At 65.1% G+C, this 56,398-nt stretch carries 55 protein-coding genes, 1 other RNA gene and 2 pseudogenes (2 of these 58 running past the window's edge); 31 read left to right on the top strand and 27 right to left on the bottom strand.

The window, feature by feature from the left end; genetic code table 11:
• From N911_RS0111795 to N911_RS0111775, 6 genes and pseudogenes are all read left to right on the top strand, one after another.
• Positions 1-1,163: the 3' portion of an IS5 family transposase gene (locus tag N911_RS0111795; RefSeq protein ID WP_237559856.1), read on the top strand. 133 nt of this gene lie to the left of the window's left edge; only the last 1,163 of its 1,296 coding nucleotides appear in the window; its start codon lies off the left edge, out of view; its stop codon occupies positions 1,161-1,163.
• 73 nt (positions 1,164-1,236) lie between these two features.
• Positions 1,237-1,449: pseudogene (locus N911_RS19195) on the top strand (transposase); the annotation flags it as partial.
• A gap of 55 nt (positions 1,450-1,504) precedes the next feature.
• On the top strand, positions 1,505-2,281 hold the full coding sequence (locus N911_RS0111790) for an IS3 family transposase (protein WP_051694246.1): 777 nt from the start codon (positions 1,505-1,507) through the stop codon (positions 2,279-2,281).
• 428 nt (positions 2,282-2,709) lie between these two features.
• Positions 2,710-2,895 (top strand): hypothetical protein, encoded by a 186-nt coding sequence (locus N911_RS0111785; RefSeq protein WP_029897375.1) that lies wholly within the window; start codon positions 2,710-2,712, stop codon positions 2,893-2,895.
• Positions 2,896-2,916: 21 nt separating this feature from the next.
• A complete protein-coding gene (locus N911_RS0111780) occupies positions 2,917-3,096 on the top strand; it encodes a PLDc N-terminal domain-containing protein (RefSeq protein ID WP_029897373.1) in 180 nt (59 codons plus the stop codon).
• Positions 3,093-3,539 (top strand): MgtC/SapB family protein, encoded by a 447-nt coding sequence (locus N911_RS0111775; RefSeq protein ID WP_029897371.1) that lies wholly within the window; start codon positions 3,093-3,095, stop codon positions 3,537-3,539. Before N911_RS0111780 ends, N911_RS0111775 begins: the two co-directional genes overlap by 4 nt.
• An 85-nt stretch (positions 3,540-3,624) precedes the next feature.
• Here the strand turns inward: N911_RS0111775 and N911_RS0111770 are convergent, their stop codons facing one another.
• The 4 genes and pseudogenes from N911_RS0111770 to N911_RS0111755 all read right to left on the bottom strand — a co-directional run bounded on the left by N911_RS0111770 (position 3,625) and on the right by N911_RS0111755 (position 8,338).
• Positions 3,625-4,917, bottom strand: coding sequence for an MFS transporter (locus N911_RS0111770; RefSeq protein WP_081859174.1), 1,293 nt, complete (start codon positions 4,915-4,917; stop codon positions 3,625-3,627).
• Positions 4,918-5,430: 513 nt separating this feature from the next.
• Positions 5,431-6,386 (bottom strand): annotated as a pseudogene (locus N911_RS17000) (ABC transporter ATP-binding protein).
• A 4-nt stretch (positions 6,387-6,390) separates the two neighbouring features.
• Positions 6,391-7,353, bottom strand: coding sequence for an ABC transporter ATP-binding protein (locus tag N911_RS0111760; protein WP_029897367.1), 963 nt, complete (start codon positions 7,351-7,353; stop codon positions 6,391-6,393).
• A gap of 229 nt (positions 7,354-7,582) precedes the next feature.
• A complete protein-coding gene (locus N911_RS0111755) occupies positions 7,583-8,338 on the bottom strand; it encodes a DUF362 domain-containing protein (RefSeq protein ID WP_029897366.1) in 756 nt (251 codons plus the stop codon).
• Positions 8,339-8,416: 78 nt separating this feature from the next.
• Between N911_RS0111755 and ahbB the strand changes: the two genes are divergently transcribed.
• The 8 genes from ahbB to N911_RS0111715 all read left to right on the top strand — a co-directional run bounded on the left by ahbB (position 8,417) and on the right by N911_RS0111715 (position 15,473).
• A complete protein-coding gene (gene ahbB, locus N911_RS0111750; protein ID WP_035104743.1) occupies positions 8,417-8,929 on the top strand; it encodes a siroheme decarboxylase subunit beta in 513 nt (170 codons plus the stop codon).
• Positions 8,916-10,184 carry a glutamate-1-semialdehyde 2,1-aminomutase gene (hemL, locus tag N911_RS0111745; RefSeq protein WP_029897361.1) on the top strand — a complete coding sequence of 423 codons (1,269 nt, stop codon included), beginning with the start codon at positions 8,916-8,918 and terminating at the stop codon, positions 10,182-10,184. The genes ahbB and hemL overlap by 14 nt, the downstream gene beginning before the upstream one ends.
• Positions 10,185-11,252: a cobalt-precorrin 5A hydrolase gene (locus tag N911_RS0111740; protein ID WP_035104739.1), complete on the top strand. Its 1,068-nt coding sequence runs from the start codon at positions 10,185-10,187 to the stop codon at positions 11,250-11,252.
• Positions 11,180-12,061, top strand: coding sequence for a precorrin-3B C(17)-methyltransferase (gene cobJ, locus N911_RS0111735; RefSeq protein WP_237559950.1), 882 nt, complete (start codon positions 11,180-11,182; stop codon positions 12,059-12,061). Before N911_RS0111740 ends, cobJ begins: the two co-directional genes overlap by 73 nt.
• Positions 12,062-12,137: 76 nt before the next feature.
• Positions 12,138-12,527: a cytochrome c3 family protein gene (locus tag N911_RS0111730; RefSeq protein ID WP_029897356.1), complete on the top strand. Its 390-nt coding sequence runs from the start codon at positions 12,138-12,140 to the stop codon at positions 12,525-12,527.
• A 69-nt stretch (positions 12,528-12,596) separates the two neighbouring features.
• On the top strand, positions 12,597-14,327 hold the full coding sequence (locus N911_RS17650) for a hypothetical protein (RefSeq protein ID WP_051694244.1): 1,731 nt from the start codon (positions 12,597-12,599) through the stop codon (positions 14,325-14,327).
• Positions 14,328-14,559: 232 nt separating this feature from the next.
• Positions 14,560-14,730, top strand: coding sequence for a hypothetical protein (locus N911_RS18635; RefSeq protein ID WP_202593867.1), 171 nt, complete (start codon positions 14,560-14,562; stop codon positions 14,728-14,730).
• Positions 14,731-14,768: 38 nt separating this feature from the next.
• The gene (locus tag N911_RS0111715) at positions 14,769-15,473 is read left to right on the top strand and encodes a ubiquinone/menaquinone biosynthesis methyltransferase (protein ID WP_081859237.1); all 705 of its coding nucleotides are present in this window, start codon (positions 14,769-14,771) and stop codon (positions 15,471-15,473) included.
• Here the strand turns inward: N911_RS0111715 and N911_RS0111710 are convergent.
• The gene (locus N911_RS0111710; protein WP_029897350.1) at positions 15,451-15,648 is read right to left on the bottom strand and encodes a DUF2065 domain-containing protein; all 198 of its coding nucleotides are present in this window, start codon (positions 15,646-15,648) and stop codon (positions 15,451-15,453) included. The genes N911_RS0111715 and N911_RS0111710 overlap by 23 nt on opposite strands.
• Before the next feature lie 95 nt (positions 15,649-15,743).
• Between N911_RS0111710 and N911_RS0111705 the strand changes: the two genes are divergently transcribed.
• The 11 genes from N911_RS0111705 (at position 15,744) to N911_RS0111655 (ending at position 29,490) form a co-directional block, all read left to right on the top strand.
• Positions 15,744-17,057 carry a nucleotide sugar dehydrogenase gene (locus N911_RS0111705; protein ID WP_029897348.1) on the top strand — a complete coding sequence of 438 codons (1,314 nt, stop codon included), beginning with the start codon at positions 15,744-15,746 and terminating at the stop codon, positions 17,055-17,057.
• A gap of 27 nt (positions 17,058-17,084) precedes the next feature.
• Positions 17,085-17,792: a futalosine hydrolase gene (gene mqnB, locus N911_RS0111700; protein ID WP_029897345.1), complete on the top strand. Its 708-nt coding sequence runs from the start codon at positions 17,085-17,087 to the stop codon at positions 17,790-17,792.
• 79 nt (positions 17,793-17,871) lie between these two features.
• Complete coding sequence (locus N911_RS0111695) at positions 17,872-18,840, top strand: polyprenyl synthetase family protein (protein WP_029897343.1); 969 nt, start codon at positions 17,872-17,874, stop codon at positions 18,838-18,840.
• Between the two features lie 35 nt (positions 18,841-18,875).
• The gene (locus tag N911_RS0111690) at positions 18,876-21,335 is read left to right on the top strand and encodes a sensor domain-containing diguanylate cyclase (RefSeq protein WP_029897341.1); all 2,460 of its coding nucleotides are present in this window, start codon (positions 18,876-18,878) and stop codon (positions 21,333-21,335) included.
• Positions 21,336-21,450: 115 nt separating this feature from the next.
• A complete protein-coding gene (locus N911_RS0111685) occupies positions 21,451-24,420 on the top strand; it encodes an AIR synthase-related protein (protein ID WP_029897336.1) in 2,970 nt (989 codons plus the stop codon).
• Between the two features lie 179 nt (positions 24,421-24,599).
• Positions 24,600-25,073: a cytochrome c family protein gene (locus N911_RS0111680; RefSeq protein WP_029897335.1), complete on the top strand. Its 474-nt coding sequence runs from the start codon at positions 24,600-24,602 to the stop codon at positions 25,071-25,073.
• Positions 25,074-25,082: 9 nt separating this feature from the next.
• Entirely contained in the window at positions 25,083-27,092 is a 2,010-nt protein-coding gene (locus N911_RS0111675; RefSeq protein WP_029897333.1) for a methyl-accepting chemotaxis protein, read from the top strand.
• A gap of 3 nt (positions 27,093-27,095) precedes the next feature.
• Positions 27,096-27,464 carry a PilZ domain-containing protein gene (locus N911_RS0111670; protein ID WP_029897332.1) on the top strand — a complete coding sequence of 123 codons (369 nt, stop codon included), beginning with the start codon at positions 27,096-27,098 and terminating at the stop codon, positions 27,462-27,464.
• Positions 27,465-27,639: 175 nt separating this feature from the next.
• Positions 27,640-28,020, top strand: a complete 381-nt coding sequence (locus N911_RS0111665; RefSeq protein ID WP_029897330.1) for a desulfoferrodoxin — start codon at positions 27,640-27,642, stop codon at positions 28,018-28,020.
• A 12-nt stretch (positions 28,021-28,032) separates the two neighbouring features.
• Positions 28,033-28,194, top strand: coding sequence for a rubredoxin (rd, locus tag N911_RS18080; RefSeq protein ID WP_081859173.1), 162 nt, complete (start codon positions 28,033-28,035; stop codon positions 28,192-28,194).
• A 69-nt stretch (positions 28,195-28,263) separates the two neighbouring features.
• Positions 28,264-29,490 (top strand): FprA family A-type flavoprotein, encoded by a 1,227-nt coding sequence (locus N911_RS0111655; RefSeq protein ID WP_029897328.1) that lies wholly within the window; start codon positions 28,264-28,266, stop codon positions 29,488-29,490.
• An 81-nt stretch (positions 29,491-29,571) separates the two neighbouring features.
• On the opposite strand, the gene N911_RS0111650 is transcribed toward N911_RS0111655, so the two are convergent.
• Positions 29,572-30,822 carry an ISL3 family transposase gene (locus tag N911_RS0111650; protein ID WP_029893407.1) on the bottom strand — a complete coding sequence of 417 codons (1,251 nt, stop codon included), beginning with the start codon at positions 30,820-30,822 and terminating at the stop codon, positions 29,572-29,574.
• 115 nt (positions 30,823-30,937) lie between these two features.
• Entirely contained in the window at positions 30,938-32,221 is a 1,284-nt protein-coding gene (locus tag N911_RS18310) for a hypothetical protein (protein ID WP_138774392.1), read from the bottom strand.
• Between the two features lie 228 nt (positions 32,222-32,449).
• On the opposite strand from N911_RS18310, the gene N911_RS0111645 reads away from it, so the two are divergent.
• The 4 genes from N911_RS0111645 (at position 32,450) to N911_RS0111630 (ending at position 38,376) form a co-directional block, all read left to right on the top strand.
• Positions 32,450-33,766 carry a cytochrome ubiquinol oxidase subunit I gene (locus N911_RS0111645; RefSeq protein WP_029897326.1) on the top strand — a complete coding sequence of 439 codons (1,317 nt, stop codon included), beginning with the start codon at positions 32,450-32,452 and terminating at the stop codon, positions 33,764-33,766.
• A gap of 15 nt (positions 33,767-33,781) precedes the next feature.
• Positions 33,782-34,807 (top strand): cytochrome d ubiquinol oxidase subunit II, encoded by a 1,026-nt coding sequence (cydB, locus tag N911_RS0111640; protein ID WP_029897324.1) that lies wholly within the window; start codon positions 33,782-33,784, stop codon positions 34,805-34,807.
• Positions 34,808-35,374: 567 nt separating this feature from the next.
• The gene (locus tag N911_RS0111635) at positions 35,375-37,066 is read left to right on the top strand and encodes a hydantoinase/oxoprolinase family protein (RefSeq protein WP_029897322.1); all 1,692 of its coding nucleotides are present in this window, start codon (positions 35,375-35,377) and stop codon (positions 37,064-37,066) included.
• A complete protein-coding gene (locus N911_RS0111630) occupies positions 37,060-38,376 on the top strand; it encodes a histone deacetylase family protein (protein WP_029897320.1) in 1,317 nt (438 codons plus the stop codon). Before N911_RS0111635 ends, N911_RS0111630 begins: the two co-directional genes overlap by 7 nt.
• Before the next feature lie 311 nt (positions 38,377-38,687).
• Here N911_RS0111630 and N911_RS18075 read toward each other — a convergent pair.
• Positions 38,688-39,534, bottom strand: a protein-coding gene (locus tag N911_RS18075; protein ID WP_138774391.1) for an IS5 family transposase whose coding sequence is annotated in 2 segments (ribosomal slippage) — positions 38,688-39,120 and positions 39,119-39,534 — 849 coding nt in all. Because the reading frame shifts where the segments join, the coding sequence is not laid out codon by codon here.
• A 239-nt stretch (positions 39,535-39,773) separates the two neighbouring features.
• Here N911_RS18075 and N911_RS18485 point away from each other — a divergent pair.
• Complete coding sequence (locus N911_RS18485) at positions 39,774-39,947, top strand: hypothetical protein (RefSeq protein WP_161781625.1); 174 nt, start codon at positions 39,774-39,776, stop codon at positions 39,945-39,947.
• 95 nt (positions 39,948-40,042) lie between these two features.
• Entirely contained in the window at positions 40,043-40,450 is a 408-nt protein-coding gene (locus tag N911_RS16990) for a hypothetical protein (protein ID WP_138774390.1), read from the top strand.
• Positions 40,451-40,515: 65 nt separating this feature from the next.
• On the opposite strand, the gene N911_RS0111610 is transcribed toward N911_RS16990, so the two are convergent.
• From N911_RS0111610 to rodA, 19 genes are all read right to left on the bottom strand, one after another.
• Positions 40,516-40,806 (bottom strand): DUF1330 domain-containing protein, encoded by a 291-nt coding sequence (locus tag N911_RS0111610; protein WP_051694243.1) that lies wholly within the window; start codon positions 40,804-40,806, stop codon positions 40,516-40,518.
• 41 nt (positions 40,807-40,847) lie between these two features.
• Positions 40,848-42,107, bottom strand: coding sequence for a mechanosensitive ion channel family protein (locus tag N911_RS0111605; RefSeq protein ID WP_051694241.1), 1,260 nt, complete (start codon positions 42,105-42,107; stop codon positions 40,848-40,850).
• Between the two features lie 3 nt (positions 42,108-42,110).
• Positions 42,111-42,965, bottom strand: coding sequence for a UbiA-like polyprenyltransferase (locus N911_RS0111600; RefSeq protein ID WP_029897311.1), 855 nt, complete (start codon positions 42,963-42,965; stop codon positions 42,111-42,113).
• A 27-nt stretch (positions 42,966-42,992) separates the two neighbouring features.
• Positions 42,993-43,442 (bottom strand): DMT family transporter, encoded by a 450-nt coding sequence (locus tag N911_RS0111595; RefSeq protein WP_237559949.1) that lies wholly within the window; start codon positions 43,440-43,442, stop codon positions 42,993-42,995.
• A complete protein-coding gene (gene tyrS, locus N911_RS0111590; RefSeq protein ID WP_029897308.1) occupies positions 43,439-44,704 on the bottom strand; it encodes a tyrosine--tRNA ligase in 1,266 nt (421 codons plus the stop codon). Before tyrS ends, N911_RS0111595 begins: the two co-directional genes overlap by 4 nt.
• Before the next feature lie 557 nt (positions 44,705-45,261).
• Positions 45,262-46,821, bottom strand: coding sequence for a ribonuclease Y (gene rny / locus N911_RS0111585; protein ID WP_029897306.1), 1,560 nt, complete (start codon positions 46,819-46,821; stop codon positions 45,262-45,264).
• A gap of 184 nt (positions 46,822-47,005) precedes the next feature.
• Positions 47,006-47,192: non-coding RNA, 6S RNA (gene ssrS, locus N911_RS18070), on the bottom strand.
• A 17-nt stretch (positions 47,193-47,209) separates the two neighbouring features.
• Positions 47,210-47,461: a cell division protein ZapA gene (locus tag N911_RS0111580; protein WP_029897304.1), complete on the bottom strand. Its 252-nt coding sequence runs from the start codon at positions 47,459-47,461 to the stop codon at positions 47,210-47,212.
• A 9-nt stretch (positions 47,462-47,470) separates the two neighbouring features.
• Entirely contained in the window at positions 47,471-47,647 is a 177-nt protein-coding gene (locus N911_RS18305) for a cell division protein ZapB (RefSeq protein ID WP_138774389.1), read from the bottom strand.
• Positions 47,648-47,686: 39 nt separating this feature from the next.
• Positions 47,687-49,060: a bifunctional UDP-N-acetylglucosamine diphosphorylase/glucosamine-1-phosphate N-acetyltransferase GlmU gene (gene glmU, locus N911_RS0111570; protein WP_029897302.1), complete on the bottom strand. Its 1,374-nt coding sequence runs from the start codon at positions 49,058-49,060 to the stop codon at positions 47,687-47,689.
• Between the two features lie 125 nt (positions 49,061-49,185).
• The gene (locus N911_RS0111565) at positions 49,186-49,614 is read right to left on the bottom strand and encodes a F0F1 ATP synthase subunit epsilon (protein WP_029897301.1); all 429 of its coding nucleotides are present in this window, start codon (positions 49,612-49,614) and stop codon (positions 49,186-49,188) included.
• 9 nt (positions 49,615-49,623) lie between these two features.
• A complete protein-coding gene (atpD, locus tag N911_RS0111560) occupies positions 49,624-51,024 on the bottom strand; it encodes a F0F1 ATP synthase subunit beta (RefSeq protein WP_029897300.1) in 1,401 nt (466 codons plus the stop codon).
• A 17-nt stretch (positions 51,025-51,041) separates the two neighbouring features.
• The gene (locus N911_RS0111555; protein ID WP_029897298.1) at positions 51,042-51,938 is read right to left on the bottom strand and encodes a F0F1 ATP synthase subunit gamma; all 897 of its coding nucleotides are present in this window, start codon (positions 51,936-51,938) and stop codon (positions 51,042-51,044) included.
• 12 nt (positions 51,939-51,950) lie between these two features.
• Positions 51,951-53,459 (bottom strand): F0F1 ATP synthase subunit alpha, encoded by a 1,509-nt coding sequence (gene atpA, locus N911_RS0111550; protein WP_029897296.1) that lies wholly within the window; start codon positions 53,457-53,459, stop codon positions 51,951-51,953.
• A gap of 4 nt (positions 53,460-53,463) precedes the next feature.
• On the bottom strand, positions 53,464-54,015 hold the full coding sequence (atpH, locus tag N911_RS0111545; protein ID WP_029897295.1) for an ATP synthase F1 subunit delta: 552 nt from the start codon (positions 54,013-54,015) through the stop codon (positions 53,464-53,466).
• Positions 54,012-54,587, bottom strand: a complete 576-nt coding sequence (atpF, locus tag N911_RS0111540; RefSeq protein WP_029897293.1) for a F0F1 ATP synthase subunit B — start codon at positions 54,585-54,587, stop codon at positions 54,012-54,014. Before atpF ends, atpH begins: the two co-directional genes overlap by 4 nt.
• A gap of 20 nt (positions 54,588-54,607) precedes the next feature.
• A complete protein-coding gene (locus tag N911_RS0111535; RefSeq protein ID WP_029897291.1) occupies positions 54,608-55,024 on the bottom strand; it encodes an ATP synthase F0 subunit B in 417 nt (138 codons plus the stop codon).
• A 188-nt stretch (positions 55,025-55,212) separates the two neighbouring features.
• Positions 55,213-55,584: a bactofilin family protein gene (locus N911_RS0111530; RefSeq protein WP_029897288.1), complete on the bottom strand. Its 372-nt coding sequence runs from the start codon at positions 55,582-55,584 to the stop codon at positions 55,213-55,215.
• 25 nt (positions 55,585-55,609) lie between these two features.
• Positions 55,610-56,398 carry the 3' portion of a rod shape-determining protein RodA gene (gene rodA / locus N911_RS0111525; RefSeq protein ID WP_029897286.1) on the bottom strand. 327 nt of this gene lie beyond the right edge of the window, so 789 of the gene's 1,116 nt are visible here — the last part of the coding sequence; its start codon lies beyond the right edge, outside the window — the gene reads right to left on this strand; the stop codon is at positions 55,610-55,612.

Below are 56,398 nucleotides of genomic sequence, written 5' to 3'. Positions count from 1 at the left end.
CTAGCCTCTATAGTGAGTATGGTCGTCCAGCAAAGCCCATCAGACTCATGGTCGGGCTCATGATCCTCAAGCAGCTTGAAAATCTGAGCGACGAGCGTGTCATTGAGGCTTGGGTCCGGAACCCCTACTATCAGGCCTTCTGCGGTGAGACGCATTTCCGGTGGAGGCTTCCTTGTGACCCCACGGACTTGGTTTATTTCCGCAAACGCATCGGCGAGGGTGGGGCGCGTTTGATCTTCGAGGTCTCGGTGGGTCTGCACGGCGACGACGCCATGGAGCGGGAGATCGCCGTGGACACCACGGTCCAGGAGAAGAACATCACCTTCCCCACTGACGTGAAGCTTCTGACCAAGGTCATCAAGCGATGCAGGGCCATCGCCGAGTTCGAAGGAATCAGCTTGCGCCGCAGTTTCCGCCGTGAATTGCCAGGCCTCCTGCGCCAGCGATTCAAGAGTCGCAAGATCATCAAACGCATTCGGACCATGGCTGGCGTCCTGATCCGCGAACTTGAGCGCAAACTGCCCAGGGATTCGTTGGCCAGGCACAGGGAAGCTATGCAGCTCTTCCGCCGGGTCCATGACCAGAAACGTACCGACAAGAACAAGATCTACAGCCTGCACGAACCGGACGTGCTTTGCATCGGCAAGGGCAAAGAGCACAAAAAGTACGAGTTCGGACGCAAGGCCTCCATCGCCTGGACCAAGACCACCGGTGTGATCGTAGGAGCCATGTCCTTCAAGGAGAACGTTTTCGACGGTCACACCCTGCCGGATGTTCTGGAGCAAGTTTCGCAAATCACGGAATCCTGCCCCGAGGCGGCCATCTGTGACCGGGGTTACAGGGGGCGCAAAAAAGTCGGTGACACGAGCATTCTGATTCCGGGCCGGCCGAAGAAAAGCGACACGCCCTACCAGAGACGAAAGGCCAGGCAACGTTTTCGCAGACGCGCTGGCATCGAGCCGGTGATCGGACATCTCAAACACGACTTCCGCATGGCCAAAAACTTCCTGAAAGGGGCCCTCGGTGATGCGATCAACCTGCTGATGGCCGCAGCCGCGTTCAACTTCAAGAAGTGGATGCGGGGACTGAAGCACTTTTTGTCTCTTTTCGCCCCTTGGCTCTGCTTCGGAACCTGGAGTCGGGGCAGACTAAAGTACGCCTGATTCAATCTGAAAGGCCTTTTTCAGGACCGACTAAGTGGAAGTCCGTGGCTTCTCAACAGGCAGGAGGTTTGCCATGAAGCGACGGAAGTGGACCCCGGAGCAGAAGACTCGGGTCGTCCTCGAAGGCCTTCGAGGACGACCCGTGGGCGAAGTGTGCGCCGAGTACGCCATCTCGCAGAACCAGTACTACAAGTGGCGCGATCAATTCCTCGCCCAGGCGCACAAAGCGTTTGAGCCCGAGCACGGCGCACAGCGTACGGCCAAGCTTGAGCGCGAGAACATGAAGCTCAAAAGCCTGATCGGCGAGCTGACCATTGAGCTAAAAAAAGCGGGCCGTTCGGATGAAGCGTGGACCATATGCAAAGGTCGCCGAGCGCAACGCCGGCCTCCTGGCCCGCATTCGCGGCATCAAGGCCGACCATCCGTTCCGGGGATACCGTCGGGTCTGGGCGTTTCTGCGCTTCGTGGACGGCGTAGTCGTCGGCAAAAACCGCGTCTACCGGCTCATGAGCGAGCATGACCTCACGGTGAAGCCCAACCTGCGACTCAAGGCAAAACGCAGGCCGACCGGCGTCAAGCCCCGGCCCTCGCGACCCAACGAGTGGTGGGGTATCGACATGACCAAAATCAAGATTGACGGCTACGGCTGGCTGTACGTGGTCATTGTGCTTGACTGGCGCACCAAGAAGGTCGTCGGCCACTACGCCGGCGATCAAGCCAAGGCATGGCATTGGCTCTCGGCGCTCAACGCTGCTGTCGGCAGGCAGTTCCCCGAAGGCGTGCGCGGCGGCGGTCTTCATCTCATGGCCGACAACGGCTGCCAACCGACCTCGACGAGCTTTATGAAGGCTTGCCGCGTCATGGACATCAAACTCGCCTTCACCAGCTACAACAACCCCAAAGGCAACGCCGACACCGAGCGCTTCATGCGCACCATGAAGGAAGAGTTGGTCTGGATCAATGAATGGCGTAGCCCCACGGCCTTTTACCAAGCCTTGGGCTCCTGGATCGAAGAATACAACCAAGGCTACCTGCACTCGGCGCTGGGGTATAAAACCCCGGTGACAACCGAGCAGGAACTGATCAACTCGCGGACTCTCTTAAAAAAGGCTTGCTAAACCGGGGGCAGTACACGGGTTTGGAGTTCAGGGCAGTGGGAGAGGGAGGAAAAACCCTTTAAAAATGGTTTTTCCTCCCTCTCCCACACCCTCACCCTCCTTTTCCGAAAATTTTTATCGCTCGCTTCGCTCGGGGGCGTGGGACAGGCGGGTGGCAGCCGGGGGGACGAGGCCAATTCCCCGCGTTCAACGCATCTGAAGCCAAGCGGCCGGGGCCAAGTTGTCCCGGTTTTAGGAGCCCCACAATCGCCGATTCGCCGGAGTGCTCAATCCCGCGAATACAAATGCAAAATTATTTTGCCGCGGGTCCAGGGCCGCGCAGGCCCTGGTCGCCCGAAGGGCGAAATCTTCCCTCTTCCCTCCAATTCTTCGCTTCCCGCTTTGCCGTCTCCCGTCCTCGTGCTACATGGATGGCAAAGGAGTTTGCCATGTGGAAGCGTATTCTTGCCCTGCTCGCTGTGTTGATGCTGACGTTTTCGATGTTTTCCTTGACGGCCTGCGAGAATGAGGGGCCGATGGAGGAGGCCGGTGAGCAGATTGACGAGGCCGCCGAGGAGGCCGCCGACCAGGCGGAGGAGATGGCGGACGAACTGGAAGAGTCCACTGATCAATAACCCCAGTTAAGGAGGAACGCCGTGTCGAGCGTCGCCGCCATACTCATTCTCATTCTGGACATCTGGGCCATCATCAACGTGCTGGGGTCCCGCTCCACCACCGGAGTGCATAAACTGCTATGGGTCCTGCTGATTCTGCTCCTGCCGCTCATCGGCTTCATCATCTGGCTGCTGGCGGGACCGCGTAGAGCCAGGGCATGAACCCGCTGCCGGGACTGGACTGGAGCGTGGTTCTGGCCCACTTGGTGCGGTTGTTCGTGGCCTACGTGCTGGCCTTGCCGGTGGGCTGGAACCGCGAGCGAAGCAAATACGGCATGGGGTTGCGGACCTTCCCCCTGGTGGCCGTGGCTTCGTGCGGCTTCATGCTCATCGGCATCGACGTGCTGGACAGTACGGAAGCTGAATCACGGGTAGTGCAGGGCATCATCACCGGCATCGGCTTCATCGGCGGCGGGGCCATCCTCAAAAACAAGGGCGAGGGGGTCTCGGGCACGTCCACGGCAGCCGGCATATGGGGCACCGGCGCCATGGGACTGGCTGTGGCCTACGGCCGCCTGGAGATCGCCGTGGTGCTGGCGGCGTTGAACTTCGTCACGCTGTGGTTCCTCGGCTACGTTGAGGAAAGGCTGCACAAGGCTGACTGACGACTCGCCCTCCGCGGGGCCGTCCGGGGAAGGGCAGGCATGGAACACTTCACCCGTTCAGGCAGAGGCTACAGCGCACGGCGGGTTACTCCGCCCGCTCCTCCTCCTGCTCGGCGTAGACCTCCTCGGCGGCTTCCGTGGCGAATTGCGAGGCCTGTGCGGGCATGGCCACGTACGGCCCCTGCTCCTCGGCCGGGGTTCCGGAGTGGTAGACGATGCGCCACAGGGTGTAGAGGCCGATGGCCACGTGCACCAGGGCCAGCCACCAGAAGAAGCCTCCCGGCCCCAAAACATCCATGAGCCAGCCCACCACCGGCGGGCCGAGGATGGAGCCCGCGCCCAGCACCAGCACCAAGCCGGAGCTGGCCGCCACCATCTCCGAGGAATACAGGGAGTCGTTGGTGTAGGCCAGGCACAGCGAGTGAACCGCCAGCGCCAGCCCGCCGAACAGGCCGACCAGCGCCAGCAGCCAGCCCTCGGACCAGCCCGCGGCCCACTGCGCCGCCACGGCCACCCCGGCCGCGGCGAAGGCCACCCCCATGATGACCACCCTCCGGTCGAAGATGTCCGAAAGCATGCCCACCGGGTACTGGAACACAGCCCCGCCCGCGATGAGCACGCCCATGAAGAGCGCCACCTCGGCCACGGAAAGCCCGGCCTGATGGGCGTACACCGCGCCCATGCCGAAAACCGTGCCGTTGGTTATCCCGGCCACGAACGTCCCCACCGTGCCCAGCGGCGAGACCTGAAAAAGCCGCCGCAGGCCCACCGGGTCAACCGCGCCGGATTCGGGCACCGGCGCGGCCGTCAGCAGCATGGGCACCACGGCCAGGGAAATGAGCACCGAAGCCAGTATGAACAGCTCCGCGCCGCCGGGATCCGCCGCGTTGAGCAGGAACTGTCCGCCGCCCATGCCCAGGAAGGTCACCACCATGTAGATGGCCAAAAGCTGCCCCCGGCTGCCGTTCCCCGCCCGGTCGTTCAGCCAGCTCTCGGCCACCACGTACACCCCGGCCAGGCACAGGCCGGTGAGAAACCGCATGACGCCCCAGACCAGCGGCGTGACGAACACCGCGTGCACCAGGATGGACACCGAAGCCACCGAGGCCAGAGCCGCGAACACCCGCACGTGGCCCACGCTCCGCACCGCGCTCGGCGTCCAGCGCGACCCAAGCAGGAACCCGGCGAAGAACCCGGACATGACCAGACCGGTCAAACCGCCGCCGAACCCCTCCTGCGTGGCCCGCACACCCAGCAGACTGCCCTGCAAGCCGTTGCCCAGCATCAACAGGCAAATGCCGAACAACAACACCCACACGCTCCGGGCCGCCACCAGGGCCTGCCGCTTGGAACTCACACCACTCGCCGATTCAGCCATACTCGCTCTCCACTACAAAACATCACCCGGCGACACCCGAACAGCCGCCGAGCCGCCCCACATAAACCCCAGTGAACTGTCTGTCCATGAGGGGAAGGAAGAAGGTGGAGGCGACGGTGGAGGGGAATGGAGGGTGGCTGGCCGGGGCGGACGTTCAGGGCAGTGGGGGAAGAGTGAACTTGATTCTGGCGACAAAAAAAACCCTCTTCCCCAACACCCCAAACTCCTTCAAAAAATTGCTTACCGCTCGCTTCGCTCGGGGCGAGTTACCGGCATGGTGCAGCCGGGGGACTTCAGCCCAATTCCGCGTCCCACGCATCTGTGACCAAGGGCAGGGCGACGTTCTACCGGCTTTGAAAACCCTGCAATGGCGGGTTCGCCGGGGTGCTCCCTTCCCGCGAACAACCACCCCCCTGTCCCGCGACCACACATGCAAACTGAGTTTGCCTCGGGTCCAGGGCCGAGCAGGTCCTGGTCGCCGAAGGCGAAATCTTCCTCTTCCCTCTTCCTTCTTCAATACAGATAGCAGGCCACCCGGTGTCCGGGCCGGGGTTCGGACCAGGGGGGGAACTCCTTGTCGCAGGGTTCGGAGGCGTGGGGGCAGCGGGTGTGGAAGGGGCAGCCGGGCGGGGGTCCAGGGGGCTGGGGGGTTCGCCCTGGAGGGATTCGCGCTGGCGGGGCGCGTCGGGGTCGGGTTTGGGCATGGCGGCCATGAGGACGCGGGTGTAGGGGTGCAGGGGGGAGTTGAAGAGGTCGGCGCGGGGGGCGATTTCCACCAGCCTTCCCAGGTACATGACGGCCACCCGCTGGCAGACGGCCCCGACCACGGAGAGGTCGTGGGAGATGAAGAGGTAGGCCAGTCCGAAGCGTTCCCGCATGTCGCCCAACAGGCGCAGGACCTGGGCCTGGATGGAGACGTCCAGGGCGGAGACGGGTTCGTCGCAGACCACCAGGGCGGGTTCCAGGGCCAGGGCGCGGGCGATGGCCACGCGCTGGCGCTGTCCGCCGGAGAACTGGTGGGGGAAGCGGGAGGCGTGTTCCGGCCGGACGCCCACCAGGCGCAGCAGCTCCAGGGCCTTTTCCTTGCGCTGGGCGCGGCTGCCCAGTCCGTGGATGTCCAGGGGCTCGCGCACGATGGAGCCGATGGGGTGGCGCGGGTTGAGGGAGGAGTACGGATCCTGGAAGATCATCTGCACCTGGCGGTGGAAGGACTTGGGCGGCTTGGCCGGGAGGACGGAGCCCTGGAAGCGGAGCTGGCCGGAGGTGGGCGGCTCCAGGCCCACGGCCAGGCGGCCCAGGGTGGACTTGCCGCAGCCGGACTCGCCCACCAGACCCAGGGATTCGCCGGGCAGGATGTCCAGGCTGACGTGGCGCACGGCGCGGACCAGCCCGCCGCCCTTGCCCAGCCAGCCCTTGCCCGTCTGGTAGTGCTTGCTGGCGTCCTGTATGGAAAGAAGGGGATCGGCCATGGATCTACTCGTGCAGCCAGCAGCGCACCAGACGGCCGGAGCGCTGGAACAGCGGGGGGTCCTGGGGGCACTTGCCGAAGGCGCGGGGGCAACGGGGGCGGAAACGGCAGCCCCCGGGCAGATCCAGCAGGGAGGGCACCATGCCCTCGATGGGGTTGAGGTGGACTCCGCCCTCCTCCACGCGGGGCAGGGATTCCAGCAGGCCGCGCGTGTAGGGGTGCAGGGGGTCGCGGAAAAGGGAGCGCACGTCCGCCTGCTCAACGACTTGTCCGGCGTACATGACAACGGCCCGGTCCGCGGCCTCGGCCACCACGCCCAGGTCGTGGGTGATGAGCATGACCCCGGCCCCTTCCTCCTCGCGCAGGCGCTGGAGAAGGCGCAGGATTTCCGCCTGGATGGTCACGTCCAGGGCGGTGGTGGGCTCGTCCGCCAGCAGGACTTCCGGCCCGCAGGACAGGGCCATGGCGATGACCACCCGCTGGCGCATGCCGCCGGAAAGCTCGTGGGGGTAGGAGCGGGCGCGACGGGCGGGGTTGGGGATGCCCACCATGGCCAGCAGTTCCACGGCCTTTTCCGCGGCCTGTCTCTTGGAGAGGTTCTTGTGCAGGCGCAGGGGCTCGGCGATCTGCTCCCCCACCCGGAATACGGGGTTGAGGGAGGTCATGGGCTCCTGGAAGATCATGGCGATGCGGTTGCCGCGCACGTCGCGCATTTGCCGCGCGGAGAGGGAGCGCAGCTCGGTCTGCCCGAGCTTCACCGAGCCGCCCACCACCCGGCCGGAGGGGCCGGGCACCAGGTCCAGCACGGACAGCGCCACCATGGTCTTGCCGCAGCCGGACTCGCCCACCACGGCCAGGGTCTCGCCGGGGTGGATGTCCAGGCTCACGCCGTCCACGGCCCGCGCCTCGCCCCGGGGGGTGAAGAAGGAGGCACGCAGGTCGGTGACGGAAAGGACGGGAGCGGCCATGGACTGGTTGTAGAGGCTTTGGCCGCACCGGGCAAGGCGGAGGGAAGCGAAAAAAGCCGGATCGAGGCGGGCTTGGGGGTCCTCTACTCACATGGGGATGGCTCCCCTGGCGACTGTGTCGCGTTTGCTGCCTGTTGGCCCCGGCTCCGAAACCTCGATCCGGCTTCTTTCCTAGGGTTCTGATAAGACCACCAAGTGCGGCGTCAAGGTGCGGCAGGCCCCGGTTTTTTCAGCGCAGATGGCCCACGTCCCGCCAGTCCATGCCCAGCAGGCCGCAGGCGGCGCGGTCCACTTCGCGGGCGTCGGTTCCGGCCAGCACCGCGTTGGCTGGCGGGGACAGGGGCGGGCCGCCCAGGTGGGAGGAACGCAGCCCCACCGAGGCGTCCATTATGGAAAGGTCGGGCGGGCGGTGGGCGTAGAGGTCGGCCACCGAGCCCTGCATGCGGCTGTGGAAGCAGGACTTCTTCCAGCCGCCCGCGGCGTAGTGGGACGGCGGACAGACGCCCATCATGTTCTTCACCGCGCCGGTTATCCCGGCCAGGGTGTGCGCCTTGAGCACGGGCAAGGAGACGACGAAGGAGCGGAAGAGGATTTCCGGCAGGTGCATTCGCGGAAAGACCGCGCACTCCGGCCGCTCGGTCTCGGTCAACTCGGCGTGGTTGAGGTCCAGAAGCTCCACGCCCTCGTCCCGGGCAAGCTGGTCGAAGCCCAGGGCGGTGAAGATTTCCGGGGTCTCGCTGGTGGCGTCGCCGCAGCCCTCGCCGATGACGATGGCGGCGTCCGAGCGGGCGCGCATGGCGCGGATGACCGCCCGCACGAACTCCGCCCTGCTGGTCACCGGAAAGGGGGAGGCGTTGATGAGGTTGGGCTTGAGCAGAACCACCTCGGCCCCGGCCAGCCCGGGCACCGGGTCCAGCCCGGCCAGGGCCGCCTCCACGGCAGCCCCGTCGTCGCCGTCGTGTGGAATGTGGATGACGTAGGACATGGCCGCACCCTACGCGTGCCGAGGGGGTCTTGTCCCGCCCTTGCCTTCCCCTCGAGCGGCAGGTAGACAATCAACCCCATGACCAATCTCGATTTCAGCCAGGCGGAAAAGCGCGCCCTGGCCATACTCCAGCGCGACCTGCCGGATTCGGCCACCCCCTTCAGGGATGTGGCCGAGCGGGTGGGGCTGTCCGAGGACGAGGTGCTCGCCCTGGTGCGCCGCCTCAAGGAGGACGGGGTCATCCGGCGTTTTGGCGCCACCCTGCGCCACCAGAAGGCGGGCTACGGCCACAACGCCATGGTGGCCTGGAAGGTGCCGGAAGAACGGGCCGAGGAAGTGGGCAAGACCCTGGCCGCGCGGCCGGAGATATCCCACTGCTACCGCCGCCGCACCGCCGAGGACTGGCCCTATACCCACTATACCATGCTGCACGGCAGAAACCCCGGCGAGTGCCGCGACCTGGCCGCGCGCCTGGCCGCCGAGCTGGGCCTGCCGGATTACGACATTCTGGAAAGCGAACGGGAGCTGAAGAAGACCTCCATGGTCTACTTCGCCCCGGACGACATGGAGGACGCCAATGACCCGATCTGAACAGCTTTTCGCCCGCGCCCAGGAACTCATCCCCGGCGGGGTCAACTCGCCGGTTCGCGCCTGCCGTTCGGTGGGCGCGGAGCCCCTCTTCATCACCGAGGCCAAGGGCGCCACCCTGACCTCGGCCGAGGGCGAGGACTTCGTCGATTTCGTGCTCTCCTGGGGGCCCATGCTGCTGGGCCATCAGCACCCGGCCGTGCAGGAGGCCATTCTCAAGGCCGTGGAGAAGGGGGCCAGCTTCGGCGCGCCCTGCGAGGACGAGATCAACCTGGCCGAGGAGATCGTGGACGCCCTGCCCGGCGTGGAGATGGTGCGCATGGTCAACTCCGGCACCGAGGCCACCATGAGCGCGCTGCGGGTGGCCCGCGCCTTCACCGGCCGCTCCAAAGTGCTGAAGTTCGTCGGCTGCTACCACGGCCACTGCGACTCCTTCCTGGCCAGCGCGGGTTCCGGCGTGGCCACCCTGTCCATCCCCGGCACCCCCGGCGTGCCCGAGGAGATGGTGGCCCAGACCCTGCTGGCGCCGTACAACGACCTGGAAGCGGTCAAGAAGCAGTTCGAGGCCGCGGGCGACGACATCGCGGCCGTGTTCGTGGAGCCGGTAGCCGGGAACATGGGCCTGGTGCCCCCGGGCGAAGGGTTCCTCAAGGGGCTGCGCCAGCTGTGCGACGAGTACGGCGCGCTACTGGTCTTCGACGAGGTCATCACCGGCTTCCGCGTGGCCTACGTGGGCGCGCAGGGCCGCTACTCCGTGACCCCGGACCTGACCTGCATGGGCAAGATCATCGGCGGCGGCATGCCGGTGGGCGCCTACGGCGGCCGGGGCGACGTCATGCAGCGCATCGCGCCCTGCGGCGACGTCTACCAGGCGGGCACCCTGGCCGGTAATCCCGTGGCCATGGCCGCGGGCGTGGCCACCCTGCGCACGCTCAAGGAGCAGGACTACGGCCTGCTGGAATTCCGCACCAAGCAGTTCGCCGAGGCACTGGCCGACATCCTGCGCGGCAAGGGGCTGCCGGTGCGGCTCAACCAGGTGGCCAGCCTCTTCACCCTCTTCTTCACGGAAAACGAGGTCACGGACTTCGACTCCGCCGCCACCGCGGACTCCGACCTCTACGCCCGCTTCTGGGGCGGCATGCGGCGCAAGGGCATCTACCTCGCGCCCAGCGGCTTCGAGTGCGCCTTCACCTCCTTCGCCCACACCGAGGAGGACTTCGAGAAGGCCCTGGACGCCGCCAAGGAGCTTCGCTTCTAGGTGAAAACGGCGGTCTACGCCCTGACCCGGCGGGGGGCGGAGATGGGGCGGCGGCTGGCCGCCGCCCTGTCCGCCGACCTCCACCTGCCCCGGCGGCTGGCCGGGGCGGGGGAGCCGGGGTTCGACTCCCTGCCGGAACTGGTGGCACGGACCTTCCGCGCCTACGACGCCCACATCTTCGTGGCCGCCTGCGGGGTGGCCGTGCGGACCATCGCCCCCCACCTGCGCGACAAGTACTCCGACCCGGCCGTGGTGGCGGTGGACGCCGCCGGGACATTCGCCGTGTCCCTGGTCTCCGGCCACCTGGGCGGGGCCAACGATCTGGCCCGGCGGGCGGCGGAGCTGCTCGGAGCCCAGCCGGTCGTCACCACGGCCACCGACGCCGCCGGAGCACCGGCCGCCGAGATGCTGGCCGTCCGCGCCGGACTGGCCGTGGACGGGCGCGAGGCGGTGGTGCGGACCAATCTGGCCCTGGCCGAGGGCGAGCCGGTGGGGCTGTACGACCCCGAGGGCTGGCTGCCCCTGGAGCCCGGGGAGGAATCCTTTTTCCAGCGCGGCGGCGCGGAGGACGTGGCCGCCATGGAGGCCGGAGTGTGGGTGGAGGCCCGGCTGCGCGGCCTTCCCCCCGGCCACCTGGCCCTGCGCCCGCCGGCCCTGGCGCTGGGCGCGGGCTGCCGCCGGGGCGCGGCCGCGGGTGACATTCTGGAGTTGATCCAGACTGTCCTGTCCGACCTGAACCTTTCCCCCCTGGCCGTGGCCGGACTGGCCTCGGTGGAATTGAAGCGCGACGAGCCTGGATTGCTGGAGGCGGCGGCCAGGCTGGGCCTGGAGCCGGTCTTTTACCCCGCGCCCGCCCTGGCGGCAGTAGACGCGCCCACCCCGTCGGCGCGGGTGGAGGCGGCCACCGGCACGCCCAGCGTGTGCGAGGCGGCCGCCCTGCTGCTGGCGGACGAGCTGGCCGCCGCGCGTTCCCTCAACCAAAACAAGGAGTTGGCGTGTCCCAAGCGCAGCAACACGACGGCCACCGTGGCCGTGGCCCGGCTGTGGGCGAAACGCCCGGCAGGCTGAGCGTGGCCGGGCTGGGGCCCGGCGGCGCGCGCCACCTAACCCCCGAGGTGCGCGACCGGCTGGAGGAGGCCCGGGCCGTGGCCGGGTACACCACCTACCTGGGCCTCATCGACCCCGCCCTGCTGGAAGGCAAGAAAATCATTTCCTCTGGCATGACCCGCGAGGTGAAGCGCTGCGCCGAGGCCATCGAGGCGGCCGCATCCGGACTGGACACGGTGCTGGTTTCCTCTGGCGACCCCGGGGTCTACGGCATGGCCGGGCTGGTGCTGGAGATGCTTGAGGAACGAGGCCTGCTGGAATCCCTGGACTGGGAGGTGCTGCCCGGACTGCCCGCCCTCTCGGCCGCCTCCGCACTGCTGGGCGCGCCGCTCATGCACGATTTCGCCGTCATCAGCCTTTCCGACCTGCTGACCCCCTGGGAGACCATCGAAAAACGGCTGGAGGCCGCGGCGTCCGCCGACTTCGTCCTGGTGCTGTACAACCCGCGCTCCAAAAAACGCCCCCACCTGCTGCGACGCGCCCTGGACATCGCCGGGCGCCATCTCCCCCCCGAAACCCCCGTGGGGCACGTGCGCGCGGCCAGCCGGGAAAAAGAGTCCGTATGGCGGGGAACGCTGGCTACCGTGGACCCCGCCAGGGTTGATATGCTTTCCCTTTTGGTGCTAGGTAACTCCTCTACCAGACTTCTGGGCCGGAAAGGCTCCGACCCGGAAGCCATGGTCACTCCGCGAGGGTACCGCGAGAAGTACGACCTGGCAGGCTCCGAAGGCGACCGCGACAGGCGGGAACCGGCGGACGACGCGCCTTGACAGGGGTTCCGCGGGTACTCTATTGGGGTTTCGTGAAGTAGGGAATATTGTTCGCACCATTGGTAAGGAGGTATGGATGAGGAAACTGCTGTTCGTCTGCTTGACGTGCGCCGCCGTGCTGGGGCTGTTCGCCCTGCCGGCCGTGTACGCCGTGGACGCCCCCGAAGACATGATGGTGACCGTGCCCGAAGGCGCCGAGAAAACCCAGGCCCCTGTGGGCTTCTCCCACAAGCGCCCCGGCCACGCCGAGTACGATTGCCAGACCTGCCACCACACCTGGGACGGCCAGGGCGAGATCAAGTCCTGTTCCGCCGAGGGCTGCCACACCGACATGAAGGCCCGCAAGGGCGGCGGCTCCTTCTACGCGGCCTTCCACGACCGCAAGAACGAAGCCTCCTGCGTCGGCTGCCACTCGAAAGAAGGCAAGGGTCCCAAAATCTGCACCGAGTGCCACCCCAGGGACTAACAACGATTCAAGACGCGGGGCCGCCGGGCGGCCCCCCTTCTTTCACCCATCCTCTCCCAGGGAGTGCCCATGCTTCCCCCTGACGAATCCGGCGACGACATCATCGAACTGACCGACCTCATCGAGGCGGGGGACGCCGAGTCCAAACAGGACTCGGGCGGCGACGAGGAGCTGGACGACCTCCTCGGCGGGGACGCTTCCGGGGAGGGAGAGGACGCCTCCCTCGACGACCTCATGGACGAACCCTCCGAAACCGACGCCTCCGGGGAGGAGTCCGCCGGGGACGAGGACATCGACCTTTCCGACCTCGACGGCCTGGACACGACCGAGGATTCCGGCGGCGAGGACGACGTGGACATGGAGGGCCTGGACGACCTGCTGGACGGCATGGGCGGCGACCAGTCCCATGCCGGAGAGGACGACATCGAAGCCATGCTCGGCGGCCAGGGCGACGAAGGCGACGTGGGCGGCGGGGACGATCTCGACGACCTGCTCGCCGGACTGGACGACGAGGACGAGGAATCATCCTCCGGCCAGAAAGAAGCCGCAGCCGGACCCGCCGGGCAGGACGACATCGACGCCCTGCTGGAAAGCGGAGCCGGTGGGGAGGAGGAACCCGCCCCGGAACAGCCCGCCGGGGAAGAACCCGCCCCGCCAGCAGGGGAAGGCGAAGACCTCGACGATTTCGACGCCCTGCTGGAGAGCATGGGCGAGGAGGAGCCGGCCGGGGAAGCGCCCGCCGCGCCTGAGCCCGGGCCGGAGCCTGAACCTGAGCCGGAGCCTGAACCACAGGTCGAGGCCAAGCCCGGGCCAGCCGGGCAGGACGACATCGACGCCCTCCTGGCCCAGGGTGCCGAGGAGGAGACGCCCGCGCCGCCTCCGGCCGAGGAGGCCGCTCCCGCGGCGGGAGCCGGGGAAGATTTCGAGGAATCCGCGCCCGAACCCGCCGGCGAAGAACCCGCCGCCGCGGAGCCTCGCCTCGAGGAGGCTGCCGGAGAAGAGCCCGGGGCCGAGTTCGACGAGGACCTGGCCGCCATCCTGGGCGACCTGGAGGCGGACGAGGAGGCGGAGGCCGCCGGTGAATCTCCCGAAGAAGCGCCCGCCGCCGACCTGCTGGCCGAGGAGGCCGCCGCGGGCGAAGAGGCCTGGGAAGAGGCCGCGCCCAAGGCTGCCGCTGAACCCGAGTCCGCAGCCGAGCCGGAAATCGAGCCGGACGTGGCCGCCATGCTGGCTGACGAGGCCGACGCGGGCGAAAAGGCCTGGGAAGCTGCCGAAAGTGATGGGGAAGCCGCCGGGGAGGCGGCTGGCGAGGAAATGGATTTCGACGACCTGGAAGTGGACGCCATGCTGGAGGGCCTGCGGGACGAGCCCGAGTCCGACGGCGAGGAAGCGCCCACCGCCGCAAGCGCAGAGCCGACCGCTGGGGTTTCCCCCGAGGTGGCCGCCGCCCTGCCCCCGGACCTGGCCGATCGGCTGGCTTCCCTGGAGCGCATCGAGGCCAAGCTCAGCGCCATCGAGGCCAAGCTGTCCTCCCCGGACCTGGACGGCCACCTCACGGCCGGCTCCCCGGCCATGGGCGAGCTGGAGGAGGCCCTGGGCGAAAGGCTGGAGCAGAGCCTGGAGGAGAAATTCGAGGGGCTGGCCGAACGCTTCCGCGAGACCATGAAGGAAGAGCTGCGGCGGGAGATCCGCGACGACATCACCGCCGAGCTGGACCACACCATCCCCAAGGCTGCGGCCCGCGTCATCCGGGAGGAGATCGCGGCCATGGCCAGGGAGCTGGACGAGGACGAATACTAGCCAGCGGACGGACCGCCAAACCGCCCGGCGCACCCGGCGCCGCCGGGCTCCGCGCCCCCTCGACTTTCCCGGCGCGCCGTGCTAGCGGCCGGACAAAAGAAGGGCGTGGTTCACGGCTATGTCCTTCTTCCCGCCCCCGCTTTGACCGACGGTCGGCCAAGGCCATTTCCCCAGGGCGGGTTTCTTGAACCCATCCGGGCCCTACGGGGCCCGATCACCAGCAGGCGCGGACATGGACAAGGAACGGCAGCTGGCCCTACAGACGGCCAAGGAAATCGTGGTCAAGTTCATCGAGGTGGGCCGTATCTCCCCGACCAACTTTTCCGACTACTTCCCGCCCATCTACGACGAGGTCCTGCGCACCCTGCAGGGCGGCAAGAACGGGGATCCAAGCGAGTCGTGAGCCGCCCCCCCGCCGAACACGGCGCGCGGGTGGCGGCCATGTTCGGCCGCATCGCCCGCGTCTACGACCCGCTCAACCGCACCCTCTCCCTGGGACAGGACGTCTGGTGGCGCAAGCGGCTGGTGGCCGCGTTGCGTCCGGAGCCCGGCCGCCCCGTGCTGGATCTGGCCTGCGGCACCCTGGACGTGGGGCTGGAATGCCGCCGCCGCTATCCGGACACCCCGGTGCTGGCCATGGACTTTTCCGAACCCATGCTGCGCCGGGGCCGCGACAAGGCCCTGGCCCGGGGCGAGATAGGCTCGGTGCTGCCCGCCCTGGCCGACGGCCGCGCCCTGCCCCTGCCTGACGAGTCCGTTGCCGCCGCCTCCATAGCCTTCGGCATCCGCAACATCCGCCCTCGCTCGGACGCCTTCGCCGAGCTGCACCGCGTACTGCGCCCCGGGGGCAGGCTGGGCGTGCTGGAGTTCGGCACCGGGCGGGCGCGCATCTGGAAGGGGGCCTACAATTTCTACCTGAACCGCGTGCTGCCCGGCGTGGGGCGGCTGGTCTCCGGCGACTCCGGGGCCTACCGCTACCTGGCGGACACCATCCGCGAGTTCCCCCCGGCGCGGGAGCTGGCCGGGGAAATGCGCCAAGCCGGGTTCGACCGGGTGGCCTGGCTGCCGCTGCTTTCCGGCATCGTCTACCTCCACGTGGCCGAAAAGGCCCCCACGGACGACGTCAGGCGCGGACCAGCCAGATGACGACCAGTCCGGCCACGATGGAAGTCAGGCCGAGCAGGCGTCGGCTCCCGGGGCGCATGGCCGCCAGGCGCAGCAGCACCTCGGGCATGCGCTCGGACCACAGGAAATAGGGCAGCCCCTCGAAAACCAGGGCCAGCCCCAAGGCGGTGAGAATCAGGGACCAGTCGATGGACATGGGCCCTCCCTACCCTCCCCGGACAAGGCTGTCCACGGCTTGAAGCACGGATTGAACTGGGGTACTGCCAAGTCCCGACACAGCAGGAGCAAGACATGATCACTTTCGAGGAACTGCGGGAACACCGCTCCCCCGTGGCCGTCGTCGGTCTGGGCTACGTGGGCCTGCCGCTGGCCGTGGCCTTGTGCAAGCACTTCAAGGTGCTGGGCTTCGACGTTTCGGCCGAGCGGGTGCGCCAACTGCGCGCCGGCGACGACCGCACCGCCGAGGTGGATTCCGAGTCCCTGGCCGGGGCGGACATCGACTACACCACCGACCCTGCGCGGTTGCGCGAGGCGGGCATGGTTGTGGTGGCCGTGCCCACGCCCATCGACTCCAACCGCCGCCCGGACCTCCACCCCGTGCGCTCCGCCTCCAAGGCGGTGGGCGGCAACCTCCGCCAGGGCGCGGTGGTGGTCTTCGAGTCCACGGTCTATCCCGGCCTCACTGAGGAGATCTGCGGTCCCATCATCGAGGAGGCCTCCGGGCTGCGCGCGGGCGAGGATTTCTTCCTGGGCTACTCACCGGAGCGCATCAATCCCGGCGACAAGATCCACACCCTGTCCACCATCGTGAAGGTGGTGGCCGGGCAGACGGATGAGACCGCCGACCTGCTGGAGCGCTTCTACGGCACGGTGGTGGAGGCGGGCATCCACCGCGCGTCCTCCATCCGGGTGGCCGAGGCGGCCAAGGTCATCGAGAACACCCAGCGCGACATCAACATCGCCCTGATGAACGAGCTGTCGCTGATCTTCGAGCGGTTGGGCATCGACACCACCGAGGTGCTCCGGGCCGCTGGCACCAAATGGAACTTCCTGCCCTTCTCGCCGGGCCTTGTGGGCGGCCACTGCATCGGCGTGGACCCCTACTACCTGACCCACAAGGCGGAGGAGACCGGCTACCACCCGCAGATGATCCTGGCGGGCCGCCGCATCAACGACTCCATGGGCAAACACGTGGCCGAGGCCTGCGTGAAGCTGCTCATCAAGAACGGGGCCATCGTCAACACCGCGCGGGTGGGCGTGCTGGGGCTGACCTTCAAGGAGAACGTGCCGGACCTGCGCAACACACGGGTCACGGACATCGTGGCGGAGCTGGAGGACTTCGGCTGCCGGGTGCTGGTGCACGACCCCCAGGCCGACCCGGTCGAGGCCCGCCACGAGTGCGGCCTGGAGCTGACGCCGCTGGAGGGCATGACCGGGCTGGACGCCCTGGTGCTGGCCGTGCCCCACCGCGAGTACCTGGCCCTGGGCACTGACGAGCTGTCCCGCTTCTACGCCGACGGCAAGGCCAGGGTGCTGCTGGACATCAAGGCCGCCCTGGACCCCGACGTCCTGCGCGCCGAAGGCTTCACCATCTGGCGGCTGTAGGACGCCCATCCGGGGACGGAGGGAGACATGCCGCTGATTCTGGCCTGCGCCACCGAGCGTGAACTGGATGCCGCCCTGGGCGGCAAAGCCCACCTGCCCGAGCGCCCCGGTGAACTGTCGGAACTGCCGGACGAGTGGCCGTGGAACGTGCTGCCCATGGCCGCGTTGATAACCGGAGTCGGCCCCTCGGCCGCGGCCTTCTCCCTGGGGCGGGCCATCGGGGAAATGGAACCGGAATCCGTGTTCGGCGTGCTCAACATGGGGCTGGGCGGCACATTTCGCCCCGAGGAGCTGCCCCTGGGCTCGTTGGCCGTGGCCACCGCCGAGTGCTTCCCCGAGTTCGGGCTGCACGGCGTGGGCGGCCTGGCCCCGGAGGGGCTGGGCTTCGGCCAGGGCCGCTGCGGGGAGGAGGAGATCTTTCAACGCCTGCCCCTGGACCCGCAACGGGCCGCCGGCGACATCGGGCTTTTCCTCCAGCCGCACTGGCCCCGCGCGGCCTTCGCCACCGTGGCCGGAGTGAGCGGCTGCCCGGAGCGGGCCGAGCTGGTGCGGCGGCGCACCGGCGCGTCCGTGGAGTCCATGGAGGGCTTCGCCCTGGCCCTGGGCTGCGCGGGACTGGGCATCCCCTTCCTGGAGGTGCGGGCCGTCTCCAACACCGTGGGGTCACGAGAGGACTGGGATCTTGAACCCGCCTTCGACGCCCTGCACACGGCCCTGGTGAGCTTGCTGTCCTGATATATCACGGCGCGCTTCTTGCCCCTGCGCCCCAGCGCGGGTAGTGTGCCGCAACCGGAAACAAAACCGCGACATGACCATGACCGCCCATTCCGAATATCTGAGCCGGGAGCTGGCCCGCATCGAGGACTTGCTGCACGCCGAAACGGACAAGCTGCAGCCGCTGGTGCAGCCCCTGACGCGCCATGTGCTCGCCGCCGGAGGCAAGCGCCTGCGCCCACTGCTGACCATCCTCTACGCCCGGGCCCTGGGGCACGGCGGGGACGACGTCTACCCCCTGGCCTGCTCCCTGGAGTTCCTGCACTCCGCCACCCTGCTGCACGACGACATCCTGGACGGCTCCTCGCTGCGGCGCGGCAAGCCCACCGCCCACGTCATCTTCAGCCGGGGCGAGACCATCCTGGCCGGGGACGTGCTGCTGGCCCTGGCCAACCGCATGGTGGCCGACTACGGCCGCCCCCGCCTGGTTTCCGTGCTCTCCGACGCGGTCATGCGCACGGTGGTGGGCGAGATCGAGGAGATCATGTCCGGCGGCGAGGGCGACCTGAGCCTGGACCGCTACATGGAGATCATCACCGGCAAGACCGCCTATCTCATCCAGGCCGCTGGCCAGGCCGGGGCCATCCTGGCCGGGGCGGACGAGGAGCAGGTAACCGCCGCCGGGGAGTTTGGCCTGAACATGGGCATCGCCTTCCAGCTTGTGGACGATGCACTGGACTACGCCTCACCGCCCGAGGTAAGCGGCAAGCCGCGCGGGGCGGACCTGCGCGAAGGCAAGCTGACCATGCCGCTGCTGCTTCTGGCCGAGACCAGGCCGGACAAGGAACGGCGCGCCCTGCTGGAGCGCGTCGCCGAGCGCGCCCTGGGCGAGGAGGAGATCGAGGCCGTGGTGGGCGACGTCCTGGAGGGGGGCTACGACGCCAAGACGCGCGACTTCGCCGCAGGCTACGCGGAAAAGGCCAGGGACGCCCTGGGCCTTCTCCCCGAGTGCACCGAGCGGGCCATTCTGGAGCAATCTTTGGATCTGGTCTTAACCCGGGAGAAGTAGCCTCCGATATGGGGGCAAGGGGGAGTTCCCGCGCCATGCAAACCGAACTCTTCACGTCCCTGAACGACTGCCTGCAAAAGGCCTTTCCGCCGGTGACTACCCGGCTCATCCAAGAGGCGGTCAAGGACAAGCCGGACTTCGCCGCCCTGGCCGAGGTCATCCGCATGGACCCGGTGCTGGCCGCCGCGGTCCTCGGCCTGGTCAACTCCCCCTTCTACTCCCTCTCCCAGCGCTGCACCGACCTGCAGCGCGCCGCCGTGGTGCTGGGCAGCAAGGAAATCCTCAAGCTGGCCCTGTCCGTGTCCTTCCACAAGAACCTCTCGGACGTGGCCCGGACCCGGGACAAGGACTCCTACGCCACCTGGCGGGTTATCGTCTGGTCGGCCATCGCCGCCGAGCTGCTGGCCGAGCGGCTGGCCCCGGGGCAGGCGGACCAGGCCTACCTCTGCGCCCTGTTCAAGGACCTCTCCCTGCTGCTCATGGACTGCGCCGCCCCGGACCTCTTCCCCGGTTCAGGGGGCAACGTCCTGGTCTGTCTGCGGCCCAACCAGCTGGACGAGGAGCGGGAACTGCTGGGCGTTGAGCACCCCGAGCTGACTAACCAGATTCTGTCCAAGCTGGGCATGGCCCCGGAGAGCTGCCCGGCCATCCCCCACCACCACGACTACGAAAACCTCGACCGCCACGACCCCATGACCCAGGCGGTCATCCTGGCCACCTGCTGGTCCGAGGCGGAACTCTCCTCGGCCGCCGACCCCTTTCCCGTACTGCGGGTGGACCAGCTGCTCAAGGCCCACGTGGGCCTGGACGAGGCCGAAATGGCCGAGTTGCGCGGCCGCTGTGTGGAACGGTTCAGGGAGATGCTCAAGACCCTGGGCATCAAGGAGAGCGCCCCGGACAAGCGCTTCTACCAGCACTCCCTGCAGGAGATGCAGCGGGCCTACTTCCTGGGCATGGACATCCTCACCGCCTCCGGCGGCCTGGGCAGGGTGGCCGGCACCATCCGCCTGCACATCGGCCCCAGGGAAATGGAACTGGCCCTGCGCGACCCCGACGGCGGCTGCTGGCGGCTCTTCAGCTACGCCGACGGCGACCGCCGGGCCCTGCAAACGGGCCGGGCGGAGGGCCGCCGCGACCTGCCCTGGTCCATCCGGGGCCGCGGCCGCGCCCTGACCGCCTCCGGCGAGGCCATCGGCGAGCTGCGCCTGCCCCGTTCCGCCGCCCTCAGCCACAACGACAACGCTTCCCTGGAGCTGTATCTGCGCTTCGCCTCCCAGTTCTTCGAGCAGTACTCCCGGCAGCAGGCGGTTCTGGAAAGCCGGGCCGGCGTCTACGAGAGCCTGCCGGTGGGCGTGGCCCGCATGGACCGCTCCGGCCGCCTGCTGGACCACAACGAGCGGCTGGCCGAGTACCTGGGGCCCCGCACCGAACACGGCGGCCTGCCCGAATCCCTGACCGAAGTACCCGGCATCTTCCAGGACCCGGAATGGCGGGCCTTTCTGCAGAACGACCGCCCCCGCATCTCCAGCTTCTTCTGCGAGTCCAGCAGAGACGCGGAACAGCCGCCCTGCCTCTACCTCTCCGCCCACAAGCGCGACGAGGACATCCTTTTCATGCTGGAGGACGTGACCGAGGTCTCCGAGCTGGAGATGCAGGCCATGAAGCAGCTGGGGTTCATGGAAACCCTGGTCTCCTCCATGCGCGACCTGGTCTTCACCCTGGACGACGAGGGAACGGTCACCTTCGCCTCACCCTCGGTGAGCCCGGAGCTGACCGGCAAGAACCTGTTCAGCATCTCCAAGCCCACCGGGCCCTACTCCGGCAAGTGGGACCCCACCTTCCTGCACGAGCCGCACACCAACACGGTGGAGGCCGTGGTCATGGTCTCCCGCGACCGCTGCCTGCGGCTGGAGCTGGTCTTCTCCCCCCTTTCCGGCGACCTCTCCGACGGCAAGAGCCACCTGGTCGTGGGCCGCGACATGACGGCCATCCGCCGCCTTGAGGAAAAACTCAAGAAGCAGGCCATGTACGACGGCCTCACCGGCCTGCTGAACCACACCCAGTTCCAGAGCGTGCTGGACCGCGAGGTGCAGCGCTCCCGCCGCACCGGCCGCGCCCTGGGCCTGATCTTCCTGGACCTGGACGACTTCAAGAAGATCAACGACACCGAGGGGCACCAGGCGGGCGACAGGGTGTTGAAGAAAGTGGGCGAGGTGCTGCTGCAGAACGTCCGCCGCGGCATGGACTTCCCCTCACGCTACGGCGGGGACGAGTTCGCCGTGGTCTACACCGAGATCACCCCCCGCCAGACCGCCATGCTGGCCCAGCGGCTGGAGGACGCCGTTCGCCGCGCCTTCGACGGCAAGTTGGGGCTCTCCGCAGGAGTGGCCCTCCTCAAGGAGGGGGAGGACTCCACCTCCCTGGTCAAGCGGGCGGACGAGGCGGCCTACACCTCCAAGTCCAAGGGCGGCCGGACCATCACCATGGCCGATTGAGCCGCGCCGCGAGGCTCCCCCTTCCGTCCGGGGCTTTCAAACCCCCCGCGCTTCTGGTACCCATCACCTCACCCGGCCCGAGCCGGGAACAGCCGCCAATTCCCAGGAGACGCCCATGCCCTTCCGCGTGCACGTCGGAGTGAAGCCCCATTTGCCTGACACAGTAGGCCGCAAGACGGCCGAAGCCGTGCGCCACGACCTGCATATCAGCCTGGATGCCGTGCGGGTGCACGCGGTCTACACCGTGGACGGCCTGCCCCCGGAACGCGCCGGGGACGTCCTGGCCCTGGCCGCCCTGCACGACCCCGTGCTGCACCAGGCTTCCACCGCCCCCCTGGACGAGCCCTTCGACTGGCTGGTGGAGGTCTCCTTCCGCCCCGGTGTCACGGACAACGAGGGCCGCACCGCCGCTTCCGTGCTGCGCGGCCTGTTCGGGGAGGAGGCCTCGGAAGTGGGGGTGTACACCTCCAGGCAGTACCTGCTGCGCGGGGCCATCGGCCGCGAGGAGGCCGGGCGCATCGGCACGGACTTGCTGGCCAACGAGCTGATCCACAAGGTCGAGGTGCGCTCCGCGGACGAGGGCGCGCCCGTGGACGTGGAGGTGCCCAAGGTAACGGCCGAAGCTGTGGAGGAAGTGGCCAGCGTGAACTTGGCCGCCATGAGCGACGAGGGGCTCATGGCCTTCTCCCGCGACAATGTGCTGGCCCTCACCCTGGAGGAGATGCGCCTCATCCGCGACCACTACGCCGCCCCGGCCACCCGGGAGAAGCGTGCCGCCCTGGGCCTGCCGGCCGAGCCCACCGACGCCGAGCTGGAGTGTCTGGCCCAGACCTGGTCCGAGCACTGCAAGCACAAGATTTTCAACGCCCGCATCGACTACCGCGACGAGGAGACGGGCGAGCGGACCCTGGTGGATTCGCTGTTCAAGACCCACATCGCCGGATCCACCGAGGCCATCCGCCAGGCCAAGGGCGAGGACGACCTCTGCCTGTCCGTGTTCAAGGACAACGCCGGGGTGTTCAAGCTCACCGACGAATGGGCCGCCTGCATCAAGGTGGAGACGCACAACTCCCCTTCGGCCCTGGACCCCTACGGCGGCGCGCTGACAGGCATCGTGGGCGTCAACCGCGACCCCATGGGCACTGGGCTGGGGGCCAACCTGCTGTGCAACACCGACGTCTTCTGCTTCGCCTCGCCCTTCTACGACCAGGAGCTGCCGCCCAGGCTGCTGCACCCGCGCCGGGTGATGGAGGGCGTGCGCGAGGGCGTGGAACACGGCGGCAACAAGTCCGGCATCCCCACGGTCAACGGCTCCATCGTCTTCGACGAGCGCTACCTGGGCAAGCCGCTGGTCTACTGCGGCACCGTGGGCATGATGCCCACCGAGATCGGCGGCCGCCCCGCCTACGAGAAATACCACAAGCCGGGCGACGCCGTGGTCATGGCTGGCGGGCGCATCGGCAAGGACGGCATCCACGGCGCCACCTTCTCCTCCGAGGAACTGCACGAGGGCTCCCCGGCCACGGCCGTGCAGATCGGCGACCCCATCACCCAGCGCAAGATGTACGACTTTCTCATGCGCGCCCGGGACCTGGGCCTGTACTCGGCCATCACGGACAACGGCGCGGGGGGGCTGTCCTCCTCCGTGGGCGAGATGGCCGAGGACACCGGCGGCGCGCGCATCGACCTGGCCCGCGCCCCGCTGAAGTACGCCGGGCTGCGCCCCTGGGAGATCCTGCTCTCCGAGGCGCAGGAGCGCATGACCCTGGCCGTGCCGCCGGAGAACCTGGACCGCTTTCTGGAGCTGGCCGGGGAGATGGACGTGGAGTGCTCCGTGCTGGGCGAGTTCACCGACTCCGGCCGCTTCGACGTCTTTTACAACGACACCCCGGTGGCCGCCCTGAACATGGAGTTTCTGCACCACGGCCTGCCCCAGATGGAGCTTTCCGCGGTCTGGAAACGCCCCCAGCGCGGCCCGGCGGAGCTGCCCGGGGACCTGGACCTCGGAGAGACCCTCAAGACCATGCTCTCGCGGCTCAACGTCTGCTCCAAGGAATCCGTGGTGCGGCAGTACGACCACGAAGTGCAAGGCGGCAGCGTCATCAAGCCCATGGTGGGCGTCGAGCGCGACGGCCCGGGCGACTCCGGGGTCATCCGCCCCCTGCTGGACTCCGAGGTGGGTCTGGCCGTGTCCCACGGCATCTGCCCCAAGTACTCCGACTTCGACACCTACGACATGATGGCCTGCGCCATCGACGAGGCGGTGCGCAACGCCGTGGCCGCCGGGGCCGACCCGGACCGGTTGGTGGGCGTGGACAACTTCTGCTGGTGCGACCCGGTGAAGAGCGAAAAGACCCCGGACGGCGAGTACAAGCTGGCCCAGCTGGTGCGGGCCTGCCGCTCCCTGGACGAGGTCTGCCGGGGCTTCGGGGTGCCCTGCATCTCCGGCAAGGACTCCATGAAGAACGACTACACCGGCGGCGGCCGCAAGATTTCCATCCCGCCAACGGTGCTCTTCTCGGTCTGCGGCATCCTGCCGGACGTCAACCGAGGCCTCTCCTCCGACTTCAAGAAACCCGGCGAGGCGATCTACCTGCTGGGCGAGACCTTTGACGAGCTGGGCGGCGGCGAACTGGCCCAGGAGCTTGGCATCACCGGCGGCACCGCCCCCAAGGTGGACGCGGCCCCCGCCCTGGCCCGCTACCGCGCCGTGCACAAGGCGGCCATGGCCGGGCTGGTCACGGCCTGCCACGACTGCTCCGACGGCGGCCTGGCCTGCTGCCTGGCGGAGATGGCTCTGGGCGGCCGCCTGGGCGCCGGGGTGGACCTGGACGACGCCCCGCGCCAGCCCGAGGACATGAGTCCGGCGGTCCTGCTCTTCAGCGAGTCCGCCTCGCGGCTGGTGGTCACGGTGCCCGCCGACCTCGCCAGCGAGTTCGAGTCCCTCTTCCAGGGTCAGGCCATGGCCAGGCTGGGAGTGGTGATCAACGAACCCAACCTCTCGATACGCCTAAAGAATATCGAACTTCTGTCCGAGAAAGCGGAGGACCTCGCGCACGCGTTCAAAAAGACCCTGCTGGAATAGGCCAGCGCGGACGCGAGTGTCCGGAAAAATCGGACGACCTGTTGCCCCATGCCTCGCTCAACCCCCGCCACGCCTACGTTTCCGGAAACTTTACCTTTTGGTGAAAGCGGGGTAGAAGCGTCGCAGTTTTCTCACAGGGAAAACGCAACCAGGAACGTCTGCACAGGGGGTCTTCCGTGATGCGACAGCTTCTCTTTCCCGGGGCCGCTTTTATCGCGGCGGTCCTCCTTGTCTTCATAGCCGGCCCGGCCCTGGGCCAGGAACAGGCCGAGTTCGTCGGCAGCCAGGCTTGCCAGGGCTGCCACCCCGACGAGTACGAGAACTTCACCACGCACTCCAAGAAGGCCACTTCGGCCGAAAGCGTGCAGATGATGGCTTCGGACCTCACCCCGGCCGAGTTGGAAAGCTGCTACGGCTGCCACACCACCGGGTATGGCCAGCCGGGCGGGTTCGTCAGCTACGAGGAAACGCCCGGAATGGGCGACGCGGGCTGCGAGGTCTGCCACGGCCCCGGCTCCCTGCACGTGGAATACGGCGGCGACCCCTCGGTCATCAAGGGCTCCCTGGCCCTGGAGGACTGCACGGGCTGCCACAACGAGGAACGGGTCGAATCCTTCGATTTCAAACCCCTGCTGTACGGCGGGGCGCACTAGGACCGGCGTATGGGATTCATCTCGCGTTCTCTCGGCGCCAAGGTCCTGCTGCTGACCTCGGCCCTGACCATCCTGGCCTTCACCGGCCTCTTCCTGGCCAACTCCCACTGGCAGCGCCAGGGGATGATGCACACCATCGAGGAGTCCTCCAAGCGCGGGGCCGAGCTGGTGCAAATGTCCATCGCCGAACCCATGCGCGTGGGCGACAACGAAGGCACCATCGAGCAGTTCCAGAAGCTGGCGGACAATTTCCCCAACACCCGCGTCCACCTGACCAACTTCAAGGGCAACATCACCTACTCCACCCATGCGGACGCCTTGCGCAGCGACATGGCCGAGGTGGAGCCCGAATCCGTGGTCTCCATGACCGAGGAGAGCCTGGCCACGGAGATGGAGAAGGGACACATCATGGACGTGCGGGGCCAGCCGGTATTCACCGAGGTGGTCTCCATTCCCAACGAGGAATCCTGCCACCACTGCCACGGTTCCTCCAAGGACATCCTCGGCTCGCTGGTCATGATCAAGGACGTCAGCAATGAGGTGGGTATCCTCAAGTCCACCCAGTTCAAGGGGGCCATCATTTCCGTGGTCGGCCTCGTCCTGCTGCTGAGCGCGCTGCTCCTTTTCATGAAGAAATCCATCGTCAACCGCATCCGCACCATCGCCCACCACACCGAGGAGGTGAACCGGGGCAAACTCGACGTCTCCTTCGACGTGGGCGGCAAGGACGAGATGGCCGACCTCTCCCACTACCTGACCAACATGATCTCGCGCATCAAGAACCAGCTGGAGTACAACCGCGGGATCCTCAACGGCATCATCGTCCCCCTGTACGTCACCGACGCCAACGAGACGCTCGAGTTCGCCAACGCCCCGCTGCTCAGCATCCTGGGCAAGAGCGAGGAGGAAGTCATCGGCGGGCACCCCTCCCAGCTGTTCTACAAGGACAAGAAGGAGGAGAGCGCCTCGGCGCGGGTGCTCAAGACCGGCACCTCCCAGTCCGGCAACCTGCGCTACACCCGCTCCGACGGGGTGGAGTTCCCACTGCACTACGAGGTCTCCCCCCTGCGGGATGCCTCGGGACAGATCGTGGGCGCCATCGGCGTGCTCATCGACCTGACCCAGGAGGAGCGCGACAAGGCCGACCTGGAGGCCCAGCGCCAGAACCTGCTGGAGGTGGCCGAGCAGGTCACCACAGTGGCCCACGAGTTGACCGATGCCTCCCAGCAGCTCTCCGGACAGATGGAGGAGCTGACACAGGGCGTGGACAACACCGCCGACCGCACCTCCCAAGTGGCCACGGCCATGGAGGAGATGAACGCCACCGTGCTGGAGGTGGCCCAGAACGCCTCATCCACCTCCGAGTCCGCGGACCAGGCCAACAAGGTGGCCCAGAAGGGCGGCGAGGAAATCCGTCAGACCGTGGAGACCACCCGGGGCGTGGCCCAGACCACCAACGCCCTGGCCGAGACCCTCAACGGCCTGTCCTCCAAGGCCGAGGACATAGGCCGGGTGCTCTCGGTGATCAACGACATCGCCGACCAGACCAACCTGCTGGCGCTCAACGCGGCCATCGAGGCCGCCCGCGCGGGCGAGGCCGGGCGCGGCTTCGCCGTGGTGGCCGACGAGGTGCGCAAGCTGGCCGAAAAGACCATGTCCGCCACCAAGGAGGTGGACGAGGTCATCTCCGAAATCCAGTCCGGCACCCGCGAGGCTGTGGACGAGATGGAGAACACCCGGCAACGGGTGGACAAGGCCTCCGACCTTGTGGAAAACTCCGGAAAGATGCTGGAGGAGATCGTCAGCCAGTCCAACTCCATGGCTGACATGGTGCGCAACATCGCCACCGCCTCCGAACAGCAGTCCTCCACGTCCGAGGAGATCAACACCAACGTGAACATGATCAACGAAACCTCGCAGGACATCTCCAAACGCATCCAGACCGCCAACCAGCGTATTCAGGACGTGGCCAGGATGGCGGAGGAGTTGAGTTCACTGGTGCAACGCTTCAAGGAGTAGCCCATGCCGCCCACCCCGCCGCTCGGCCACGGCCAGGAGCGCCGCGCGCACCCGCGCATCATCCTCAAGGCCTACGGCTTCCAGAGGGAGTGCGCCCTGCGGGGGGTCGGCGACGCCGATATCCCTGCCCTGTTGGTGGACCTCAGCCCCGGCGGGGCGCGGCTGCGGCTCAAGCGCCACGACGCGGGCCACCTCTTCACCGTGGGAACGTCCATCACCCTGCACTCCCCGCTGCGCGTGCAAAACGAGGAATTCCGCCTGGACGGCCTGGGCTGCACGGTGCGCTGGACCAACGCCCCGGAATTCGGCGTGCAGTTCGCCTCCGAACTGCCGGTGGGGGTCGGCGACCTGCAGCGCATGCTGACCGCGTAAGGCGTACTCCCTTTCCGTCCATTCCCTCATTGAAAATTCTCGCCGAGACGCTATAGTGCCTCATGGCGTCTCGTGCGTCCGCCCGTAGGCGGCGGCCGGGACGCCGAACGCGAACCGGATCGGCGGCCCGCGCCGGACGTTCCCCGGCACGGGCGAAAATCAGGAGGAAATGACAGTGGCTGAACGCTATCAAGTCTACAAATGCGATGTCTGCGGCAACATCGTCGCGGTCATGCACGGCGGTCCCGGCGACCTGGTCTGCTGCGACCAGCCCATGAAGCTCATGGAGGAAGGCACCGTGGACGCTGCCAAGGAGAAGCACGTGCCGGTCATCGAAAAGACCGCCAACGGCTTCAAGGTCAAGGTCGGCGAGGTGGCCCACCCCATGGAGGAGAAGCACTACATCGAGTGGATCGAGCTCATCGCCGACGGCAAGAGCTACCACCAGTTCCTCTCCCCGGGCGACGCCCCCGAGGCCGAGTTCTGCATCCAGGCGGCCACGGTCACGGCCCGCGAGTACTGCAACATCCACGGCCACTGGAAGGCCGAAGCCTAAGGAGAAACGACCATGCAGAAGTACGTCTGCACCATCTGCGGCTACGTCTACGACCCCGCCGAGGGCGACCCCGACAACGACATCCCCGCGGGCACCAAGTTTGAGGACCTGCCCGAGGACTGGGTCTGCCCGGTCTGCGGCGCGGGCAAGGAAGACTTCGAGCCCGAAGGCTAGATGCCGTCCGGCGGCCGGGTCCGGCCCGGCCGCCCGTTTTCTCCAGCCAATTCCAAGCGAGGTTTGTTCATGCGTCCTGTCGAAATCAAACCAGGCGTGTTTTGGGTCGGCGCGGTGGACTGGGAATCCTACGATTTCCACGGCTACGCCATCTCCCCCAGGGGCACCACCTACAACGCCTACTGCCTCAAGGGCGACAAGATCACCGTCTTCGACACGGTGAAGGAGTCCCACAAGGACGAATATTTCTGCAACGTGGCCAACGTGGCCGGCGGCCTGGAGAACGTGGACTACATGGTGGTCAACCACCTGGAGCCGGACCACTCCGGCTGCCTGGTGGAAGCCGTGGAGCGCATGAAGCCGGAGAAGATCTACGTCTCCAAGATGGGCGTGAAGTCCCTGGCGCGCATCCACCACAAGGGCAAGGAGGACTGGCCCATCGAGGTCTGCGAGTCCGGCACCGAGGTGGACCTGGGCGGCCACACCATGCAGTTCCTGGAAACGCGCATGCTGCACTGGCCGGACAACATGGCCACCTACCTGCCCGGCTCCAAGCTGCTCATCTCCTCGGACGCCTTCGGCCAGAACTGGGCCACCTCCGAGCGCTTCGTGGACGAGGTGGACCGCCCCACCCTGGAGCACCTCCTCGGCGAGTACTTCGCCAACATCGTCCAGCCCTACTCCCCCATCGTCATCAAGACCCTGGACAAGCTGGCGGAGCTGAACCTGGACGTGGACATGATCGCCCCGGACCACGGGCTGATCTACCGCACCAAGGAGGACTGCGCCTGGGTCATGGACCGCTACCGCGAGTACGCCACGGCCAAGCCGACCAAGCGCGCCCTCATCATCTACGACACCATGTGGTACGCCACCGAGCAGATGGCCCACTCCATCGCCGACGGCCTCAAGGAGGAGGGCGTGGACGTGCGCGTCATGCACCTCAAGCAGCACCACCACTCCACCGTCATGACCGAGCTGCTGCGCTCGGGCGCCGTCTGCATGGGCTCGCCCACGCACAACAACGGCATCCTGCCCAGCGTGGCCGGGATGATGCAGTACATGAAGGGGCTTAAGCCCCAGAACAAGGTGGCCGGCGTGTTCGGCTCCTTCGGCTGGTCCGGCGAGTCGGTCAAGGTGCTGCGCGAATGGGCCGAGTCCATGAACATGGACGTGGTGGACGACCCCGTGAAGGTCCAGTACCAACCCACCCACGACGACGCCAAAACCTGCTTCGAATACGGCAAAAAGATCGCCCAGTCCCTCAAGGAAAAGATCGCGGGCTTCGAGGGGTAGGAGGGCGAAGACAACCAACGCGAGCTAAGAAAGGCCGCATCCACCGGGGGTGCGGCCTTCTTTCTTGGTCCTTCCGGGATTTCAGTGGGTGGCTCCGGTTTTGCAGGCCGGATAGAGGTCCAATCCACCACAGAAGAAGTAGATCGCCGTCTTGAAGTGCTCTTTGTTCCTGTAGCCGCAAGCTCGGCGTTTGATTGCCATGATCTTGCTGTTCAGTCCCTCGGCCACGGCGTTGGTGATTCGATGCCGGCAAAAGGTCACCACGTTGTCCATGTGAGCTCTCAAGGTCTGGGCCACCTTCTTCATCGGCGTGATCCGGGATCGCGTGGCCCAACCGCACCATTTCTCCAGGAACCTCTTTGCCCAGCCAGGGCTCATGTAGCCCCACAGATCCTGCAGGCTTTCCTTCATGGCCCAGGCTTTGGCCGTCTTCAGGTTGGCCTGCTTGAGGTCATCGAACCGAGGTCTGTGCTTATCCGGCAGACGGCTTTCGCCGTAAAGCCACAGGTATCTGGTGCCCTTGAGGATTGACTCCCCTTCGGCCATCAGGGCCTTGTGTTCCTGACGCCGGACAGTGTCCACCGCTTTCCCCACGTGTTGCATGACGTGGAAACGGTCAAAGACGATTTTCCGGCTTGCCTCAGGGATCCACTTCATAGTGGCCGAAAAATACGGCTGCCACATGTCCATGCTCACGGCCCGCACTGCTTCCAGCTGCTCGCTACTCAGGCTTTGATAATACGCCTCGAGGCTCGCCGTTCGGCGATCTTCAGCAACATGCTCAACTGTGCCCCTCATCAGATCGCAGACGACGGTCATGTACTTGTGTCCCTTGCGGAAAGCCTTCTCGTCCACCCCGAGGTAGTGGATATTGCGCTGTTCCTTGCGGCTCAAGCCTCTTTTGACGGCTCGTTCCATGATCCCCCAGGTCTCGTCCCAGGAAATACGCAACAGCCTGCGTGCACCTTCGATGGTCGAACAGGCCGTAATCACGTCAATGGCCATGCGCTCCATGAGCAGGGTGAAACGAGAATGGGGAGCGGCCCAGGGGACCTGTGCTTGGCGTACGCCGTGATCAGGACAGTTAACTCGTGGAATACGTGCATGAAGAAATGTCTTGAACTGGCAGGTATCTAGATGTCTCCATGTCCGTTCTTCGGCATGATCCCGGCAAGCCAACTCTCGCCCGCACTCTGGGCAAGACCAAAGAGCGCCAGGCTCATGATCGATCCACACATCCACTCGCCCAGCCCCAGTCTGGAGCTTCACGTCATCCACATGCCAGGGGTGGTCAATGCCAAGAATCTGAGCATAGAAATCGATGTCCCTCATGAGCAATGTCTCCTCTAGAACAGAGGACTACCTCAGGCTGCTACCCACGACAATTCCGGAAGAACCTCTTTCTTAAAACGTACGAAAGATCGAAATCACCTATATGCCCACAGGTTTATCCAACTTTGTAAATTTGATCTTGGTCTTTATATATTGTTATAGGGCCATCCTCTGAAACCTTTATAGTAGTGCCGTAAACCGATCCAGCAATGGCTGCACTTGTTCGTCCACCGCCACCTGATTCAGAGTTAGACAGTCCAGTGTTTACAATCGCATTGAAATCCATTATTTTACTAAACCTATTATCCAAAATAGTCATTCCATCCGTTGACAGTATCCTCATCATCTCACCAGTTTCACACAAACGTTTTAGATCATTGCCGACAACACACCCCCTCATAGCGCTACGCATTCCTGTCTCACTTGATGTGTGTCGAACAACAAGGTCTTTTAAATCAGCGTTATTATCATCCACAATCAGAATAACTGTCCCCTTTTTTATCTTTGACATAGAATACAGAACCTTCCAAGGTTCAATAGTGCTGTATCCTGGTGATACAACAGAATTGATCAAATCACAGTCGATAAAGTACCAACGCCCTTTCCTAAACAATAATCGAAAACTATCGTCAACAAATAATTCCAAATCTGCACTCCCAGTAACCCCAATATAAAACAAAATCTCCCCATCATCATCAACATAATCCTCAATGCAAGAGCTCGTAATATTTCTAAAATTATCGTATTCGCTAGAAAGAACGTTCAAAAAACCATAAACATTTAAGCTAGTATCACACATATAGAATGAATCAACGCCATTAACATACCTCCAAAAAGCGCTGTCTCCAATTAACTCTTGATTTATGGAAACGCTACTTGATGCAGGTACAAGTTCATATTTTGTATTCCCTATTTTGTATTCTTTTTGTTCAATGTCCCTTGAAGGTGTCACTAAGCAACCGATTTTTACCTGTTCTCCTTCGTATTTTTCATAGCTCAGCAACTTGAAGTATTGAATTAGGCGGTGGATATTTAAAAAGTTTCTCCTGGAATCAGAAACAAACCGAGATACACCTATGTCAAAAACAGACGAGGTGATTGCAGTTTGCATATACTGGTGGGCAACACCTCTCGTTTTCCATTGCTTATCCAGCCTATCGTAGCTATCTATTACTATTCTAATAAACTTCTTCTCATTTGTAGTGAAATCCACTTTTCTGGAAAATCGAATTACTACATCCCATCTTTCCAGTTCATAAACACCATTACTTCTTTTCAATGCTCCAGAATGACGAGTCAGAAATGTAGAAGTACATCCGAGGGCTGTCCCAAGACGATTCAAGACAAACCGAGCAGAAAATGGAATTGACACTTGCACCTCACCCTTTACTTTAACCACTTAAAGTGGCCTAGCTATATGGATTTACAATGATAGTCAATACTATACTTTACTTCCAATGAAGCTCATCCGGTTTGACCGCTTTTTGAATGTTGCCTTACTTTAAGCTGGTTTGTTCCCTCTTCCCTACCCACCCCCCACATATTTCCCCGCCCCGGTTGCCATTTTTTCGGCGGGCGGGTATTTCGGTGGACAAAGTCCGCTATAACGTCATTCAGGGGGCGCCAAATGGAAGAAGCGTTGCTTTTGTCACGGCTGCAGTTCGCCGCAGCCACCATGTTCCACTTTCTGTTCGTGCCGGTCACCCTGGGGCTTTCCCTGCTGGTGGCCATTTACGAGACCAAGTACGTGCGCACCGGGGACGAGACCTGGCTGCGCATGACCAAGTTCTGGGGAAAGATATTCCTCATCCTCTTCGCCGTGGGCGTGGTCACCGGCATCACCCTGGAGTTCCAGTTCGGCACCAACTGGTCCCGCTACTCCGCCTACGTGGGCGACATCTTCGGCTCGCTGCTGGCCATTGAGGCCACGGCCGCCTTCTTCCTGGAATCCACCTTCATCGGCGTCTGGGTCTTCGGCTGGAAGAAACTCTCCAAGAAGGCCCACATGATGGTCATGTGGCTGGTCTTCCTGGGCTCCAACCTCTCGGCCATCTGGATCATCCTGGCCAACGGCTTCATGCAGAACCCCGTTGGCTACGTGATGCGCAACGGCCGCGCCGAGCTGGCGGACTTCGGCGCCGTGCTGACCAACTCCTTCGCCTGGCAGCAGTTCTTCCACACCATCGCCGGGGCCTACATGCTTTCTGCCATGTTCGTCATGGGCATCTCCGCCTACCACTTGCTGCGCAAGCAGCACATCGACTTCTTCACCCGCTCCTTCAAGATGGCCCTGCCCCTGGGCCTCATCGCCGCCCTCTTCCTGGCCGGACAGGGCCACATCCACGGCAACGAGGTGGCCCACAAGCAGCCAGCCAAGCTGGCGGCCATGGAGTCCCACTGGGAGACCTCCAAGCCCGCGGCCATGCACCTGCTGGTCATTCCGGACGAGGAGAACGAGCGGAACCTGGTGGAAGCCATCAGAATCCCCTCCCTGCTCTCCCTGCTGGCCTTCAACGACCCCTCGGCCGAAGTGAAAGGCCTGCTGGACTACCCCAAGGAGGACCGGCCGCCCGTGGCCATCACCTTCTACTCCTTCCGCATCATGGTCGGCCTGGGCGGGCTGTTCATCCTGCTGATGGGCGCGGCCTGGCTGTACCGCAACCGCCTCACGGAAAAACCGTGGCTGCTGCGATCGCTCATATGGGCCATACCGCTGCCCTTCATCGCCATCCAGGCGGGCTGGGTGGTGGCCGAGGTGGGACGCCAGCCGTGGATCGTGTACGGCATGATGCGCACCGCCGACGCCCACTCGCCAGCCGTGGTCCCGGGCCAGATCTGGTTCTCCATGATCGTCATGTGCGCCCTGTACGCGGTGCTGGGGCTGGCGGGCTTCGGCCTGACCGCCCACTACGCCCGCAAAGGCCCCGAAAACCACAAGTCCTAAAGGGGGATGTGAAAGATGCTGCCTGAAATCTGGTTCTTCCTCTGGGGACTGCTCTGGGCCGTCTACTTCATGCTCGACGGCTTCGACCTGGGCGCGGGCACGCTCATGCCCTTCCTGGCCAAGAACGACGAGGAAAAACGCTACGTCATCAACGCCGCCGGCCCCTTCTGGGACGGCAACGAGGTCTGGCTCATCGCCGCGGGCGGCGTGACCTTCGCCGCCTTCCCGCAGGTGTACGCCACCATGTTCTCCGGCCTCTACACCGCGCTCATGCTGCTGCTCTTCGGCCTCATCATCCGGGCCGTCTCCTTCGAGTTCCGTTCCAAGCTCACCGGCAAAGGCTGGCGCAAACTCTGGGACACCTGCCAGTTCGTCGGCTCCGTGGTCCCGGCCGTGCTGCTGGGCGTGGCCTTCGCCAACATCTTCCAGGGCCTGCCCATCGACAGCCAGGGCATCGTGCGCGGCGGCATCCTGGACCTCATCAACCCCTACGGCCTGGCCGGAGGCATCCTCTTCCTGGTGCTCTTCCTGGTGCACGGCGCCATCTGGCTGGCCATCCGCACCTCCGGGCCGCTGCACGAACGCGCCGCCCACACGGCCGTCTACCTCTGGCCAGTGCAGGTCTTCGCCATCCTCGGCTTCCTGGCCATGTCCGCGGCCACCACGGACCTCTTCGCCAACTACCTGCAAACCCCGGCCCTGTTCCTGGTGCTGCTGGTTCCCGTGCTGGGCCTCATCGCCGCCCGCGTCTACATGGGCACGGAACAATGGTGGAAAGCCTGGGCGTGCTCGGCCGCCGTCATCGTGGGCTGCGCCTTCTTCGGCATCATCGGCCTCTTCCCGCGCCTGCTGCCCTCCACCATCAACCCCGCCTACTCCCTGACCACGGCCAACGCCTCCTCATCGGACCTCACCCTGTCCATCATGCTCGGCGTCACCCTGGTATTCATACCCATCGTCATCTTCTACCAGGCCTGGACCTACAAAAACTTCGCCCACCGCATGGACGAAGACGACTTGGCCTACGAAGAAGCCTACTAGGCGGAAAAGACAAAGAGAGTGTGAAATACGCCCGTGCCCGGCGAAACGCCGGGCACGGGCGTTCTCTTTTGCGGGCGTGGGGGAATGGAAGATGGCTGGTTGGGGTCATGATTCAGGGCATTGGGAGAAGGAGGAAACCCCTTTTAAAAAAGCGGTTTCCTCCTTCTCCCAAACCCTCATCCTCCTTCCGCCAAACTTCTTGTCTCTCGCTTCGCTCGGGGGCGGGGTACTGGCAAATGGCTGCCGGGGGACCACCGCCCAATTTCGGGTCCAGCGCATCTGTTGCCAAACGGCCAGGGCGAGGTTTTGCCGGGTATAAACGCGCCACACTCGTCAATTCGCCGAAGCGCTCCACCCCCGCGAACCACCGCACCCCAACCCGCGAATACACATGCAAAGTTGCTTTGCCGCAGGGTTCAGGGGGCGCGCAGCCCCCTGGTCGCCCGCCAGGGCGAAATCTTCACTTCTTCCCCTACTTCCCCTTCTTCCCGCCATTCACCGTATTTACACGACCGCTTGCCTGATGGGTCGTTGCCGCTGTTCGCCGGGGCGTGGTAGAGGTGGGCCATGTTGCTCGGCATTGATGTGGGCGGGACCCACACCGACGCGGTGGCTGTCGGGTTCGACGGTGTTTTGGCCACGGCCAAGGCGGTCACCGATCACGAGAATCTGTTGTCTTCCGTATTCGCCGTGCTGGAGAAGCTGGGCGAGCGGGTGGATTTGCGCGAGGCCGAGCGGCTGAACCTGTCCACCACCCTGACCACCAACGCCATCGTGGAGGGGACCATCGAGGACGTGGGGGTGCTGGTCTGCGGCGGTCCGGGCATCGACCCGGGAAATTACCGCATGTGCCGCGACTACCATGTGCTGTCCGGGGCCACGGACCACCGGGGCACCTCGCTCAAGGACCTGGACCCGGGCGAGCTGCGCCAAGCGGCCGAGTCCTGCCGGGAGAACGGCGTGCTGACCTACGCCTGCGTGTCCAAGTTCTCGCCGCGCAACCCGAAGTTCGAGCGCCGCATGGCCGAGGCGGTGGAGGGCCAGGCGGACATGGTGACCATGGGGCACGAGATGGGCGGACGGCTGAATTTTCCCCGCCGCATTGCCACGGCCTATTTCAACGCGGCTTCCTGGCGGCGGTTCAACGAGTTCGCCTTCGCCGTGACGCGCGGCCTGGAGGACAAGGGCGTGCGCTGCATGGTCAACATCCTCAAGGCGGACGGCGGCACCATGCCCCTGGCCACGGCGCGCAAGCGGCCGGTGGAGTCCATTTTGAGCGGCCCGGCGGCCAGCGTCATGGGGCTGGTGTCCATGTGCGACATCGCCCTGGACTCCATCATCCTCGACATCGGCGGCACCACCACGGACATCGCGGTTTTCGCCCAGGGCGCGCCGCTCATGGAGAACGACGGTATCGACATCGGCTCCTACCCCACCCTGGTGCGGGCGCTCATGACCCGCTCCATTGGCGTGGGCGGCGACTCGGCCATTTCCGTGCTGGGCGAGGAGGTGCGCGTGGGGCCAAGGCGCGTGGGGCCGTGCATGTGCGCCGGGGGCCGGCAGCCCGCGCTCATGGACGCCTTCAACTATCTTGCCCGCAAGACCGGGGACGACACGCACGGCGACGTGGAGGCTTCGGTGCGCGGCATCGAGGAGTTCGCCTCGGAACGCTCCATCCCCGCCGAAACCCTGGCCCAAAAGGCCGTGGACGCGGCGGTGGCGCGCATCGAACAGGCCGCGCGGGAGATGGTGGCCGAGATCAACGACCGGCCTGTGTACACCATCCACGAGCTCATCGACGGCGCGCGCATCGTGCCCAAGAAGGTGTACGTGGTGGGCGGCCCGGCCAAGGCCTTCCGCATGCCGCTGTTCCGGGCATTCGAGCTGTCCGTTGAGGTGCCCAGGCACTTCGCCGTGGCCAACGCCGTGGGCTCCGCCCTCACCCGCACCACGGACGAGGTGGAGGTTTTCGCCGACACCGAGAAGCTGCGCATGTACGTGCCATCCCTGGGCGTGAGCAAGGCGGTGGAGCCGCGCTACGGCCTGGAGGACGCCAAGCGCGACGCCCGCCGCGCCCTGCTGAAGCACCTGCGCGAGCAGGGCATTCCCGTGCGCGAGGAGAATTTGCAGATCACCCACGCCTCGTCCTTCGCCATGGTGGACGGCATGCGGCGGGTGGGCGACACCATCCGCGTGGCCGCCCAGATCAAGCCGGGCATTCTGCACCGCTACAAGAACCTGCGGGGGAAACTGTGCTGAAAACGCCGCGCAGCCTGGGGGTCATCCTCTTTCCGGCCTTCGACTGGGCCATCTCCCCCACTCACCCGGAACGGCAGGAGCGCCTGCTCTACACCCAGGACCAGCTGCACGAGGAAGGACTCTTCGACGTTGAGGGAGTGGCCGAGTACAAGCCCCACGTGGCCACGCGCGAGGACGTGGAGCGCACCCATTTCTGCTTCCCGGAGGTGGAGGACGTCTGCACGCGCTCACATCTGGCGGCCGCTGGCGGCACCATGCGCGCCGCCGACCTGGTCCTCTCCGGCGAGCGCGACCGCGCCTTCGCCCTGGTGCGGCCCCCAGGCCACCACGCCATGAAATCCGTGCACGGCACGCGCGGCTTCTGCACCATCAACACCGAGGCCGTGATGATCGAGCACCTGCGCGAACACCACGGCGTGAAGCGCATCGCGGTGGTGGACACCGACTGCCACCACGGCGACGGCACCCAGGACATCTACTGGCACGACCCGGACGTGCTCTTCATCTCCATGCACCAGGACGGCCGCACCCTCTATCCCGGCTCCGGCTTCCCGCACGAGTGCGGCGGCCCCAAAGCGCGAGGCCGGACGGTCAACATCCCCTTGCCGCCCTACACATCGGACGAGGGCTTCCTGCACGTGCTGGAGCACATCGTCATGCCCATCCTGGAGGACTTCCAGCCGGAAATCGTCATTAATTCCGCCGGACAGGACAACCACTTCTCCGACCCCATCACCACCATGAACTTCTCCGCCCAGGGCTACGCCCGCCTCAACTCCATACTCAACCCGCACATCGCGGTGCTGGAAGGCGGCTACTCCATCCAGGGCGCCCTGCCCTACGTCAACCTGGGCATCTGCCTGGCCATGGCGGGCATGGACTACGACGGCGTGCGCGAACCCGACTACCCCGAAGGCGGCCTCACGCAGGACCCGCAAATCACCGAATACCTCAAGCAGCTTTCCGACCAGCTGCCGCAGGTCTACTTCAACCCGCCCGAGGACGAGACCCACACCCGCGTTGGCGACTACTGGGCACGGGTCAAGGAAGTATTCTACGACACCGACGGCATCCGCGAACAACAACGCGAGATGATCTACGACTGCGGCAACTGCCGGGGCCTGCTCCGCCTGGAAACCAAATCCAACCGCATCCAGCAGTCCCTGGGCTTGGAAATCCCCCTGCACGCCTGCGACGCCTGCCGCGACGAAGGCTACCGCGTCTTCGAGGACGCCCAGCTCAAAGGCGGCTACCGCTACATCCAGTTCGTCAACCGACGAGACAACGAACTGGAACGAGTGGGTTTTTGAAAGGAGGGGGGCGGGGCAAGGCGAAGAAGTAGCAGGAAGAACAAGGCGTAAATCGGAAAACGGGCCGGTGCGAGGCGATGCCTCGCACCGGCCCTTTCCGTTTGTGGGGTGCGAGGGGAAGAGGTGTTGGGGAATGGGAGGTGGTTGGTTGGCGAGGGATTTCAGCACAATGAAGCGTTCATTGCATCTGGAGCCAAACGGCCGGGGCGAGGTTGTACCGAGTAAGCGAGCGCATCAGTCGCAGATTCGCGGGCTACTCCTTCTCTTTCCCTGACAAGCACCAACACGCGTCGCACCTGCAAACTTAGAACTTATCCGTAAATAATTCCTGTCTTTCTCAGAGCGATGATGGCGGCCGCCAGATGGGTTAATGCCAAATGAGTTGAATGCAGCTTTTCAAACCTGACCAGAAGCTTCCTGAAGCGATTAAGCCAAGACAGGCTCACTTCTACAACCCACCTTCGTGGCTTGAATTCAGGGTTGCGTTCCTTCTCTGCGATCTCTTCACCACGCGGCCGAACATGGGGGAGATACCCTGCGTTCTCAATTACTTGCCGTGCGTTGTCGCCGGTGTAGCCTGCATCGGCACAGAGATTATCTGCCACCTCTGGCTCGAAAGGCCCGCCCACGACTTTGCCTTTCAACACATTCTCCAACCGGGATACATCATGTCGATTTGCGCCTGTTCCGACGATCGACAACGGGACGCCACGCTCGTCCACAAGAATGTGGCGTTTGGAACCTTTTTTTTCCCCGGTCTGTCGGATTCCTGCCACCCGCCTCACAGGCCAAAGGTGCTTTAAGCGCACCCCCGTCAACGGCTTGCCATTCCCAAGCAATCCCCATCATTTCATCATATTCAGCGAGACCTGCTTGCCAAAGCGACAGAAAAAAGCCTTGCTTTTCCCACTTTCTGAAATAGGCATGGATAGAGCTTGGGCTCCCAAACACTTCTTTGGGTAAGGCCTTCCATTGAATCCCAGTGCGCAAAACATATACGATGGCCTCAAAGACTCTCCGAGGCGGGAGAGGCTTTCTACCGCCCCCTGGTTTTCGCTTGTATTTCCTCGTGGTATCATGTTGAGATACAGGAATGTGCGGCTCGACAATAGCCCAGAATTCATCAGAAACTTCCCAAGATTGAACTCGCTTTCCCATGCGTCCTCCTCTTTTGAGGAGAATGCTCGAACTGTTCAGTTTAGTCTAGTTATTTACGGATAAGTTCTTAAGTTTGCCGCGGACGACCAGAGCCGCGCAGGCCCTGGTCGCCCGCAGGACAAAATCTTCCTTCTTGGATTAAAGCCGCGAGAAAACCTAACGTCATGTCAATGCCTTGAACATCCTTCATCGAGGTCGCTTGGCGTCTGCTGGCCGACATCGCGTCGTTTGTCCTGCCCATGACCATCATGCAGATGGACTTCCCCCTGAGCACCCTCGTTGGCCTGGCCGCGCTCGTCGCGGCATTCATGTACGTATTCAGATGGTGGTACGCCGCCCTCATCGGCTTCATCGAGATAGGGACGAAAGGGGAGAACGCGCCGCCTCCCACGGCTGAACCGGCGGCGGAGTAGCGCACGGTTTCGCCAAAGCCGCGTTCACTGGTTGCGGCGTGCGGCTCACAGGCTATTGTGTGGTTCCCATTACCTTTTTTAGCGAGGAGGACCTTATGAGGATTCTGGCTGTAACCCTGACGATGGCCGTGCTGGCCCTGGCCTGCGGAACAGCCGCCGCTGCCGACCTGACAGGCGAGTGGACGGCAGTGGACAGCTGGGGAGCCGGAACGGGGCATGGAAACCATGGCGTCTTCAAGGGCGACACCTGGCGAGCCGAGGACGAGTGGACTCTGAGAATCTCCGAGCAGAGCGAGGACGGCCGGGCCTTCCACGGGGAGTTCTGCAGCACCAAGAAATGCGAGGACCTGGTGGGCGCGGTGCGCTCAGACGGGACCATCCTCATGGTGGACGAGGACGGCTACCTGGAGGGACGCCTTCTCGGGAAGAGCATGGAGCTGTGTTACATGGAGGCGGACGCCGGGTTCCGCGTGGTCCATTGCCGGATCATGGAACGCCAGTAGCCCTTCTCCATACCCAAGCGAAAAGCGGGGCCGGGCGGAGACGTCCGGCCTTTTTTTTCGCCCCCCTAGTCCGTTTCCGCGATGAGGGTCCAGCCCTGTACGGATTTCTCGCGCAGCGGGGCGACGGCCTTGTAGTCCATGCTGGCGAAACAGGCGTCCAGCTTATCGCGCGTGGGGAATTCGATGGCCACGGAACGCACCGGCTCGACGTCGCCGGAGAGGCGCGTGACCCTGTCGCTGCTGAACACGTAGCGGCCGCCGTGGTTCTCTATGATCTCGCGGGCCTTGGCCTGGTACTCGGCGTAGGTGTCCTGGTCCGTGATCTCCAGGGTGTGGATCAAAAGATAGGCTGGCATGGGGCCTCCATTCTTGGTTCCGGTTCCGGCGGGAACCCGTTCTACTTGTTTCCGCCCCGGCCCAGGCAGCGCGTCAGGTCGCCCAGGTCGGCCCCGGCGGGATCCTGGAAAAGGCGCAGATGGAAGTGGGGCAGAGCCGCCAGGAGATGATCGAAAATGTCCGCCTGGATGCGCTCGTATTCGGCCCAGACTGTGGTGTTGGTGAATACGTAGACTTCCAGGGGGATGCCCTTGGAGGTTGGCTGGAGCTGGCGCACCAGGAAGGTCAGGTCGCTGCGGATGTCCGGCTTGTCGTGCAGGAAGGCGTCCACGTAGGCGCGGAAGCAGCCCAGGTTGGTCATGCGGCGGCCGTTGACGGGATGGGACAGGTCCACCCCGCGCCAAGCGTTCCATTCCACGATCTCCCGACGCCGCTTCTGGATATAGGGCTTGAGCAGGGCGATGCCCTCGAGCTTGGCGATCTCCTCCACGGTCAGAAAACGCACCGAGGACTGGTCGATGAGCAGGGAGCGCATGATGCGGCGACCGCCCGTCTCCTGCATGCCGCGCCAATTCTGCACCGCTCCCTCCAGCACCTTGTGGGTGGGCAGGGAGGCCAGGGTCTTGTCGAAGTTGCGGACCTTGATGATGTTGAGGGCGATTTCCTCCACTTCGCCGTTGATACCGTACTCCTCCATTGTCACCCAGTCGCCCACGCGCATGATGTCGTTGGAGGCGATCTGCATGCCGGCCACGAAGGAGAGGATGGTGTCCTTGAAGACCAGCATGAGCACGGCGGTAAGCGCGCCAATGCCCGAGAGCAGGCCCCAGGGCGAGCGGTCCAGGAGCAGGGCCAGGGCGGAGAGGCCGCCCATGATGTAGATGAAGATCTTGAAGAGCTGGACGTACCCCTTGATGGGACGGCGGCGGGAGACCGGGTACTTCTGGTAGATGGCCAGGGCCGCGTCCAGGAAGCGGTCGATGAGCACCACCGTGACGAAGGTGGTGTAGACCGAGATGATGATCCGCGACCACTCCCCCTTGTACTGGGGGAGCAGCACGTCGGTGAAGGCGTCGAATACGGCCACCGGGGCGAACAGGGCCAGGGCGGAGAAGAAGCCCTTGTCCGCCAGGACGTCGTCCCAGTCTGTGCGGGTGCGGCGCACCACCCCGTGAATGACCCTGGCGATGAGGCGCTTGACCAGGGGGTAGGAGACGGCCATGGCCGCCAGCATGATGAGCGTGCGCACCCCGGCCCGCCAGATCATGAGGTCCTTCAGCGGCTCCAGCCAGGCCAGGAATTCGGCCCACGCCTGTTCCATTGCTCAGCCCCAGTAGATGTCGGCCAGGGCCCCGGCGAAGACGGCCAGGGCGATGACGCCGTTGACGGTGAAGAAGGCCAGGTTGACCCGGCTCATGTCGCGTTCCGAGATGAGCAGGTGCTCCAGGGCCAGGAACAGGGCCACCACGGCCATGACCCCGGCGAAGAGCCAGCCCGCCCCGGCGGTCCAGCCCGCCAGGAGGAAGAACAGCCCGGTCTGCACGTGGCAGAAGGTGGACAGGGCCAGGGCGGTGCCCAGGCCGAAACGGGCGGGCAGGGAATTGAGGCCCCGCTCGCGGTCGAAGCCGATGTCCTGGGCGGCGTAGAGGATGTCGAACCCGGCCACCCAGAAGGTGACGCCCAGGGCCAGGACGACCGGGGCCGGGGCGAAGGCGGGCTGCACGGCCAGCCAGCCGCCCAGCGGGGCCAGGCCCAGAGTGGCGCCGAGCACGAAGTGGCAGAGCCAGGTGAAACGCTTGGTCAGGGAGTACCCTCCAGCGATGACCAGGGCGATGGGCGAGAGCGTGAACACCAGTGGGTTGATGGACCAGCAGGCGGCCACGAACACGGCGGCGCAGGTGACGGTCAGCACCCACGCGCCGTGGAGGGACATCTCGCCTGTGACCAGGGGGCGGTCGCGGGTGCGGGGGTTGTCACGGTCGAAGGGCAGGTCAGCGATGCGGTTGAAGGCCATGGCGAAGGAGCGCACGGCCACCATGGCCAGCGTGACCAGCAGGAAAGCGCGCCAGCCGGGCCACCCATCGGCGGACCAGAACAGGCCGGTGTAGGCGAAGGGAAGGGCGAAGACCGAGTGCTCGATCTTGACCATGCGGGCGAATGTGCGGACGGGGCCGAGCATATGGGCTCTTTCGGTGTGTTGTCGCGTCTAAAAGCGGTTGATGAGAAAGACTCCGCCCACCAGCATGAATACCCCGAGGATGCGCAGCCCGGAGGCCTCGCGCAGGGGGAAGCCGATGAGGCCGTAGTGGTCCAGGATGAGGGAGGCGACCATCTGCCCGGAGACGAGCAGGGCCATCATGGTGGCCGCGCCCAGCTTGGGGGCGGCGTAGACCGTGACCGTGACCAGGAACGCGCCCAGGAAGCCGCCCAGCCAGCACCAGGCCGGGGCGCGGCCGATGGCGGTGCCGAGCGCGAAGGGCAGCCTTCCTGCCAGGACCACTCCGGCCAGGGCGGCGGTGCCGATGAAGAAAGAGACCAGGGCGGCCGACTCCGGGCTGCCCAGGTAGGTGCGCAGGGTGGAGTTGAGGCCCGCCTGCACCGTGGCCGCCACTCCGGCCAGCACGGCGCAGAGCATGAGGGCGGCGGTCTCTATCACTGGACGGACTCCACCTTGACCACGCCCAGCCGCTTTTTGCCCTTGCCCAGGAGGAAGGCCTCCCCGGCCAGCAGGTCGGCGGAGGTGGGAGCGTAGTCGCTGTCCTGGCATTTGGCGGTGTTCACGCGCACAGCGCCCTGGGCGATGCCCTTCCGCGCTTGGCCCTTGGAGGGGTAGAACTCCAGGTCCACCAGCATCTGCGGCAGGTCGGGCAACTCGGCCAGCGAGGGATAGGTAACGGTGGGGGCGGAATCGCGCACAGCGCCGTACAGCGCCTCAACGTCCTTCTCCCCTTCCCCGCCGAAACGGGCGGCGTGCGCGCGTTCGATTTCGGCCAGCACCTCGGGGCCGTGGACCAGCCGGGTCATTTCCGCGGCCAGCCGCTTCTGCCCCTCGCGCGCCTCGGGTTTTTCGGCGGTGAGCCGGGCCAGCTGGTCGATATCTTCCTTGGGCAGGAAGGTGAAGAGCTTGAGGAAGCGCACCACGTCGCGGTCGTCCACCAGCATCCAGTAGTTGTGGAACTCTGCCGGCGGGGTCATTTCGGGGTCGAGGTAGACCGCGCCCTTCTCGGACTTGCCGAACTTTTTGCCCTCGGCCGTGGTGATGAGGGGGAAGGTCAGGGCGAAGGCCTCGCGGTGCATCTTGCGGCGGATGAACTCGGTGCCCGCGGTGATGTTGCCCCACTGGTCGGAGCCGCCGATCTGCAGCAGGCAGTCATGCTCCTTGGCCAAGTGGTAGAAGTCGTAGGCCTGCAGGAGCATGTAGGAGAACTCGGTGTAGGAGATGCCCACTTCCTCGCGGCCCAAGCGGGATTTGACCGAGTCCTTGGCCATCATCCAGTTGACGGTGAAGTGCTTGCCCACGTCGCGCAGCCACTCGATGGCGGAGAGGTTCCTGGCCCAGTCGTAGTTGTTGACCATCCAGACCTCGCCGCCGAAAACGCGCTCCACCTGGATCTTGATGTTGGCCAGCCTGGCCTCGATCTCCTCCGGGCTTTGCAGGGAGCGCTCGGCCTCCTTGCCGGAGGGGTCGCCGATGAGACCGGTGGCCCCGCCCGCGAGGTAGATGGGCCGGTGCCCGGCCTCGCGGAAGCGCAGCAGGGAGATGAGGGGCACCATGTTGCCGATGTGCAGGCTCTTGGCGGTGGGGTCGAAGCCGCAATAGACCGGGCGGCCGGGCGTGGCGAGATACTCCCGCACCTTGTCCTCGTCCGAAACCTGGTTGACCAGCCCCCGCCACAACAGATCATCGTACAGATTCACGCCGAACTCCTGAAATGAACTTTCCCCGCGAAAGCGGGACGAACAGACTACCCGCGAGAGCCGCCCCGGGCAAGCGGCCCACAACGACAAAGCCCGCCCTCTCCAGGACGGGCGGCATTCACAGAAAGGGACCACCCAGCCAGAGCCGCCCCGCCTCTCATCCAAGACCCCGGGCCCGTCTCTCTCCCAAGGGCGCGCAAGCCCCCATCTTCCAAGGACGCTCAAGCCTCCCCATCTTCCAAGGACGCTCAAGCCTCCCCATCTTCCAAGGGCGCTCAAGCCCCCTCTTCAGGGCGCTCAAGCCCTTCTTCCCAGGGCCGCGCAAGGCCCCCAGCAATGTTTGCGCCCCGCGCAAACGAGCCATCTTCCGCGATGTTCGCGCCGCAGGCGCGGACGAGCCCGCGCGCGCAAGCGCGGCAACAACCCAACCAGTGGGCCGTCGAGGTCGTTCCCTGGCGAGGCGCGAGGGGTGCGCGAGGGCGGGACAGTACACCAGTACGGCCCGCCCTCGCGCATCCCCGAGCAACGAAGCCAGGGGGCGACCTCGACGGCCCCACCTACCTCGCGTATTCCACGGCGCGTTTTTCGCGGATTACGGTGACCTTGATTTGGCCTGGATAGGTCAGGTTTTCCTCGATCTGGTGCGCGATGTCGCGGGAGAGGATGTAGGCCTTCTCGTCCGGGATGCGCTCGGAATCCACCATGACGCGGATCTCGCGGCCGGCCTGAATGGCGTAGGCCTTGGAGACGCCGTCGAAGTCCGTGGCGATGCCCTCAAGCTCCTCAAGACGCTTGACGTAGTTCTGCAGCAACTCCTTGCGGGCGCCGGGACGGGCGCCGGAGAGGGCGTCCGCGGCCTGCACCAACACGGCCATGATGGTGTCCGGAGTGGCGTCCTCGTGGTGGGCGGCGATGGCGTTGACGATGTCCTCGGGCTCGCCGTGCTTCTTGGCCAGGTCCGCTCCGATGAGGGCGTGGGGGCCTTCAACCTCGTGGTCCACGGCCTTGCCGATGTCGTGCAGCAGCCCGGCGCGCTTGGCCCGCTTCTCGTCCAGGTTCAGCTCCGCAGCCATGATGCCGCACAGGAAGGCGACTTCCAGGGAGTGCTGCAGCACGTTCTGGGAGAAGGACGTGCGGTACTGAAGCTGGCCGAGAAGGCGGATGATATCGGAATCGATGCCGTGCACGCCCACGTCGAAGGTGGCCTGCTCACCGATCTCGCGGAGCTTGACGTCCATCTCCTGCTCCACCTTGGCCACGATGTCCTCGATGCGGGCGGGGTGGATGCGGCCGTCGGTGATGAGGCGTTCCAGGGCCTGCTTGGCGATCTCGCGCCGCAGGGGGGAATAGGCGGAAAGAATGACTGTTTCGGGGGTGTCGTCGATGATGAGGTCCACGCCGGTGGCCGCTTCCAGGGCGCGGATATTGCGTCCCTCGCGGCCGATGATGCGGCCCTTCATGTCCTCGCTGGGCAGGGAGACCGCGGTGACGGTCTGCTCGGCCACAAAATCGCCGGCGTAACGGGAGATGGCCAGGGCCAGGATTTCCTTGGCCTTTTTGTCGGCGACCTCCTTGGCCTCGGTCTCGATGGCCCGGATCATTTTGGCGGATTCGTGGCGGGTGCGGGACTCGATGTCCTCGAGAAGCCGCTTGCGCGCCTCCTCGGCGGTGAGGCCGGAGATTTCCTCCAGCTTGCGATGCTCCTCTTCCTCCTTGGCGGCCAGGGACTCCTCGCGGTCGGTGAGTTCGCGCTCCTGCTTGGTGAGACGTTTCTCCAGGTCGATGACGCTGGTCTCCTTCTGGGCGACCTTCTCGAGCTTGCTCTCCAGCCGCTCCTCCTTGTCGGCCAGCTTGGCCTCCTTGGACTTGAGGGAGGATTCGCGCTCCTTGTACTCTTTCTCCATTTCCTTTTTCTGGTTGTAGACCTCGTCCTGGGCTTGCAGGAGATATTCCTTCTTGGCGGCCTGGGCCTCCTTGCGGGCCTCGTCCAGGATGCGGTCGGCGAGGTCCTTGGCCTCTGCCAGCCGCTTGGACTGGATGACCTTGTGCAGGACATAGCCCGCGGCCGCGCCGCCGATAAGTCCGATGACCAGCAACACGACGGATGAAAAGCTCATGACGTCTCCCTATTTGTACAGGCTATGCCCCGCCTGGTTAGGGGCGCGACGAAACGCCGCGCGCTGGGGCAGGCGCTCGGGGAGGGAGGCAGGTCAGCCGGAAAGGCCGCTGGTATGCGTGCGGGCCTCGGCCCGCGACGGTGGGAGCGGGGGAGCCGCTCCTACAGGGAGGGGACGGTGGAAATGGAACCCCGGAAGTGGCCGTGTTGCCGGTATTCTGAACCTAATGTTCAGTGGGGGCGCGGCTGTCCGGCCGTCAGGCTTCCCGGTTCTCGCCGGGCTTGCGCACGGGCCGGATGGAAGCTGCACCACGTTTTTCTACTCGTTGGCTCAGCAATAGCATGCGGCAATCACGAACCATCCAGGGGAAATTTCTCTCCATTCCGTCCTACTGTATCTTCAAAAGCGAGCCCAGTTTGTTTTCGATCTCCCGCAGTTCGCTTTTGGCCTGCAGGTAGTCGTCGGCCAAACTCAAGGCCAACACCGTCAGCAGCATTTCCTTGCTGATGTTCTTGCCGTCCTGATTGAACTGACTGAATTGCTCTTCCACGAGGTTTTTGGCCGCGTGGACGCGGTCGGCGTCGGCGTCCGTTCTGAACGTGATGTCCAGGCCGAGGACGTTCAACGTGTACTGCGCCATGTCCAACCGCTAGCCGAGTTCCCCCTGAACCCGCTTCAAGAGGCCGTCGATTCGTTCGAGAACGGCGTCTCTGTTCTGCCTGACCTCCTCCAGCTCCTGCCGAAGGAGCCGGTTGTCTTCTTCAAGCTCCTTGTTTTTCCTCAGCAGCTCGTTCATGCGCTGCTCAAGCTGCTCAAGCAAATCCATACGATTGACCTTAAGTCTCGAAGCCCGTAAACGCAAGCGTCATTTGCGTTTGCGGACCTCGGCCTGCTTTGCCCGCGTAACGGCCAGATGGCCGGGCGAGACGTTCTTGGTGATGGTGGAGCCCGCCCCCACCAGGGCGTCCGCGCCAATCTCCACCGGAGCCACCAGGGCGGTGTTGGAGCCGATGAAGGCGCCGTCGCGGATGACAGTGCGGTGCTTGTTCCGGCCATCATAGTTGCAGGTGATGGTGCCCGCGCCGATGTTGACCCCGGCGCCTATCTCGGCGTCCCCGAGATAGGTGAGGTGGGAGGCCTTGGAGCCCTTGCCCAGGACGGCCTTCTTCATCTCCACGAAATTGCCCACCTTGGCCTTCTCCTCCAGCACGCTGCCGGTGCGCAACCGGGCGTAGGGGCCGACCACGCAGCCCGGCCCCACCTCGGCCTGCTCCAGGTGCGAAAAGGAACGGACAAGGCTGCCCTCGGCAAGCCAGGACTCGATGACGTGGCAGAACGGCTCCACGCGGCAACTGCGGGCCAGCACGGCCTGGCCGGTGATCTCGCAGGGGCCGGTGATATCCGCGCCCGGAGCGATGGTGGCCTCCGGGCCGATGCGGCAGGCGGCGGGGTTGCGGATGAGGGCGCCAGAGGCGGCGTGCCCGGCCACGATGGATTCGCGCAGGCGTTCCTCGGCCAAGACAAGCTCGGCCGGGGTGTTGACGCCCATCAGGCCCTCGTCAGAGCCGCACTCCACGGCCTCCACGCCCTCCTGGTCGGCCATGGCCAGTTCCACCAGGTCGGTGATGTAGTACTCGCGGGCCTTGTTGGAGTTCCCCAGCCAGTCCAACAGTGGGGCGACGCGTTCCATGTCCAGGCAGTAGATACCGGCGTTGACCTCGCGGGGTTCCGGGCCGTGCTTGGACTGATCGAAGTCTCGTTTTTCCACGATGCCCAGCACCGCGCCGGACTCGTCGCGCAGCACGCGGCCGTATGCGTTCTCCCCCTCAGGGGAAATGGTCAGGAAGGTCACGGCCGCGCCGGAGGATGCGGCACGTTCGGTCAGCTTCTCCACAGAGGCGGTGTCCAGCAGCGGCGTATCGCCGTTGACCACGACCACATAGCGCAGTCCCAGGGCCTTGAGGCGGGGCCAGGCCACTTGCAGGGCATGGCCGGTGCCCAGTTGCTCCGCTTGGTGGATAAAGCGGTCCTTGTGTTCAGGAAAGGCCGCGGCGACAAGGTCCGCTCCGTGGCCGACCACGGTGTGTACCCGGTCCTCGAAAACGGGGGCCAGGGCGCGATGCACGTACCACAGCATCGGTCGCCCCAGGAGTTCGGCCAGCACTTTGGGCCGGTCCCCCGAATGCATGCGCGTTCCCTTGCCCGCGGCCAGGACAAGCGCGCAGGAGTTTTCCAGCATGTCTCCTCCGTGGAGAAAGGCGTTCTCGCCGCAGGGATACCAGGGCGGCTGTGAAAAGAAAAGCGGACCCAGCCTTCTTCGCGAAGAAGGCTGGGTCCGCTGGATTGCACGGGGTGGTACGGGGCCTAGATGCTGCAGGTACCGGCGGATTCGGCCGAGCTGCGGCAGCGCATGCGGGCCATGGCCCGTTGCAGTTGCGCGCGGGCGCGGGCGAAGTCGACCTCTTCCTTCTGGATGCGGAGGCGTTCCTCGGCCCGCTCGCGGGAGCGCTTGGCGCGCTCCACATCGATCTCGGCGGCCAATTCCGCGATCTCTGCCAGGATAGTCACCTTATTGCTCGAGACTTCGGCGAAGCCGCCAGCCACGAACACATAGTGGTACCGGCCCTGTTCCTTGAAGTAGAGGTTGCCGATGCCCAGGGCGGAGAGGAAGGGCACATGGTTGGCCATGATGCCGAATTCCCCTTCGATGCCCGGGGCCCCCACATAGTCGACCGGCTGGCTCATGACCTTCCGGTCGGGGGTGACGATCTCAAGCTGGATTTGCTCAGCCATGGCTCTTCCTTAGGATTTGGCCTTCTCGACGGCCTCATCAATGCCGCCGCACATGTAGAAGGCCGACTCGGGGAGGTCGTCGTGCTTGCCTTCCAGGATCTCCTTGAAGCCGCGGATGGTGTCCTCAAGCTTGACGTACTTGCCGGGCATGCCGGTGAACTGCTCGGCCACGTGGAAGGGCTGGGAGAGGAAGCGCTGGATGCGGCGGGCACGGCCCACGATCAGCTTGTCCTCGTCCGACAGCTCGTCCATGCCGAGAATGGCGATGATGTCCTGGAGGTCCTTGTACTTCTGCAGGATCTGCTGGACCTCGCGGGCCACGCCGTAGTGCTCCTCGCCCAGGACGTTGGGGTCGAGGATACGGGAGGTGGAGTCGAGCGGGTCAACCGCGGGGTAGATGCCGAGCTCCGCGATCTGGCGCGACAGCACCAGGGTGCCGTCCAGGTGCGAGAAGGTGGTGGCCGGCGAGGGGTCGGTGAGGTCGTCCGCGGGGACGTAGACGGCCTGCACCGAGGTGATGGAGCCCTTGGTGGTGGAGGTGATGCGCTCCTGCAGGCCGCCGAGGTCGGTGCCCAGGGTCGGCTGGTAGCCCACCGCGGAGGGCATGCGTCCCAGCAGCGCGGACACCTCGGTGCCCGCCTGGGTGAAGCGGAAGATGTTGTCGATGAACAGCAGCACGTCCTCGCCTTCCTCATCGCGGAAGTACTCGGCGCCGGCCAGGGCGGTCAGGGCCACGCGGGCACGGGCTCCCGGGGGCTCGTTCATCTGGCCGTAGACGAGCATGGACTTGTCGATGACGCCCGCCTCGATCATCTCGTGGTAGAGGTCGTTGCCCTCACGGGTGCGCTCGCCAACACCGGCGAACACGGACTTGCCGCCGTGCTGCTTGGCGATGTTGTTGATCATCTCCATGAGGATAACCGTCTTGCCCACGCCGGCGCCGCCGAACAAGCCCATCTTGCCGCCCTTGGGGAACGGGATGAGCAGGTCGATGACCTTGACGCCGGTTTCCAGCAGCTCCACGCCGGTGGACTGGTCGGTGAAATCGGGGGCGGGACGGTGGATGGGCAGATACTTGTCCGCCTTGACCGGGCCCTTTTCGTCAGTGGGGCGGCCGACCACGTTGAGGATGCGGCCCAGGGCGCCCTCGCCCACGGGGCAGGTGATGCCCTCGCCGCGGTCCTTGCCTTCCAGGCCGCGGACCAGACCCTCGGTGGAGTCCATGGCGATGCAGCGCACCACGTTGTCACCGAGGTGCTGGGCGACCTCGACGACCAGGTCGCGCGCGGCCTCGCTGTTGGGGTTCACGATGTCGATGGCGTTGAGGATGTTGGGCAGTTGGCCCTCCTCGAACTCCAGGTCCACGACAGGCCCGATGACCTGCACGATTTTTCCGACGTTACCGCTCATTGTCTTTCACCCCTTGCTTATCCTTTCAGCGCCTCGGCGCCACCGACGATGTCCATGAGTTCCGTGGTAATGACCGCCTGACGCGCCTTGTTGTACTGCAGCGTCAGCGTGTCGACCATCTCGTCACAGTTCTTGGTCGCGTTATCCATGGCCGCCATGCGGGCCGCGTGCTCGCTGGTCGAAGTGTCCAGCAGGCCGCGGTAGATGACCACCTTGACGTAGCGGGGCAGAAGCTCCGCCAAAAGCCCTTCAACCGAGGGCTCGTAGATGTATTCGCTCATGCCGCCTGCGCCGGGCTGCTCGGCCTCGGTTTCGGCGGCTGTTTCGGCCGCGCCCGCCAGGGGCAGGAGCGGCAGGGAGGTGGCAACCTGCTTGGCCATGGAGACGAACTCGGAGAAGACCATGTGGACTTCATCAAGCTCGCCCCGCAGGTAGGCGCCGATGACTTCCATGCCGATCTGGTTGGCCAGGGTGAAGTCGAAGTCGTTCATGGCCCCGGTGTGATCGGACATGATGTCGTAGCCGCGCTTTCTGAAGAAGTCGCGACCCTTCTTGCCCACGCAGATCATCTTGACCTGCTTGCCCTCGGCGATCTTGTTGTCCGCAAGCTTGCGGGCCATCTGGGCCAGGTTGGTGTTGAAGCTGCCGCAGAGGCCACGTTCGGAAGTGGCCACCACGATGCCAACGGTATTGACCTCCTCCCTCGTCTCCAGAAGAGGGTGGATGGAGGGGTCGGTGCCGGCGGCCAGCTCGGTCAGCATCTCGTAGAACTTCTCGGCGTAGGGCCGGAAGCGCTCGATCTTGGACTGAGCACCACGCAGTTTCGCCGAGGCCACCATGTTCATGGCCCTGGTGATCTGCTTGGTCTTTTTGACCGCGTTGATCTGGTTCTTGACGTCTCGAAGCGAAGCCATTGGCTGACCCCTTTAGGCGCTGAAGCCCTTCTTGAACTCCTCCACGGCGGCCTTCAGGCGGCCTTCCAGGTCGTCGTCCAGCTTCTCCTTCTCCTTGATGTCCTTGAGGATGTCGGACTTGGCGTTGCGCATGAACTCGAGGAATTCGGTCTCGAACTTGTTCACCGCCTCGACCGGGATGTCGTCCATGTAGCCGCGACCGGCGGCGAAGATGGAGGCGACCTGCTCCTCGACGGGGAAGGGCTGGTACTGCGGCTGCTTCAGCAGCTCGACCATGCGCTCGCCGCGGGCGAGCTTCTGCTGGGTGGCCTTGTCCAGGTCGGAGCCGAACTGGGCGAAGGCGGCCAGCTCGCGGTACTGGGCGAGGTCAAGACGGAGCGTGCCCGCGACCTGCTTCATGGCCTTGATCTGAGCCGCGCCGCCCACTCGGGAGACCGAGAGGCCGACGTTAATGGCCGGCCGGACGCCCGCGTAGAAGAGGTTGGGCTCCAGGTAGACTTGGCCGTCGGTGATGGAGATGACGTTGGTCGGGATGTAAGCCGACACGTCGCCCGCCTGGGTTTCGATGATGGGCAGCGAGGTCAGGGAGCCGGCGCCCAGTTCGTCGTTGAGCTTGCAGGAGCGCTCCAGCAGGCGGGAGTGGAGGTAGAAAACGTCGCCGGGAAAGGCCTCGCGTCCCGGGGGGCGGCGCAGCAGCAGCGACATCTGGCGGTAGGCGACGGCCTGCTTGGAAAGGTCGTCGTAGATGATCAGGGCGTGCTGCCCGCGGTCGCGGAAGTACTCGGCCATGGCCGTGCCGGCGTAGGCGGCGATAAACTGCTGGGAGGCGGGCTCCGAAGCGGTGGCCGAGATGATGGTGGTGTACTCCAGAGCGCCGTGCTGGCGCAGGACGTCGGCCACCAGGGCGACAGAGGCTTTCTTCTGGCCGATGGCCACGTAGAAGCACTTCACGTCGGTGTTCTTCTGGGCCAGGATGGCGTCGATGCCGATGGCCGTCTTGCCGACCTGGCGGTCGCCGATGACCAGCTCGCGCTGGCCGCGGCCGATGGGGGTCATGGCGTCGATGGCCTTGAGGCCCGTGTACATGGGCTCGTGGACCGACTTGCGGGCGACGATGCCGGGAGCGACAACCTCGACCTCCTTGGTCTCGGCGGCCTCGATGGGGCCCTGGCCGTCGATGGGCTCGCCGATGGGGTTGACCACGCGGCCCAACACGCCCTCGCCGACGGGGACGGAGAAGATGTCACCGGTGCGCTTGACCGGGTCGCCTTCCTTGATGTCGGTGTCGTCACCCAACATGGCCACGCCGACGTTGTCCTCCTCGAGGTTGAGAACCATACCCTTCACGCCGCCGGGGAACTCGAGGAGCTCCATGGCCATGGCGTTCCGGACGCCGTAGACGCGGGCGATACCGTCACCGATGCTCAGAACGGTCCCGGTCTCGCTCATCTCGACCTGGGACTCGTAATTCTCGATCTGGGACTCGATGATCTGAGAGATTTCTTCCGCTTTGATCTGCATGGCCCTACTCACCCCTTGTCATGTTTTCTTTCAGCATGGAGAGCTGCGCGCGCAAACTCGCATCCAAAACCTTGTCGCCGACCTTGAGCACAACGCCGCCCAGGATGTCGGGATCAACCTCGTAACCCAAAACCAGCGTGGCCTTGGTCTGTTCCTCGAGCCGCTTCTTGAGCGACTCGCGCGTATCCTCGGGAATGTCCACGGCCGTCACCAGGCTGCCGCGCAGGACACCCTGGCGCTCGTCGAGGAGCTCGGAGAAGACCCGCTCGATCCCGGGCAGGTAGCCAAGGCGGTCCTTGTCGCCGAGGAGCAGGACAAAGTTGCGGACCGTGCCCTTGACCCCCAGCTTGTCCAGGACCTTGGCGGCCACGGCCGACTTTTCCTGGGCGCTGAACAGGGGGTTGCGGAAGGTCCGGATCAGATCGGGTGCGGCGGCGAAGGTTTCCGCCACCGAGGCCAGGTCCTTGCCGATGGCCTCAAGCTCCTTGTCGCCCTTGCGGGCGCCCAACGAGAAGAGGGCCTTGGCGTACCGTCGGGCAACGATGTTCTCGGTCAATTGAGCACCACCTTCTTGAGATAGTCATCGACCAGCTTGCGATGGTCTTCTTCGGTCAGCTTTTCCTTGAGCATCGACTCGGCGGCCTCGACGACCATGTCGGCCACCTCGGCGCGCAGGTCCTGCAGGACCATGCGGCGCTCGGCGGCCACGCTGGCCTCGGCGGAGGTGCGAATCTGCTCGGCCTTGCGCTCGGCCTCCTCGATGATGGCCTGCTTCAGCGCTTCGCCCTGGCGGCGGGACTCGGAAAGAATATCTTCCTTCTCCTGCTCGATGCTGGCGATGCTCTGCTCGACGTCCCGCAGCTTGCCTTCGGCGTCCTTGCGGCGGGTCTCCAGGTCGTCCAGCTCACTCTTGATCTTGTCGCGGCGGCCCAGGAAGAGGTCGCGGATGGCCTTGCCGCCGAACTTCCAAATGATGCCGACGACGATGACCAGGTTCAGGACCCGGAAGCCGAAGTTGGCCCAGGGCAGGCCGTGGTCTCCCCCTCCGCCGCCCTCGGCGGCGAAGGCCACGCCGGCGCCCAGCAGGACGATGGCCAGCGAAATTGCGATTGTGCGCGTGCGGTTCAAGATGGTCCCTCCTCGATGGTTCAGCCGAGAATTTTCGCCGTGGCCGCTTCCGCCAGCTTGCGAACATCCGCCTTCAGCGTCTCCTTGGCCTTGTCGGCCTCGGCGCTGATCTCCTGCCGGGAGGCCTGGACCTTTGCGGAGGCGTCCTTCTGGGCGGCGCCCACAAGTTCCTGCTCCTTGCCCAGCCCTTCTTCCTTGAGCCGGTCCCGCTCCTGGGCGCCCGCTGTGCGCGCCTCGGCGAGAGCGGCCTCGTAGTTCTTCAGCTTCTCCGTGGCCTGGCCGCTGAACTTCTCCACGGTGTCCATCTGCTGTTCCATGTGCTCGTTGCGTTTCCGGATGATGCCCCGGATCGGCCTAAAGAGGATGAGGTCCAGAACGAACCACATGATGAGAAAGTTCACGAGCTGGATAAAGATGGTAATGTCGAGATCGATCATGCTCGCCCCCGCGGAGGTTGTGAATTTTTGACCAAAGCCAGTGCGGCTTTAAACAATTTGCGACCGGGCGTCAACGGCTTTTTGCCGCTAAAACGGCTCCCAGGACTTCCGGAAGCCTTGCGCGGCGCGGTTTGTGCCAAAATTCACGCCGCTGTTTCCCGTCTGCCGGGGACTCCCGGCCGACGGGTTCAGGACTCGATGGAGGTCTGCTCGGAGGGGAGGGCCTCGGCGCTGTCCGAGGTCATGGTGATGCGGCCGTCTATGACCGCGCCCTCTTCCATGACCAGCACCGGAGTGATGAGGGTGCCGTGGAGGTTGGCGGTACGGTGCAGCACCACCCGCTCGCGGGCTCGCACCTCGCCGTTCATGCGGCCGGAGAGAACCAGCTGCCCCACGTCGATGGTGCCCTCCACGTCCGCCTCCTGGCCGACCACGAGCGTCCCCTCGCTGGTCACTTCGCCCTGGAAGGCGCCGTCGATGCGCACCGAGCCCTGGAAGTTGAGCTTGCCCTGATAGGAAGTCCCCGCCCCGAGAAAGGCGTTGATCTCGTCTTTGGCCATCTTCCCGCGTCTCCTCATTGCTTTCTCAACTCTGCTTGAAGACGTAACGCCGCATGGAAACGTTCAGGACGAGTCCGATGAGGCAGAAGTTAACGAAGAGGGCGCTGCCTCCGTAACTGAGGAACGGCAACGGTATCCCGACCACCGGCATGAGGCCCAGGACCATACCCATGTTGATCAGGATTTGCCAGAAGAAATAAAAGAACACCCCGGCCACCAGGAAGGCCCCGAAGCGGTCCTTGGCGTCGCGCGCCACCATGTAGATCCGGTACAGGAAGAGGCAGAACAGGCCCAGCAGGACCATGGTGCCGATGAAGCCCCATTCCTCCCCGAACACGGCCACGGCGAAGTCGGTGTGCTTCTCCGGCAGAAAGCGAAGCTGGCTCTGGGTGCCCGCCAGGAACCCCTTGCCCGTGAGTTGGCCGGAGCCGATGGCGATCTGCGACTGGATGATGTGGTAGCCCGCGCCCAGGGGATCTTCCGAGGGGTTGAGGAAGGTCAGGATGCGCCGCTTCTGGTAGTCGTGCAGTAAGAACCAGCCCAGGGGAACGATGGCCGGCAGCACCACCACCGCGGTCTTGACAATGCGCGGCAGAAGCCCGCGAAAGAGGATGATGCCGCCCAAAAGCAGGAGGATGTTCAGCCCCGAACCCAGGTCCGGCTCCAGGATGATGAGGGCCGCTGGCAGCATGCCGAAGCAGAGGATGCGGAACAACCCCCGCCAGTCCAGCGGCCCGGCCTCGCGCGCCAGCAGGCGAGCCCCCAAGACCAGAATGGCGATCTTGGCCATCTCCGAGGGCTGGAAGCTGATGAA

The organism is Desulfohalovibrio reitneri (genome assembly GCF_000711295.1).
Taxonomy (GTDB): Bacteria; Desulfobacterota; Desulfovibrionia; order Desulfovibrionales; family Desulfovibrionaceae; genus Desulfohalovibrio; species Desulfohalovibrio reitneri.
Note: the sequence above shows the minus strand (reverse complement) of the source record. Positions and strands in the feature narration are given on the sequence as shown.

Bases quoted from the DNA above. Each gene is read 5' to 3' on its own strand.
- N911_RS0111790 (WP_051694246.1), top strand. From the start codon at position 1,505: ATGAAGCGTGGACCATATGCAAAGGTCGCCGAGCGCAACGCCGGCCTC.
- N911_RS0111785 (WP_029897375.1), top strand. From the start codon at position 2,710: ATGTGGAAGCGTATTCTTGCCCTGCTCGCTGTGTTGATGCTGACGTTT.
- N911_RS0111775 (WP_029897371.1), top strand. From the start codon at position 3,093: ATGAACCCGCTGCCGGGACTGGACTGGAGCGTGGTTCTGGCCCACTTG.
- N911_RS0111770 (WP_081859174.1), bottom strand. From the start codon at position 4,917: ATGGCTGAATCGGCGAGTGGTGTGAGTTCCAAGCGGCAGGCCCTGGTG.
- N911_RS0111760 (WP_029897367.1), bottom strand. From the start codon at position 7,353: ATGGCCGCTCCCGTCCTTTCCGTCACCGACCTGCGTGCCTCCTTCTTC.
- N911_RS0111755 (WP_029897366.1), bottom strand. From the start codon at position 8,338: ATGTCCTACGTCATCCACATTCCACACGACGGCGACGACGGGGCTGCC.
- ahbB (WP_035104743.1), top strand. From the start codon at position 8,417: ATGACCAATCTCGATTTCAGCCAGGCGGAAAAGCGCGCCCTGGCCATA.
- hemL (WP_029897361.1), top strand. From the start codon at position 8,916: ATGACCCGATCTGAACAGCTTTTCGCCCGCGCCCAGGAACTCATCCCC.
- N911_RS0111730 (WP_029897356.1), top strand. From the start codon at position 12,138: ATGAGGAAACTGCTGTTCGTCTGCTTGACGTGCGCCGCCGTGCTGGGG.
- N911_RS17650 (WP_051694244.1), top strand. From the start codon at position 12,597: ATGCTTCCCCCTGACGAATCCGGCGACGACATCATCGAACTGACCGAC.
- N911_RS18635 (WP_202593867.1), top strand. From the start codon at position 14,560: ATGGACAAGGAACGGCAGCTGGCCCTACAGACGGCCAAGGAAATCGTG.
- N911_RS0111715 (WP_081859237.1), top strand. From the start codon at position 14,769: ATGTTCGGCCGCATCGCCCGCGTCTACGACCCGCTCAACCGCACCCTC.
- N911_RS0111710 (WP_029897350.1), bottom strand. From the start codon at position 15,648: ATGTCCATCGACTGGTCCCTGATTCTCACCGCCTTGGGGCTGGCCCTG.
- N911_RS0111705 (WP_029897348.1), top strand. From the start codon at position 15,744: ATGATCACTTTCGAGGAACTGCGGGAACACCGCTCCCCCGTGGCCGTC.
- mqnB (WP_029897345.1), top strand. From the start codon at position 17,085: ATGCCGCTGATTCTGGCCTGCGCCACCGAGCGTGAACTGGATGCCGCC.
- N911_RS0111695 (WP_029897343.1), top strand. From the start codon at position 17,872: ATGACCGCCCATTCCGAATATCTGAGCCGGGAGCTGGCCCGCATCGAG.
- N911_RS0111690 (WP_029897341.1), top strand. From the start codon at position 18,876: ATGCAAACCGAACTCTTCACGTCCCTGAACGACTGCCTGCAAAAGGCC.
- N911_RS0111685 (WP_029897336.1), top strand. From the start codon at position 21,451: ATGCCCTTCCGCGTGCACGTCGGAGTGAAGCCCCATTTGCCTGACACA.
- N911_RS0111680 (WP_029897335.1), top strand. From the start codon at position 24,600: ATGCGACAGCTTCTCTTTCCCGGGGCCGCTTTTATCGCGGCGGTCCTC.
- N911_RS0111675 (WP_029897333.1), top strand. From the start codon at position 25,083: ATGGGATTCATCTCGCGTTCTCTCGGCGCCAAGGTCCTGCTGCTGACC.
- N911_RS0111670 (WP_029897332.1), top strand. From the start codon at position 27,096: ATGCCGCCCACCCCGCCGCTCGGCCACGGCCAGGAGCGCCGCGCGCAC.
- rd (WP_081859173.1), top strand. From the start codon at position 28,033: ATGCAGAAGTACGTCTGCACCATCTGCGGCTACGTCTACGACCCCGCC.
- N911_RS0111655 (WP_029897328.1), top strand. From the start codon at position 28,264: ATGCGTCCTGTCGAAATCAAACCAGGCGTGTTTTGGGTCGGCGCGGTG.
- N911_RS0111650 (WP_029893407.1), bottom strand. From the start codon at position 30,822: ATGAGGGACATCGATTTCTATGCTCAGATTCTTGGCATTGACCACCCC.
- N911_RS0111645 (WP_029897326.1), top strand. From the start codon at position 32,450: ATGGAAGAAGCGTTGCTTTTGTCACGGCTGCAGTTCGCCGCAGCCACC.
- cydB (WP_029897324.1), top strand. From the start codon at position 33,782: ATGCTGCCTGAAATCTGGTTCTTCCTCTGGGGACTGCTCTGGGCCGTC.
- N911_RS0111635 (WP_029897322.1), top strand. From the start codon at position 35,375: ATGTTGCTCGGCATTGATGTGGGCGGGACCCACACCGACGCGGTGGCT.
- N911_RS18485 (WP_161781625.1), top strand. From the start codon at position 39,774: ATGACCATCATGCAGATGGACTTCCCCCTGAGCACCCTCGTTGGCCTG.
- N911_RS16990 (WP_138774390.1), top strand. From the start codon at position 40,043: ATGAGGATTCTGGCTGTAACCCTGACGATGGCCGTGCTGGCCCTGGCC.
- N911_RS0111610 (WP_051694243.1), bottom strand. From the start codon at position 40,806: ATGCCAGCCTATCTTTTGATCCACACCCTGGAGATCACGGACCAGGAC.
- N911_RS0111605 (WP_051694241.1), bottom strand. From the start codon at position 42,107: ATGGAACAGGCGTGGGCCGAATTCCTGGCCTGGCTGGAGCCGCTGAAG.
- N911_RS0111600 (WP_029897311.1), bottom strand. From the start codon at position 42,965: ATGCTCGGCCCCGTCCGCACATTCGCCCGCATGGTCAAGATCGAGCAC.
- rny (WP_029897306.1), bottom strand. From the start codon at position 46,821: ATGAGCTTTTCATCCGTCGTGTTGCTGGTCATCGGACTTATCGGCGGC.
- N911_RS0111580 (WP_029897304.1), bottom strand. From the start codon at position 47,461: ATGGCGCAGTACACGTTGAACGTCCTCGGCCTGGACATCACGTTCAGA.
- N911_RS18305 (WP_138774389.1), bottom strand. From the start codon at position 47,647: ATGGATTTGCTTGAGCAGCTTGAGCAGCGCATGAACGAGCTGCTGAGG.
- glmU (WP_029897302.1), bottom strand. From the start codon at position 49,060: ATGCTGGAAAACTCCTGCGCGCTTGTCCTGGCCGCGGGCAAGGGAACG.
- N911_RS0111565 (WP_029897301.1), bottom strand. From the start codon at position 49,614: ATGGCTGAGCAAATCCAGCTTGAGATCGTCACCCCCGACCGGAAGGTC.
- atpD (WP_029897300.1), bottom strand. From the start codon at position 51,024: ATGAGCGGTAACGTCGGAAAAATCGTGCAGGTCATCGGGCCTGTCGTG.
- N911_RS0111555 (WP_029897298.1), bottom strand. From the start codon at position 51,938: ATGGCTTCGCTTCGAGACGTCAAGAACCAGATCAACGCGGTCAAAAAG.
- atpA (WP_029897296.1), bottom strand. From the start codon at position 53,459: ATGCAGATCAAAGCGGAAGAAATCTCTCAGATCATCGAGTCCCAGATC.
- N911_RS0111535 (WP_029897291.1), bottom strand. From the start codon at position 55,024: ATGATCGATCTCGACATTACCATCTTTATCCAGCTCGTGAACTTTCTC.
- N911_RS0111530 (WP_029897288.1), bottom strand. From the start codon at position 55,584: ATGGCCAAAGACGAGATCAACGCCTTTCTCGGGGCGGGGACTTCCTAT.